This window comes from Niallia sp. CD-39 (assembly GCF_059874745.1).
The window spans coordinates 1-57,671 of the sequence record NZ_JCBCPS010000005.1; the positions used below are offsets into that span (position 1 = coordinate 1).

At 36.8% G+C, this 57,671-nt stretch carries 53 protein-coding genes and 1 other annotated feature (1 of these 54 running past the window's edge); of the genes, 13 read left to right on the forward strand and 40 right to left on the reverse strand.

All coding sequences use genetic code 11. From position 1 onward, the window contains the following. Nucleotides 1-103 precede the first annotated feature (103 nt). From AC6F34_RS12135 to AC6F34_RS12155, 5 genes are all read right to left on the reverse strand, one after another. Nucleotides 104-1,039, reverse strand: coding sequence for an ABC transporter ATP-binding protein (locus AC6F34_RS12135; RefSeq protein WP_500772463.1), 936 nt, complete (start codon nt 1,037-1,039; stop codon nt 104-106). A 1-nt stretch (nt 1,040) separates the two neighbouring features. Beyond that, nucleotides 1,041-2,108, reverse strand: a complete 1,068-nt coding sequence (locus AC6F34_RS12140; RefSeq protein ID WP_500772465.1) for an ABC transporter ATP-binding protein — start codon at nt 2,106-2,108, stop codon at nt 1,041-1,043. A gap of 10 nt (nt 2,109-2,118) precedes the next feature. Beyond that, nucleotides 2,119-3,036 (reverse strand): ABC transporter permease, encoded by a 918-nt coding sequence (locus tag AC6F34_RS12145; RefSeq protein WP_500772890.1) that lies wholly within the window; start codon nt 3,034-3,036, stop codon nt 2,119-2,121. Next, nucleotides 3,036-3,971, reverse strand: a complete 936-nt coding sequence (locus AC6F34_RS12150) for an ABC transporter permease (RefSeq protein ID WP_500772467.1) — start codon at nt 3,969-3,971, stop codon at nt 3,036-3,038. Before AC6F34_RS12150 ends, AC6F34_RS12145 begins: the two co-directional genes overlap by 1 nt. A 149-nt stretch (nt 3,972-4,120) precedes the next feature. Continuing rightward, a complete protein-coding gene (locus AC6F34_RS12155; RefSeq protein ID WP_500772891.1) occupies nt 4,121-5,695 on the reverse strand; it encodes a peptide ABC transporter substrate-binding protein in 1,575 nt (524 codons plus the stop codon). 557 nt (nt 5,696-6,252) lie between these two features. Next, nucleotides 6,253-6,460, forward strand: a binding site (T-box leader). A 68-nt stretch (nt 6,461-6,528) separates the two neighbouring features. Between AC6F34_RS12155 and trpS the strand changes: the two genes are divergently transcribed. Beyond that, nucleotides 6,529-7,521, forward strand: coding sequence for a tryptophan--tRNA ligase (gene trpS / locus AC6F34_RS12160; RefSeq protein ID WP_500772469.1), 993 nt, complete (start codon nt 6,529-6,531; stop codon nt 7,519-7,521). A gap of 56 nt (nt 7,522-7,577) precedes the next feature. On the opposite strand, the gene AC6F34_RS12165 is transcribed toward trpS, so the two are convergent. The 9 genes from AC6F34_RS12165 to AC6F34_RS12205 form a co-directional block, all read right to left on the reverse strand. Next, nucleotides 7,578-8,324, reverse strand: a complete 747-nt coding sequence (locus tag AC6F34_RS12165; protein WP_500772471.1) for a YjbA family protein — start codon at nt 8,322-8,324, stop codon at nt 7,578-7,580. 174 nt (nt 8,325-8,498) lie between these two features. Further along, the gene (gene opp4C / locus AC6F34_RS12170) at nt 8,499-9,413 is read right to left on the reverse strand and encodes an oligopeptide ABC transporter permease (protein ID WP_500772473.1); all 915 of its coding nucleotides are present in this window, start codon (nt 9,411-9,413) and stop codon (nt 8,499-8,501) included. An 11-nt stretch (nt 9,414-9,424) separates the two neighbouring features. After that, nucleotides 9,425-10,375 carry an ABC transporter permease gene (locus AC6F34_RS12175; protein WP_500772893.1) on the reverse strand — a complete coding sequence of 317 codons (951 nt, stop codon included), beginning with the start codon at nt 10,373-10,375 and terminating at the stop codon, nt 9,425-9,427. 136 nt (nt 10,376-10,511) lie between these two features. Further along, complete coding sequence (locus tag AC6F34_RS12180) at nt 10,512-12,179, reverse strand: peptide-binding protein (protein ID WP_500772475.1); 1,668 nt, start codon at nt 12,177-12,179, stop codon at nt 10,512-10,514. 119 nt (nt 12,180-12,298) lie between these two features. Further along, nucleotides 12,299-13,285: an ABC transporter ATP-binding protein gene (locus tag AC6F34_RS12185; RefSeq protein WP_500772895.1), complete on the reverse strand. Its 987-nt coding sequence runs from the start codon at nt 13,283-13,285 to the stop codon at nt 12,299-12,301. A gap of 38 nt (nt 13,286-13,323) precedes the next feature. After that, on the reverse strand, nt 13,324-14,304 hold the full coding sequence (locus AC6F34_RS12190) for an ABC transporter ATP-binding protein (protein ID WP_500772477.1): 981 nt from the start codon (nt 14,302-14,304) through the stop codon (nt 13,324-13,326). Between the two features lie 252 nt (nt 14,305-14,556). Then, nucleotides 14,557-15,351, reverse strand: coding sequence for a DUF2268 domain-containing putative Zn-dependent protease (locus AC6F34_RS12195; protein WP_500772479.1), 795 nt, complete (start codon nt 15,349-15,351; stop codon nt 14,557-14,559). Nucleotides 15,352-15,528: 177 nt separating this feature from the next. Next, nucleotides 15,529-16,767, reverse strand: coding sequence for a beta-ketoacyl-ACP synthase II (gene fabF, locus AC6F34_RS12200; RefSeq protein ID WP_500772481.1), 1,239 nt, complete (start codon nt 16,765-16,767; stop codon nt 15,529-15,531). A 26-nt stretch (nt 16,768-16,793) separates the two neighbouring features. After that, a complete protein-coding gene (locus tag AC6F34_RS12205; RefSeq protein WP_500772483.1) occupies nt 16,794-17,726 on the reverse strand; it encodes a beta-ketoacyl-ACP synthase III in 933 nt (310 codons plus the stop codon). A gap of 179 nt (nt 17,727-17,905) precedes the next feature. On the opposite strand from AC6F34_RS12205, the gene AC6F34_RS12210 reads away from it, so the two are divergent. Next, nucleotides 17,906-18,184 (forward strand): hypothetical protein, encoded by a 279-nt coding sequence (locus AC6F34_RS12210; RefSeq protein WP_500772485.1) that lies wholly within the window; start codon nt 17,906-17,908, stop codon nt 18,182-18,184. 99 nt (nt 18,185-18,283) lie between these two features. On the opposite strand, the gene AC6F34_RS12215 is transcribed toward AC6F34_RS12210, so the two are convergent. The 3 genes from AC6F34_RS12215 to AC6F34_RS12225 form a co-directional block, all read right to left on the reverse strand. Then, entirely contained in the window at nt 18,284-19,249 is a 966-nt protein-coding gene (locus AC6F34_RS12215) for a BMP family ABC transporter substrate-binding protein (protein ID WP_500772487.1), read from the reverse strand. 112 nt (nt 19,250-19,361) lie between these two features. Further along, complete coding sequence (locus tag AC6F34_RS12220) at nt 19,362-20,171, reverse strand: Rossmann-fold NAD(P)-binding domain-containing protein (protein WP_500772489.1); 810 nt, start codon at nt 20,169-20,171, stop codon at nt 19,362-19,364. A gap of 59 nt (nt 20,172-20,230) precedes the next feature. Next, nucleotides 20,231-20,962 carry a lipase family protein gene (locus tag AC6F34_RS12225; protein ID WP_500772491.1) on the reverse strand — a complete coding sequence of 244 codons (732 nt, stop codon included), beginning with the start codon at nt 20,960-20,962 and terminating at the stop codon, nt 20,231-20,233. 175 nt (nt 20,963-21,137) lie between these two features. On the opposite strand from AC6F34_RS12225, the gene AC6F34_RS12230 reads away from it, so the two are divergent. Continuing rightward, nucleotides 21,138-21,326, forward strand: a complete 189-nt coding sequence (locus AC6F34_RS12230) for a YjzD family protein (protein WP_500772493.1) — start codon at nt 21,138-21,140, stop codon at nt 21,324-21,326. Nucleotides 21,327-21,404: 78 nt separating this feature from the next. Here AC6F34_RS12230 and clpB read toward each other — a convergent pair whose 3' ends face one another. Further along, nucleotides 21,405-24,011, reverse strand: coding sequence for an ATP-dependent chaperone ClpB (gene clpB, locus AC6F34_RS12235; RefSeq protein ID WP_500772495.1), 2,607 nt, complete (start codon nt 24,009-24,011; stop codon nt 21,405-21,407). Between the two features lie 97 nt (nt 24,012-24,108). Beyond that, nucleotides 24,109-24,288, reverse strand: a complete 180-nt coding sequence (locus tag AC6F34_RS12240; protein WP_500772497.1) for a YjzC family protein — start codon at nt 24,286-24,288, stop codon at nt 24,109-24,111. Between the two features lie 212 nt (nt 24,289-24,500). Between AC6F34_RS12240 and AC6F34_RS12245 the strand changes: the two genes are divergently transcribed. Then, nucleotides 24,501-25,307 (forward strand): undecaprenyl-diphosphate phosphatase, encoded by an 807-nt coding sequence (locus AC6F34_RS12245; RefSeq protein WP_500772499.1) that lies wholly within the window; start codon nt 24,501-24,503, stop codon nt 25,305-25,307. Between the two features lie 264 nt (nt 25,308-25,571). Here AC6F34_RS12245 and argF read toward each other — a convergent pair whose 3' ends face one another. The 7 genes from argF to argC form a co-directional block, all read right to left on the reverse strand. Then, nucleotides 25,572-26,528 carry an ornithine carbamoyltransferase gene (gene argF / locus AC6F34_RS12250; RefSeq protein ID WP_500772501.1) on the reverse strand — a complete coding sequence of 319 codons (957 nt, stop codon included), beginning with the start codon at nt 26,526-26,528 and terminating at the stop codon, nt 25,572-25,574. A 3-nt stretch (nt 26,529-26,531) separates the two neighbouring features. Then, nucleotides 26,532-29,621 carry a carbamoyl-phosphate synthase (glutamine-hydrolyzing) large subunit gene (gene carB, locus AC6F34_RS12255; RefSeq protein ID WP_500772503.1) on the reverse strand — a complete coding sequence of 1,030 codons (3,090 nt, stop codon included), beginning with the start codon at nt 29,619-29,621 and terminating at the stop codon, nt 26,532-26,534. Further along, nucleotides 29,614-30,690, reverse strand: a complete 1,077-nt coding sequence (locus AC6F34_RS12260; protein ID WP_500772505.1) for a carbamoyl phosphate synthase small subunit — start codon at nt 30,688-30,690, stop codon at nt 29,614-29,616. Before AC6F34_RS12260 ends, carB begins: the two co-directional genes overlap by 8 nt. Nucleotides 30,691-30,765: 75 nt before the next feature. Beyond that, the gene (gene argD / locus AC6F34_RS12265) at nt 30,766-31,923 is read right to left on the reverse strand and encodes an acetylornithine transaminase (protein WP_500772507.1); all 1,158 of its coding nucleotides are present in this window, start codon (nt 31,921-31,923) and stop codon (nt 30,766-30,768) included. After that, the gene (argB, locus tag AC6F34_RS12270) at nt 31,920-32,690 is read right to left on the reverse strand and encodes an acetylglutamate kinase (protein ID WP_500772509.1); all 771 of its coding nucleotides are present in this window, start codon (nt 32,688-32,690) and stop codon (nt 31,920-31,922) included. The genes argD and argB overlap by 4 nt, the downstream gene beginning before the upstream one ends. Before the next feature lie 13 nt (nt 32,691-32,703). Further along, nucleotides 32,704-33,936, reverse strand: coding sequence for a bifunctional ornithine acetyltransferase/N-acetylglutamate synthase (argJ, locus tag AC6F34_RS12275; protein WP_500772511.1), 1,233 nt, complete (start codon nt 33,934-33,936; stop codon nt 32,704-32,706). A 15-nt stretch (nt 33,937-33,951) separates the two neighbouring features. Beyond that, nucleotides 33,952-34,983 (reverse strand): N-acetyl-gamma-glutamyl-phosphate reductase, encoded by a 1,032-nt coding sequence (gene argC / locus AC6F34_RS12280; protein WP_500772513.1) that lies wholly within the window; start codon nt 34,981-34,983, stop codon nt 33,952-33,954. Nucleotides 34,984-35,215: 232 nt separating this feature from the next. Here argC and AC6F34_RS12285 point away from each other — a divergent pair, with 232 nt between their 5' ends. Beyond that, a complete protein-coding gene (locus tag AC6F34_RS12285; RefSeq protein WP_500772515.1) occupies nt 35,216-35,908 on the forward strand; it encodes a Crp/Fnr family transcriptional regulator in 693 nt (230 codons plus the stop codon). 217 nt (nt 35,909-36,125) lie between these two features. Here the strand turns inward: AC6F34_RS12285 and AC6F34_RS12290 are convergent, their stop codons facing one another. The 5 genes from AC6F34_RS12290 to AC6F34_RS12310 form a co-directional block, all read right to left on the reverse strand. Then, a complete protein-coding gene (locus AC6F34_RS12290; protein WP_500772517.1) occupies nt 36,126-36,842 on the reverse strand; it encodes a YwiC-like family protein in 717 nt (238 codons plus the stop codon). 27 nt (nt 36,843-36,869) lie between these two features. After that, a complete protein-coding gene (locus AC6F34_RS12295) occupies nt 36,870-38,138 on the reverse strand; it encodes a molybdopterin molybdotransferase MoeA (RefSeq protein ID WP_500772519.1) in 1,269 nt (422 codons plus the stop codon). A gap of 42 nt (nt 38,139-38,180) precedes the next feature. Beyond that, nucleotides 38,181-39,197, reverse strand: coding sequence for a GTP 3',8-cyclase MoaA (moaA, locus tag AC6F34_RS12300; protein WP_500772521.1), 1,017 nt, complete (start codon nt 39,195-39,197; stop codon nt 38,181-38,183). 442 nt (nt 39,198-39,639) lie between these two features. Then, entirely contained in the window at nt 39,640-39,951 is a 312-nt protein-coding gene (locus AC6F34_RS12305; RefSeq protein WP_500772523.1) for a metal-sulfur cluster assembly factor, read from the reverse strand. Between the two features lie 81 nt (nt 39,952-40,032). Then, nucleotides 40,033-40,797 (reverse strand): prolyl oligopeptidase family serine peptidase, encoded by a 765-nt coding sequence (locus tag AC6F34_RS12310; protein ID WP_500772525.1) that lies wholly within the window; start codon nt 40,795-40,797, stop codon nt 40,033-40,035. Between the two features lie 268 nt (nt 40,798-41,065). Between AC6F34_RS12310 and AC6F34_RS12315 the strand changes: the two genes are divergently transcribed. Together AC6F34_RS12315 and AC6F34_RS12320 are read left to right on the forward strand one after the other, a co-directional pair. Further along, the gene (locus AC6F34_RS12315) at nt 41,066-41,884 is read left to right on the forward strand and encodes a Cof-type HAD-IIB family hydrolase (protein WP_500772527.1); all 819 of its coding nucleotides are present in this window, start codon (nt 41,066-41,068) and stop codon (nt 41,882-41,884) included. Between the two features lie 98 nt (nt 41,885-41,982). Beyond that, nucleotides 41,983-42,135: a hypothetical protein gene (locus AC6F34_RS12320; protein WP_500772529.1), complete on the forward strand. Its 153-nt coding sequence runs from the start codon at nt 41,983-41,985 to the stop codon at nt 42,133-42,135. Nucleotides 42,136-42,183: 48 nt separating this feature from the next. Here the strand turns inward: AC6F34_RS12320 and AC6F34_RS12325 are convergent, their stop codons facing one another. After that, the gene (locus AC6F34_RS12325; protein ID WP_500772531.1) at nt 42,184-43,014 is read right to left on the reverse strand and encodes a YitT family protein; all 831 of its coding nucleotides are present in this window, start codon (nt 43,012-43,014) and stop codon (nt 42,184-42,186) included. A gap of 112 nt (nt 43,015-43,126) precedes the next feature. Here AC6F34_RS12325 and AC6F34_RS12330 point away from each other — a divergent pair, with 112 nt between their 5' ends. Together AC6F34_RS12330 and AC6F34_RS12335 are read left to right on the forward strand one after the other, a co-directional pair. Then, a complete protein-coding gene (locus AC6F34_RS12330; RefSeq protein ID WP_500772897.1) occupies nt 43,127-43,987 on the forward strand; it encodes a DegV family protein in 861 nt (286 codons plus the stop codon). Between the two features lie 119 nt (nt 43,988-44,106). After that, nucleotides 44,107-44,238: a DUF3941 domain-containing protein gene (locus tag AC6F34_RS12335; RefSeq protein ID WP_500772533.1), complete on the forward strand. Its 132-nt coding sequence runs from the start codon at nt 44,107-44,109 to the stop codon at nt 44,236-44,238. A gap of 115 nt (nt 44,239-44,353) precedes the next feature. Here the strand turns inward: AC6F34_RS12335 and AC6F34_RS12340 are convergent, their stop codons facing one another. Beyond that, nucleotides 44,354-45,232 (reverse strand): CvfB family protein, encoded by an 879-nt coding sequence (locus AC6F34_RS12340; protein ID WP_500772535.1) that lies wholly within the window; start codon nt 45,230-45,232, stop codon nt 44,354-44,356. Between the two features lie 119 nt (nt 45,233-45,351). Between AC6F34_RS12340 and AC6F34_RS12345 the strand changes: the two genes are divergently transcribed. Further along, nucleotides 45,352-45,843: a YajQ family cyclic di-GMP-binding protein gene (locus tag AC6F34_RS12345; RefSeq protein WP_500772537.1), complete on the forward strand. Its 492-nt coding sequence runs from the start codon at nt 45,352-45,354 to the stop codon at nt 45,841-45,843. A 177-nt stretch (nt 45,844-46,020) separates the two neighbouring features. Here AC6F34_RS12345 and AC6F34_RS12350 read toward each other — a convergent pair whose 3' ends face one another. Further along, nucleotides 46,021-46,533 (reverse strand): GNAT family N-acetyltransferase, encoded by a 513-nt coding sequence (locus AC6F34_RS12350; protein WP_500772539.1) that lies wholly within the window; start codon nt 46,531-46,533, stop codon nt 46,021-46,023. Nucleotides 46,534-46,625: 92 nt separating this feature from the next. Here AC6F34_RS12350 and AC6F34_RS12355 point away from each other — a divergent pair, with 92 nt between their 5' ends. Next, nucleotides 46,626-47,495, forward strand: a complete 870-nt coding sequence (locus tag AC6F34_RS12355; protein WP_500772541.1) for an SDR family oxidoreductase — start codon at nt 46,626-46,628, stop codon at nt 47,493-47,495. 173 nt (nt 47,496-47,668) lie between these two features. Here AC6F34_RS12355 and AC6F34_RS12360 read toward each other — a convergent pair whose 3' ends face one another. Further along, on the reverse strand, nt 47,669-49,183 hold the full coding sequence (locus tag AC6F34_RS12360; RefSeq protein ID WP_500772543.1) for an alpha-amylase family glycosyl hydrolase: 1,515 nt from the start codon (nt 49,181-49,183) through the stop codon (nt 47,669-47,671). 165 nt (nt 49,184-49,348) lie between these two features. Beyond that, nucleotides 49,349-51,199, reverse strand: coding sequence for an asparagine synthase (glutamine-hydrolyzing) (gene asnB / locus AC6F34_RS12365; RefSeq protein ID WP_500772545.1), 1,851 nt, complete (start codon nt 51,197-51,199; stop codon nt 49,349-49,351). 236 nt (nt 51,200-51,435) lie between these two features. Between asnB and AC6F34_RS12370 the strand changes: the two genes are divergently transcribed. Next, complete coding sequence (locus AC6F34_RS12370; RefSeq protein WP_500772547.1) at nt 51,436-51,999, forward strand: DUF2777 domain-containing protein; 564 nt, start codon at nt 51,436-51,438, stop codon at nt 51,997-51,999. Between the two features lie 50 nt (nt 52,000-52,049). Here AC6F34_RS12370 and AC6F34_RS12375 read toward each other — a convergent pair whose 3' ends face one another. From AC6F34_RS12375 to AC6F34_RS12390, 4 genes are all read right to left on the reverse strand, one after another. Then, nucleotides 52,050-53,999, reverse strand: a complete 1,950-nt coding sequence (locus tag AC6F34_RS12375) for an EAL domain-containing protein (RefSeq protein ID WP_500772549.1) — start codon at nt 53,997-53,999, stop codon at nt 52,050-52,052. Between the two features lie 573 nt (nt 54,000-54,572). Next, entirely contained in the window at nt 54,573-54,932 is a 360-nt protein-coding gene (locus AC6F34_RS12380) for a YisL family protein (RefSeq protein WP_500772551.1), read from the reverse strand. A 117-nt stretch (nt 54,933-55,049) separates the two neighbouring features. Continuing rightward, nucleotides 55,050-55,922 (reverse strand): fumarylacetoacetate hydrolase family protein, encoded by an 873-nt coding sequence (locus tag AC6F34_RS12385; protein ID WP_500772553.1) that lies wholly within the window; start codon nt 55,920-55,922, stop codon nt 55,050-55,052. Between the two features lie 15 nt (nt 55,923-55,937). Then, on the reverse strand, nt 55,938-57,122 hold the full coding sequence (locus AC6F34_RS12390) for a DUF418 domain-containing protein (protein WP_500772555.1): 1,185 nt from the start codon (nt 57,120-57,122) through the stop codon (nt 55,938-55,940). Between the two features lie 436 nt (nt 57,123-57,558). Between AC6F34_RS12390 and AC6F34_RS12395 the strand changes: the two genes are divergently transcribed. Then, nucleotides 57,559-57,671, forward strand: partial view of a spore germination protein gene (locus tag AC6F34_RS12395; RefSeq protein WP_500772557.1) — the 5' portion only. It continues 109 nt past the right edge of the window; only the first 113 of its 222 coding nucleotides appear in the window; its start codon is at nt 57,559-57,561; the stop codon falls past the right edge of the window.

A 57,671-nucleotide genomic window follows, 5' to 3' on the forward strand; every position in this document is an offset into this window, starting at 1 on the left:
TGTCTATTTGTCATTATACAAAAAAGTACCCTATAGGTAGACTTTTTTTATGTGTCTACTCTATAGGGTACACTTTAATAGTTCAGTCGTCTCTTTTTATAATTTAATGCTTATAGTTTGCTTGATATTCTTTGAATTCTTTTTCAGAGCAATAAACAAAATGTCCTGGTGCCACTTCTCGCATTTCTAGCTTTTCGTCACTAGAATAATTGTGAGATGCTGGATCATAAGACTTTCTTACTCTTGATCTTTCAGATTCAGGATCTGGAAGAGGAATCGCAGAAAGCAAAGATTGTGTGTATGGATGGATCGGATTGTTGTAAAGCGAATCAGCAGGCGCTAGCTCTACTAGTTTTCCAAAATACATTACGCCAATACGGTCGCTAATATACTTTACCATCGATAGATCATGGGCGATAAATAAGTAAGTTAAGCCCTTTTCACGCTGCAGTTTTTTCATCAAGTTTACAACCTGTGCTTGAATTGAAACATCAAGTGCTGAAATCGGCTCATCCGCAATAATAAAGTCTGGATCTACAGCTAGGGCACGTGCAATCCCAATACGCTGTCTCTGTCCACCTGAAAACTCATGAGGATAACGATTTGCGTGCTCTTTGTTTAAACCAACTGTTTCTAATAATTCATATACTCGGTTCATACGATCCTTTTTTGTCTTAGCTAATCCGTGGATGTCAATTCCTTCAGCTATAATATCAGCAACTGTCATACGTGGATTTAAAGATGCATAAGGATCTTGGAAAATCATTTGCATCTTACGGTTAAATTTCTTTAACTGCTTTGCTGATTTTTTTCCGTGTACATTCTCATTTTCAAACAAGACTTCACCGCTTGTTGCATTATAAAGGCGAATGATAGTACGACCAGTTGTTGACTTTCCACAACCTGACTCCCCAACTAACCCCAATGTTTCACCTTTATATATATCAAAGCTAATTCCATCTACTGCTTTTACAACATTTCCTTTACCGACATCAAAATGTTGCTTTAAATTCTTTATTTCTAATAATTTTTCTGCCACGTTACTTTTCCTCCTTTACTAAGACTGGCTTTTCAAAATTGGAGGCAAGCTTTCTAAGACGCTTCTGAACAGATTCAGGTGGCTCAACTTGCGGTGCATCAGGATGCAATAACCAAGTCTTCGCAAAGTGAGTTTCTGAAATTTGATACATTGGTGGTTCTTCTTCAAAGTCAATCGCCAACGCATATTTATTTCTAGCTGCAAACGCATCCCCTTTTGGTGGATTTGTTAAATCAGGTGGTGTACCTGGAATAGCAGCAAGTTCTACTTCTTCATTATTTTCCAAACTTGGCATTGAAGCTAGCAAGCCCCATGTGTATGGATGGCGTGGGTCGTAGAAGATTTCATCAACTGTTCCCATCTCAACAATTTGACCAGCATACATAACCGCTACTCGATCAGCTACATTAGCAACTACACCTAAATCGTGTGTAATGAAGATAATGGATGTATCCAATTTTTCTTGTAATGATTTCATCAACTCTAATATTTGTGCTTGAATCGTTACATCCAAAGCAGTCGTAGGTTCGTCTGCGATTAATAGCTTTGGATTAGCTGCAAGAGCGATGGCGATCATTGCACGTTGTCTCATTCCACCAGAAAATTCATGTGGATATTGAGTAACACGCTTTTCTGGCATTGGAATTCCAACAAGTTTTAGTAGTTCAATTGCACGAGCTTTTGCGTCTTGCTTCGAAACTTTTTGGTGCTTTATTAACACTTCCATAATTTGATTTCCAATTCTCATCGTTGGATTCAACGAAGTCATCGGATCTTGGAAAATCATACTTATTTCTTTGCCTCGGATTTGCTCCATTTCTTTTTCAGACTTAGGAACAATGTCATCACCGTTAAAAAGAATTTGTCCACCTGTAATTTTACCAGGAGGCATTGGAATTAATTTCATAATAGTCTGGGACGTTACACTTTTTCCTGAACCAGACTCACCAACAATTGCAAGAGTCTCCCCTTTATGAAGGTCAAAGTTCACTCCGCGAACAGCTTTCACCTGTCCTCCATAAGTTTGGAATGAGACTTCTAAATCTTTTACTTCTAATATTTTTTCCATTTTCTCACTCCTATTTACGTAGTCTAGGGTCAAGAGCGTCACGTAAGCCATCTCCAACAACGTTAAACGCAAAAATTGTTAAACAAATAAAAATTGCTGGGAAGAATAAGCGCCAAGGATAATACTGCAATGCAGGCAATCCATCGTTGGCCATTGTTCCCCAACTTGCTAATGGAGGTGTTAGCCCAAGTCCTAAGAACCCTAAGAATGCTTCTGTGAAAATAGCGGATGGAACCGTTAATGTCATCGTTACTAGAATTGGTCCCATTGAGTTTGGAATTAAGTGCTTTGCCATAATTCTCGACGTATTTGCTCCTAATGTCTTAGATGCTAACACGTATTCCTGACTCTTCAACATAAGTACTTGTCCACGGACAATCCGGCTCATGTTGATCCAACCTGTTATGGTCATCGCGAGGATCATTGTCATTAACCCTTGTCCTAATACAACCATTAACAAAATTACAAGTAGTAGGTATGGAATACCGTAGAGGATATCGGCAAACCTCATCATTGCTTCATCCGTACGTCCACCTTTATATCCTGCAATTCCACCCCAGATTACCCCAATTACTAGGTCAATTAATGCTGCTGCAACCCCAATAAAAATCGAGATTCGTGCACCTTCCCAAGTTCTTGTAAACATGTCTCGCCCAAGGTCATCTGTACCAAACCAGTGTTCAGCTGAAGGTGCCTGGTTTTTATTCGTTAAATCAGTAGTCTTATAATCATAAGGTGTCATATATGGTCCAAAGATTGCCATAAAGATTAGAATCGCTAGAAGAACTAATCCGAACAAGGCAAGCTTATTTTTTCGAAATCGAATAAATACATCCTTCCAAAATGAAAGGCTCGGTCTTGAAATTTTTTCAGCATCTGCAGTATGTGTGCCTACTAGCTGAAATTTTTCTTTCGTATTTTGCATGATTACTCTCCTTTCTTCCCGCCTGCGAGCTTAATACGCGGATCGATTATACCGTATGCAATATCTACAAGGAGAATAGATACGAGTAGAATAATACTATAGAATACTGTAACACCCATAATAACAGTGTAATCACGATTATTAATGCTCGTTACAAAGTGTGATCCTAATCCAGGTATACCAAAGATTTTTTCAATTACGAAACTACCTGTTAGTACACTTGCAGTCAAAGGTCCCATATAAGTGACAACCGGTAATAATGCATTTCTCATTGCATGCTTTACAGTAATTGCCCCTTTGCTTAAACCTTTTGCTTTTGCCGTTTTAATATAATCATTAGCTAGAACCTCAAGCATACTTGATCTAGTTAAACGCGCAATGAATGCCATTGGTGTTGAGGCCAGAGCGAGTGCTGGCAGAATGGTGTGCATGAAGCTTTCCCATCTTGCAACAGGGAAAATTCCAAGTTTAATCGCAAGGAAATATTGTAAGAAAGTAGCCATAATAAATGAAGGTACAGAAATACCTAAAACAGCAATAATCATCGCTGTGTAATCTGGCCATCTATTATGTTTTAGTGCGGCAATAACTCCTAAAAGAACTCCAAATCCTAAAGCTAAAGCGATTGCTAATAGCCCTAAAGTAAGTGAAACTGGAAAACCATCATTAATAAGGTCATTAACTGATTGACTCTTGTATTTAAATGAAGGACCAAAATCCCACTGTAGTATTCTCATTAAATATTCCCCGTATTGTACATACCAAGGCTGATCCAATCCATAGTGAGCATTTAAGTTTGCTTCAATCTCTGGTGGTAGCTTCTTTTCAGATGTGAACGGGTTACCAGGTGCCATGCGCATAAAGAAAAACGTCGCAGTGATAATAGCCCATAAGGAAATGGCCATGTACAGTAGACGCTTTAAAATATATTTTGCCATTGACAAACACCTCCCATAAAAATTTGTCTTCTTCTATATGTTTCTCATTTTTTACATTTAAAGAACTTCATACCAATTTCATTTATATACAGAAACGAAGGTATATGAGGATATACCTCATATACCTTGCGTTAATAAGCTAAATAATTTTATTCAAAATATGCCCATTTGAATTGAGCATCACCTAAACCTGATACTGCAACGCCTTTTAGTCTTTCATTTTGAACCCAGTTGTTTGTGTAGAAGTAAACAGGCGCAACTGGCATTTCATCCATGAAAATTGCTTCAGCATCTCTTAGAAGCTGTTGACGAGCATCTGGATCTGCTTCAGTTTGTGATTGAGCTAAAAGTTGTTGGAACTCTTCGTTCGACCAACCAGTACCATTGTTACCACCATCTGCATCACGGTATGCTTCAAGGAAGTTAACACCATCGTTAAAGTCTCCTAACCATCCGTTACGTGCAATTTGATAATCTAATGCTTGTACTTGGTTTAAGAATACAGCCCATTCAGAGTTATCTAAACTAACTTGTACTCCAAGGCTTTGTGACCACATATCTTGAACTGCTTGTGCAATTTTTTGATGACCTTCAGAAGTGTTATATGACAAAGTGATTGCTGGTAGCTCAGAAACATCGCTATAGCCTAGCTCTTCTAGACCCTGTTGTAAATATTCTTTCGCTGTTTCAACATCGTTATCTTTGAAATATCCTTCTTCATTCTCAGGGAACATTGTTGGAGGAACAAATGCCATCGCTGGTTTTTGCTCACCTTGTGCAACGTTGTCAATGATCGCTTGACGGTCGATTGCTAATGTAAACGCTTTACGAATATTTGCATTGTTGAAAGGCTCAACAGTTGTATTGAATTTATAGAAATAAGTACCTGCGATTAACTCAGTAATTAAACGATCTTGATCTTTAAGTGCAGGTAGTGCATCTAGTGGTAATGCTCCAGTAGGTGCTCCAGCCCAGTCAAGTTCTTCGTTATCAAACATTGAAAGTTCTGTATTACCATCGTTAATCATGTACATTTCAATTTTTTCTAAAGATACTGCATCTTTATCCCAATAAGTATCGCTCTTTTCTAAAACGATCTTATCTGAATGAGACCATTCAACCATATGGAAAGGTCCATTAGTTGTGTAGTTATCTCCAGCATTATTTGCCCAGTCTGGAGCGCTTTCAGCGATATTACTGTTAAATGGTAAGTATGTGTAGAACGCTGTTAATTCTAAGAAGAAAGGTGTTGGGTTAGCTAATGTTACTTCTAATGTTTTTTCATCAATAGCAGTTACTCCAACATCATCCATTGAACCATTACCTGTATTAGCTGCTTCTGCACCCTCAATATAGTAGAGTTGGTAAGAATATTCAGATTGGTTGTTTGGATCTAAAGCCCATTTCCATGCTGCTTCAAAGTCTTGAGCAGTTACTTCATCTCCATTTGACCATTGTGCATCACGAATTGTAAACGTATATACACGTTGATCATCAGAAACATTAATATCCTCAGCCATTGCATATTCAGGCTCACCATCTTGTCCAATGCGTGTTAAACCTTCTAAAGTTTGGCGTAGAACTGTTCCTGAAGTTGAATCTTTTGCAAGTCCAGGATGTAATGAAGGTGGTTCAGTATTAATGTTTACTCTTAGTTCTTGTTTTACTTCTCCTTTATCACCATCAGTGTTGTTACCACCGCCGCCACATGCAGCAAGGAACATACTAACAACTAGGAGCATGCTAAAAAAGATTGCAAACTTTTTTCTACTCACGGTATTACCCCCTAAATAATTTGATCCAAACGAACTTTGTATTTGTTTGAAATACAATTGTACGCCTGCCATATATTACTTAAATAGTCTGTTAATTCATGGTGTAATTATTATTCTACTATATCTAATAATTATACAAGAAACAGATTAGATACTATTTTATATTCAATCGACTTAGATATCAATTATTTTTTCAGTTCGATTAAATAGTTAGAATATACCGGCAATTGCTAATATAATTGAATTTCATTTTTTTCGCCGCTTGGATGTTTTTCATTATAATTAGATTAAAAACTTATTGCAAGGTAGTTTTTATAGTTGTAAATAATCTATATATATAAAATATTAGTATAATTTTTTCTAGTGTTAATTTTGGTTCTATACCGAATATTCTTTCTTCCTTTTTTGCGTTATTCAAGGAAAGTGGTCGGGTACTCTTCCCCACTAACGTATCACCTTGCTTATTTATGACAAGTATAATAATATAGAATTTAAATATGAATGAAGCGAGCGCTATGAGAAAGAAGAGTACATTTACTTATGGTTTATAGAGAGCCTGTGGTTGGTGCAAACAGGTAACCAGGTAAATCGAATGGACTTTTGAGCAGAAACGTTTTCCTACGTTACAAGGAAACTTCAATTAGTTTTAATTGAAGAATAAAGTGGCTCAGTACTGAGCAATTAGGGTGGCACCACGGACCATTCGTCCCTAGATTTTAGGGATGAATGGTCTTTTTGTGTTCTTTTTTCAAATAGCGATGCTTTTAGAAGGAGTCATAATAATGAAGAAGACAATTTTTTCAGGAATTCAGCCGAGTGGGAAAGTAACGCTTGGTAACTACATTGGGGCATTAAAGCAATTTGTTGAACTACAGGATGAATATAACTGTTACTTCTGTATTGTCGATCAGCATGCGATTACAGTACCTCAGGATCGCTTAGAATTGCGTAAAAACATCCGGAGCTTGGCTGCACTTTACATCGCAGTTGGACTTGATCCAAAGAAAATTACGTTGTTTGTGCAATCTGAAGTACCAGCACATGCCCAAGCTGCTTGGATGATGCAATGTATAGCATATATCGGAGAATTAGAAAGAATGACGCAGTTTAAAGATAAATCGCACGGGAAAGAAGCAGTTTCTGCCGCACTGCTCACATATCCACCATTAATGTCTGCAGATATTCTTCTATATCATACAGACCTCGTTCCAGTAGGAGAAGATCAAAAGCAGCATTTAGAATTAACGAGAGATCTCGCTGAACGCTTCAACAAAAAATATAACGATATTTTTACAATCCCTGAAGTTAGAATTCCCAAGGTTGGAGCTCGCATCATGAGTTTACAGGATCCATTGAAGAAAATGAGCAAGTCTGACCAGAATCAAAAAGCCTTTATCTCTCTATTAGATGAACCTAAGCAAATTGAAAAGAAAATCAAGAGCGCAGTGACTGATTCTGAAGGAATTGTAAAATTCGATAAAGAAAACAAACCAGGATTGTCCAATCTACTTTCGATTTATTCTATTGTTACTGGTGAATCAATCGAGATTATCGAAAATAAATATGAAGGAAAAGGCTATGGTGAATTCAAACAAGGACTTGCCGATGTATTAGTCAACTCAATTAAACCAATTCAAGATCGATACCATGAGTTACTTAATTCTGAAGAACTTGATCAAATCCTTGATGATGGTGCTTTAAAAGCTAATGCAGTCGCATCAAAAATGGTCAAGAAGATGGAGAATGCCATGGGATTAGGAAGAAAAAGACGCTAATATCAAATAATAAAGGGTGCCCAAAACTTATACGTTTTGGGGCACCCATTTTCATATTAATTCACCTTTGGACCATGCTCCATTTCCCATAACTTTTCAAAAAATGGTTGTCCTTTTATTATATTCTCACAAAACGCCTCATGTTTTGTTGACCAGCCATATTTACACTCTTCATACAACCTATGCCATGCTTCTTCGAAATCGAAAGCTTGAATACTTTCATACTTTTCAGGAGTCCATTCAGTATACCAATAACGAATCTCCGCTTCGTTTTTAGAAGCATGCAACTGATCCAATGCCATGAACATCAGTTGCTTTAACTGTCTTTCCTTCCTAGTTAAGCCATTCATTAATGAAGGAGATGGCGATAAGATATGAAATTCTTTTTCATTTTCTTTGTATGTAAATTTATATTCGACTACGTCTTGATTTTCAATCATCTCATAAGCCAATTGTTCCTGCCTCGGTATAAGTCTACTTTTACGTATTGGGATATTATAGCCCATCGTATCAACTGCAAGCAGTTCCTTCCCATCACAAATGACAAAGCAATACTCTAGCTGCACACGTTCATGATTTTTACGTAAAAAGCCCTTTTGATAAACCTCTTCTAAAAGCAGCTGGGGCAATTCAGCTAGATCATTTTCAATATATTGAAACAACAGTGGGTTCACCTTCAATAAAGGTACCTGATCCAATAACTCCACACCATCCTCTTTTCTCCACTCATGAAAATGACATACATTATAGCCGTTCTCTTCCCCTTCAAACCAATTCACCCATACATCATGAAGATATAACATTCATTAACCCCCACTTCAACAACTATTTGTCACTAAGTATGGGCAGGTTATAGTAAATTTATTCCTTCAAAAGTCAAAATGAAATGATTAAACTCAATCATCTTTTAATCATATTCACTTTTGAATACATAAGAAAAGCGCACTAGCTATTGTTAGCTAATGCGCTTAATTTTTTTAATCTAAACCCTTCGGATCCAGTGCATCACGTATACCATCACCGATAAAGTTAAAACTAAGTACAGTTAAAAGGATGAGCAATCCTGGGAAAAAAGGATACCAAGGTGCACTAATCATAACTGTAAAGTTTTGAGCGTCTTGAAGCATATTCCCCCAGCTAGGTGTAGGAGGTTGAATTCCAAGTCCTAAATAACTAAGACCCGCCTCTGAGAGAATAACTCCCCCAACTAATAGTGTAGCTGCTACGATAATTGGGCCCATTGCATTTGGCAAGATATGACCAAAAATAATTTTATATGATCTTGTTCCGATTGTTTTGGATGCAAGGACGAATTCTCTTGACCTTAGTGTTAAGAATTCTCCTCGTACTAGTCTTGCTGTACCCGTCCACGATGTAAGGGCAAATACAAGAATCAATCCTTCAACACTTGGCTTGAAAATTGTTATAACAGTGATTAATAGGAAAATAGTTGGGATTGAAATGATAATATCAACAAATCGCATGAGGATTCCATCAATAATCCCACCAAAATAACCTGCTAAGGCGCCAACTGAAATTCCAATAATCATTGCCCCTAATACAGAACCAAACGCAACTAGCAATGAGATACGTCCGCCATATAATAACCTTGAAAAAATATCGCGTCCATACCTGTCTGTACCTAGCCAATTCTCTGAGTTTGGCGCTTGTAAAACCTTAAGTAAATTTTGTAGTTCATATGGATGTGAGGTTAAGAGTGGCGCTGCAATCGAAGCAAGAACGACAAAGATTAAAAATATAGCTCCAACAACAGCCAATCTATTTTTCATAAATCTTGAAAACATAATTTTTGTTAAGGTTTCAGGTTTTTGCTTCAATTTGGGGTTTAATTCTAATTCTTCTTGTGATATTTGCTGATTTGTTTGTGACATTTAAACCCCTCCTAGTACTCAATTCGCGGATCAAAGATCGCATAAAGTATGTCCGCTATTAAATTTCCAACTACAACAAATACTGCTGAAATGACTGTAATAGCCATTATTACTGGATAATCACGTTGGAAGGCGGAATCGATAAACAAGGAGCCAATTCCTGGCCACGAGAACACTTTTTCAGTAATAGCAGCTCCACCAATGAACGAAGGAAGCATCAATCCAAAAATTGTAATAATCGGAATCATTCCGTTACGAAGTCCGTGTTTCAATACAACTTTCTTTTCTTTAAATCCTTTTGACATTGCTGTACGTATATAGTCTTGTTTTAAAACTTCTAACATCGAAGATCTTGTATAGCGAGTTAGCTGAGCTGTATCAACTGTCGCAAGTACAAAAGCTGGTAGTATTAAATGATGAAGCCTGTCCCATATACTAAACTCAGCATTTAATGTTTGAGTTCCACCTGTAGGAAACCAGCCTAAATTGACTGATAAAACAATGATAAGCATAAGACCCAACCAAAAGTTAGGGATTGAAACACCGACAAATGAGAAAAATGTTGCCGTATAATCAACCTTTGAGTATGGTCTCATGGCAGAATAAATACCTATTGGTATGGCAATTATAGCTGCAATGAGTGTTGAAGCTACCATAAGGAGCAACGTATTTGGTAGACGATTCATAATCATTTCACTTACAGGGACTCCACGTCTCACAATTGAATCACCAAAATCACCTTTAACCATATTGCCAACCCATCTAAAATATTGCACATGAACTGGATCATCTAAACCATATTTATCGCGAAACTTCTGCATGTCTTCTTGCTTTAGCTTTGGATCCATAAGCAGTGTTTCAGGACCACCTGGAGCAGCTTGAACGATTGCAAATGACACGATAGTAATTCCAATTAATAAAGGAATCGCCATAAGTGTACGTCTAATAATGTATGAAACCATCTTTAATGCCCCTTCATTAATAAATTGTGTATGAAAATACATTGCAATTGCAAATGTAGAACTTTCAATAATCAAACTACTCTACAAACTTATTCAATATATTAGTGGGGGTCTCCCCCCACTAATCAATAGGCTATTAATCTTGCTTTAACCACCATTTGTGAATGTTGTATAATGGGTTACGTGCATGGAACTCATAGCCTTCCATATTATCAGGCATTGAACGGAATTCTTGTGGGTAATACAAGAATGTGTAAGCTTGATCTTCAGCTAAACCTACTTGGATTTCTCCAATCATTTCTTTACGTTTTTCACGATCTAATTCTTGTAATTGTGCATCCATTAATTCATCTAATGCTGGGTTTGAATAACCATGCATGTTGTTACCTAGCTCAGCTTCTCTAGTATGGAAGATACCACTTGGATCTGGATCAATTCCTAGTGCCCAACCTAATACTAGTCCTTCGAAATTACGTGCTGGAGCATTAATATCATTGATTAAAGCACTGAACTCCATAATTGCTGGAGTTGCTTCAATACCAACTTCTTTTAATTGTTGTTGCATAATTACTACGATATCTTCACGTACTTTGTTACCTTGGTTCGTTTTCACTTCAAATGCTAATCTTTCGCCATCTTTTTCTAAGATTCCGTCTGAACCAGGAGTCCAGCCAGCTTCTTCAAGTAAAGCTTTTGCTTTTTCTGGATCATATTCAAACTTTGGTACATCAGGGTTGTAAGCCCAGCTTAATGGACTTTCAGGAACATGGGCAACTTCTCCAAGTCCTCCCATTACTGTTGCAACAATTTGTTCACGGTCAATTGCGTGAGTAATTGCTTGGCGCACTTTTACATCCTTGAATCGATCATCACGTTGGTTTAGTGTGAAGAAAGTATAAGAAAGAGCTAAACCATTTTCAAGTTTTAATCCAACACCAGGAGCAAATGATTCTACAGTTGGCACATCTGGTTGTGGAATACCATTGTACATCTCAATGTCTCCTGCTTGTAATTGAGCAATTACAGCATTTGCATCAGGAACAATTTTATAAGTTACAGAATCTAAGTATGGACGACCTTCATGATAATCATCGTTAGCTACTACCTTAACAAATTCACCATCAACCCACTGGTCAAACTTGAAAGCACCAGAACCAATAGGATTTTTAGTATTGAATTCATGTTCACCAAGCTCTCCAACTGGTACTTCACCAAGAATGTGCTCAGGTAAAATAGAATACCCTAAAGTTACAACAGGGAATTGTGCATCAAGTTGCTTTAATTTAAATTCAATCGTATAGTCATCAACTTTATTAACACTTTCAAGTCCAGCAAAGTAAGCTTTACGAGGACCATCATAATCATCATGTAAAGGGATATTGAATGTAAATACAACATCATCTGCAGTTACATCTTCCCCATCATGGAATTTAATGCCTTCCTTCAACTTAACAGTGTAAGTTAAACCATCTTCAGATACTTCAGGAGCTGCTTCAGCCATTGCTGGTTGAGGATTAAACTCTAGGTCACTAGAATATAAACCATCAAAAATCAAACTTTCAATTTCCCCAGAAACGTTATCGTTTGAATATAGGGCATTGAAAACTGATGGATTACCAGCAGTACCTATTACTAAATCTCCACCTTGTTGTGGTTCATCATTACCTGGTTCTTCTGTTTGTTCTTCACCATCATCCGGCGTTTCTGGATCAGTACTAGCACCGTCTCCACCAGAACAAGCTACTAAAAACATAGAAAGAACGAGCATTAAGCCTAATAACCATGCTTGCTTTTTCACTTTCATTTCCCCCTTTAATTTTGTTTAAATATTGAAAATTTTCCTGATGCGGATTAGCTTTGCTGCACCGCCTCCTTTCAAATTTTCAAAATCTATAATGTCAATTTCCAATTTGGAAACTACATTTAATACAAATGACATGCTACGAAGTGATCTTTTTTCACTTCTTTAAACTCAGGAATTCTTTCTGCACATTCTGGAGTTGCCGCTGGACATCTCGTATGGAACACACAGCCTGTTGGTGGATTTGCCGGGCTTGGCAAATCTCCTGTTAAGATGATTCGCTCTCTCTTCTGCTGTTCACCTTTTTTCTTAGGAACTGGTACAGCAGACATCAATGCTTGTGTATATGGATGAAGTGGTTCTTCATACAAGCTATGCTTGCTAGAAAACTCCATCACTTTTCCTAAATACATAACCGCAACACGGTCACTTATATGGCGCACGACACTTAAGTCATGTGAAATAAAAACGTAAGTTAAGCCTAGTTCTTCTTGTAGATCTTCCATTAAGTTAATAATTTGCGCTTGAATCGAAACATCAAGTGCTGATACTGGCTCATCGGCAATAATTAAATCTGGATTTACGGCTAACGCTCGTGCGATCCCGATCCTTTGACGCTGACCACCGGAAAATTCGTGTGGATAACGATTGATGAACATTGGATTTAATCCAACCTTCTCAAGCAATTCCTCAATTTTTTCCGTTCTCCCCTTTGTAGATCCATACATATTATGAGTCGCCATCGGTTCATTTAAGATTGCCTTTAATGTCTTACGAGGATTTAAAGATGCATATGGATCTTGGAAAACCATTTGCATGTCTTTTCTCATCGTACGTCGAAGCTCATTTTCTCTTAATTTACTAATATCTTTTCCTTTAAAGATAATGTTTCCACTAGTAGGTTCATAGAGTCGAATCAATGTACGTCCAGCTGTTGACTTCCCACAACCTGACTCTCCTACAATTCCAAGTGTTTCTCCTTTTTTCACTTTAAAGCTAACACCGTCTACTGCTTTAACTGAACCAACATTTCGTTGGAATACACCCGCTTTTATTGGAAAATGCTTTTTTAACTCATTGACTTCCAATATATAATTCGTATCAGTAATAATTCCTGAATTATTCTTTTCTTGTGTCGGCGTGCTCATTAATGTACCTCCTTATCGCTGTGCAAAAAACAGCGAACTTTCCGTTGTCCATTCACTTCAATAAGTTGTGGCATTTCCTGCCTGCATCGATCGAATGCATGTGGACAACGTGGTGCAAAACGGCAGCCTTCTGGAAAATGCTCTGGTGGAGGTACCATTCCTTCTATTGATTGTAATCGGTCTGTATCTGAATCTAATGATGGAATTGATCCCATTAGCCCTTCTGTATATGGGTGAAGTGGCTCATCAAACAAGTCATCAACCTTTGCTTCCTCTACCACTTGTCCACAATACATAACAATGACTCGATCAGCTACCTCAGAAACAACACCTAAATCATGTGTGATAATTAAAATTGATGTATCTGAGTTTTTGCTCAAATCTCTCATTAAATCTAAGATTTGTGCTTGAATCGTTACATCCAATGCCGTTGTTGGCTCATCTGCAATTAATAGCTTTGGATTACAACTCATTGCAATTGCAATCATAACCCTTTGTCTCATTCCACCAGAAAGGCGATGAGGATATTCGTTGATTAATGCCTTAGCACGAGAGAATCCAACCATTTCTAGCATTTCGACTGCCTTTGCTCTCGCTTGGTTTTTATTCAATTTTTGGTGATAGACCAATACTTCCATGATCTGTTCTCCAATTGTTAATACCGGATTCAAGGATGTCATCGGCTCCTGGAAAATCATAGAAATATCATTTCCACGAATATGGCACATATCATCCTCACTTAACTGAACGATGTCTTTACCATCAAACAAAATCTCACCATCAACTATCTTTCCTGGAGGACTTGGAATCAGCCTCATAATTGATAGAGAAGTAATGCTCTTACCTGAACCTGATTCCCCTACCAGAGCAACCGTTTCCCCTTTATTGATTTTCAAATCAACACCATCAACGGCGGGAATCATTGTTTTTTTTCTTTGAAAATATGTTTTTAGGTTCTTAACTTCTAATAGAGCTGTCATAACACCCTCCGTTTACAAATAAAAAAAATTCGCTTTATAATATCGAAATAATATTATACGAATTATTGAAATAGTTTAATTTCCTGAACTATTCAGGTTAATTAACTGTATATTATTACAAATAGATTACGAGTTCAAGAAGTTTTTTAAAAATTCTATCCATTTATTTTATTTCGAACTTTGAAATTTTACAATAAACTCTGTAATTAGAAGGGTTTTCTACAATTTTCAGCAAATTGATTCGCAGAAAAATTATTTTCTATCAACATTCCATTTAGGCAAAAGTTCATCACTTCTTATGGTAAATGATTCAATAATCTCAAATTTATTATTTATATTGAATAATATTATCATTGCATACCCTACAGTATAGCCAAACATTGGTGGGAAACCCCTTTTCCCAAACAAAGCCAAATCATGAATTCGATCTTGCCTTGTCTTATGTAAATACTGGGCAACTTTCGTTTTCTCCCATAGTTCCTTTAATTCCTGTTCATCCATAGTTTTGCTCCATTTTGATAAATATTCCTTCCCACAATAATGCTCTACCGCGTATTCCGCAAGACCTTCAAGCACCATCGAATCCAATAAAGTATACGCTCCAACTTCTTTTCGATTCGCCCTCATTCTGCATACATGGTGATATTCATGGATAAGCAGAGCTTCATACTCTTTCTCATCCGTTATCGGAGATAAAAATAAAAAGATTGCCTGTTTAAAAGAAACACCTGATTTAATCTGATTATTCTTCATTAGAAATGATTGGTTGCTTTCAATAGGAAAAATATAAATAGGTACATCTGGGCCTTTCCACTTTACTCTATATATTTTGAAGAGATTGTTTATTTTTTTCCAGACCCTGTGTTCCTTTAATCGTTGAAAGCATTTCTTCGTTCGTTCATTAGGCTTATACATGCCAAATGATTGGAGGTAACGATAAAACTGTTCCTCATCATCGTTTTCAAATAACTTATTCATCTTTCTAATCATATCAAGTGGCTCCTCAAAACTTTTATTCATCCACTGATCAGTTTCCACTACTCCCATAGCTTACTCCTCTCTACCACCTCGTCTTGTTACATGATATTTCAGTTTCCTCTATTCATTCCAAAAGATTCAAACACCTATTAAATTTAGTAGGAAATCATTCACAACCTTAAGTGATTTTGGCTTTCTAGACATACAAAAAGGACTTTGTTCAAAAACAAAGTCCTTTGCTATCATTTATTCATATTTCTTTAGAGCAATCGTTGCATTATGACCACCAAACCCTAATGAATTACTAATAGCGACTTTAATCTCTTCATTTCTCGCTTCATTTGGTACATAATCTAGATCACATTCTGGATCTGGTGTTTCATAATTGATTGTTGGAGGGAGTATCCCTTCTTTTAAAGATAAGGCAGTAATAATCGCCTCAATTCCACCTGCAGCACCAAGAAGATGACCTGTCATCGACTTAGTTGAGCTTACTGCCAATTTGTATGCATGTTCACCAAACACTTCTTTAATTGCAGCTGTTTCATACTTATCATTGTAATCTGTACTAGTGCCATGAGCGTTTATATAATGAACTTCGTGAGGCAAAACACCACCATCTTCAAGCGCCATTTTCATCGCTCTTGCGCCACCTTCTCCTCCAGGTGCTGGTGCAGTAATATGATAAGCATCACCTGTAGCACCATAGCCCACGATTTCAGCATAAATAGTTGCACCTCTAGCCAATGCATGCTCCAGATCTTCTAATATTACAATACCTGCTCCTTCTCCAATGACAAATCCATCTCTATTTTTATCAAATGGCCTGCTAGCTGTTTCAACGTCTGGATTCGTTGACAACGCCGTGTTAGCACAAAAGCCTGCTACCGACATTTTTGTTATTGGTGCTTCTGCTCCACCAGTAACCATCACATCTGCATCTCCGCGTTGGATGACTTTAAATGCGTCTCCGATTGAATTTGTACCAGTCGCACATGCTGTAACAGAGCAATTATTAAATCCCTTTGCCCCTAATGCAATGGACACCTGTCCAGTTGCCATATCAGGAATCATCATTGGTACAAAAAACGGACTAACGCGACGATATCCCCTTTTTAGGAATGTTTCAAATTGATTTTCAAACGTCTCCATTCCACCAATACCAGAACCAATCCACACGCCAACGCGGTGTGCATTTTCATCCGTAATTGTTAGGTTTGCATCTTTAACCGCCATTAATGCCGATGCCAATGCATAATGAGTGAAGCGATCCATTTTTCTTGCTTCTTTTTTTTCTACATAATCCTCTATTGAGAAATCCTTTACTTCTGCAGCAACTTTAACAGGATATTCTTCCGCATTAACTCTAGTAAGTGGACCAACACCTGATTTACCTGCTTTTATGTTTTCCCACGTAATCTCTACATTTTTTCCTAGTGGCGTTACCGCACCTATACCAGTAATTACAACTCTTTTCTTAGTCAAACTAATACACCTCTCATCTTTTGTCTTTATCTACCCCAACGCATGGCAATCGCACCCCACGTCAAGCCACCACCAAATCCGACCATAACAATTAAATCATCATTTTTAATTTTTCCAGCTTCAACTTCCTCACAAAGTGCAATCGGTATTGAAGCAGCGGAATTGTTTCCATATTTATGCACAGTTTTAGACATCTTTTCAACAGGAAGATCCAATCGCTCTCTCGCAGCCTCCATAATCCGGATATTTGCCTGATGTGGAATTAAGAAATCTACGTCTTCTTTCTTTACATGAGCTTTCTCTAACACAGTTAAACAACTTTCACCCATTTGTCTAACTGCAAATTTAAATACTTCACGACCATTCATCACAATATGTTCGTCTTGATATAAGTGTTTTCCTCCTGAACCATCTGCACCTAATTCAAAAGATAATATTCCTCTGCCTTCAGAGACTTTTCCAATAACTGCAGCTCCTGCACCATCTCCGAATAGTACGGCAGTATTACGATCATTCCAGTCAGTGATCTTTGAGAGCTTTTCGACTCCAACAACTAATACTTTATCATAAGCACCCGTATCAACGAACTGCTTTGCAGTTATCACACCATACATGAAACCTGAACAAGCAGCACTCACATCCATTGCTGCTGCTTTTGTTGCCCCTAGCTTCTCTTGAATCATACACGCAACACTAGGAAATGAAGTATCTGGAGTTACTGTTCCAACAATAATCATATCCAATTCCTCAGCTGTTACGTTAGCATTCTCTAGTGCTTTGATCGCAGCTTCATAGGCCATATCCGATGTGTTCGTCTGATCATCAGCAATTCGTCTTTCTTCAATTCCTGTTCTCGTTCGAATCCATTCGTCAGAAGTATCCATACGTGCTTCTAAATCTTTATTTGTTACAATATGCTCGGGTAAAGCTTTACCTATACCTAATATCCCAGCATTCATACTACCCTCACCCCATATTCATATTCTTACCCTGATAATATTATCTATTTTTATTACTTGGTACTAATTTTAACAAAAAATCTTTCCTTTTTCAATTTAGTTTTTTTGAATAGAAGTCCAAGCGCCTTATTATTCTCTTCATAAACTGTATGGACTGTTGTTTGGGAGGAGTGCGCATTTTGTCAAAAGATAAAGACAGGTTAACTAATTTTATGCTTGGTACCAAGCATGATTATGAACAAAGGCAAAAACGTAGAGACGAATGGATATTGGGAAGAAAAGAGCGAGAGGAGCAATTAGAGGAGACTTCGAATCCTAACAATGAAAATGAAGAGCACGACATTGATCTCATAGGATTAATGAGCAATATTGAAGTATTAATGTCTTCATACAATGAGTTAAAACCACTCTTTAATAAAGTACCTAGTGCTCTGAAAAGCTTCATTTCAAAAAAATGAGGAGAACTGCTCCAGATATCGAGAGCTTTCGATTTATCGATTTTTAACAACAATAGGAAAAGCGAGCATCTGTTCTCATCCGCTTTTCCTTTTGTTAAATTATAATTTTTCATTCGGTAGGTCACCAGTCTCCTTGTAGTCATTGATCGCATTGTTAATTTTATCAACAAACTCTTTGTCTACAATTGGACTAAACGTCCCCAATGAAATGACACCTTCTTGAAAATCAAAAAATAAATTACCCGACTCTAAATTCCCATCATTGAAACGTTCAGCAACTAATTCATATAGAATATCTACATGTTGTATTGTACTTGTTAATACAACAGATTCACCTAAGTCTGACTGATCAGAAATATATCCAATTGTATACAATCCTCTATCTTTTATTTCTTCAATTACAGGGACATTATATCCATCACCAGCAGGATAAATAACATCTGCATCAATATCGCCTAAATGGTCCATAATGGTTAGTGCTGTTTCAACATCATCCCAGTCGCCAACATATTCTATCCTGACATTAATCCCTTCGCGCTGAAAGTTTGCCCCTTCATAAAAGCCTTCAATTTCAGGTTGCCATTCAAAGGCTGCGATGATTCCTACAGTATTTGTTTCAGTCATATATCCAGCTACCATTCCTGCAAAAAAACCCATCGCATATGCCTCAAAGCTTAAGCTCGTTGTGTTATCATTTCTTGCATCGCCATTGAAGCTTACAAAATGTATATGCGGATAATCCTTCGATAATTGATTAAAATATTGGGCATATTCATTGCCATGACCGAAGATTAAATTTACACCTTTTTGATCAAACTCATCAACTGCACGCTCAACGGCAATATGTGAGTTCATTCCCTCTTTATAATAAACTTCAATGTTATATCGAGATTGGATCTTCAACATCCCTTTATAACCTTTTGTTCCCCATACTTGGTCGTTCACCGTGTCTGGTACGAGAAGCCCCGCCTTAGTTAATGAACCACTTGAAATCGCTTGTCCACATGAAGTTAATAAAAGAAGGCTAAAAAGAAGGAGATATACAACTACAAGTTTTTTTATCACTTCTTATTTTCGCCGCCTTTCTATAAATCTTTCCATAAAAGCATTGTTTTGCATACATTCATTCTACCCTTTACAGCACTTATTTGAAAAGGTATTTTTCAATAATAAGAGTTTATAAATCCTTCACCCTGGAGATGATTCTTTTCTGCTGTACTAGGCTATCTTGGATAGATTCACTGAATATAATCTCAGATTTTGGAAGGTCATTATTATGTTTAAGGTTGTGATCTGACACACTCTCAGCTAAATAAAAATTAGGGTCTATTTCTTTTGCAATCTTTAACCATCTACCTTCTTGGTTACTACTCAATAGGAATGATCCTTCTACTGACTTCTCCATATGATCCATGAGCGTCTCAACTGCCTCATTAATTGAAACAGCATCATCTGTATATTCATTAAATCGATCAACTTCTAAATACTTGACACTTTTTCCATTAAGCATTTGGTCAAATATGAAGGTAACAGGCTGCCATTCTCCAAATACTGTTGGCAAGTAAACAAAGCTATGCTTTATGTTTGTAGCACCACCAAGCATATCTGCTTCTAAAGCTTTCAATAAACCATATTCTTTATCATATGCTCTCCATTGAATTGGAACGAGCACAAGAATGTAAGGTTTCTTTTTACTTTTTTCCACATGACTTATTAATTCAGCTAACTGCTTTTTCATATCTTCTATAGACGATCGGATCAATTCATAAAAATCAACAATGTAGTGAGTACAATTAGAATCGGCTTCTTCAATTTTTTCCAGTTCTTCATAATGAGCATTCCGACCAATTTCCATTCTTTTACTTTCTGTATAATCTCCATTCTTTTTATTGAACACAACTTGTACTTCATACCCATCTTCAAGGATTCTTTTACATAAATGAAAACCAATGAAATTATAACCACCTAATATAACCGCTTTTATCATGCAAGACCCTCCTCATACCACATTCACCCTTACAGTATCCTATGCAAGAATTATTTTTGTTATAGCACCTTTTCATTTGATTGATAAAAGCGAATGATTTTGTCTGCCAATACCATCTTTTTGTCAGGAAGAATATAACAAACTGTCACAGGAATGTTTTCATCGCTCCACTTAACAGTTAATTGTTTTATTCTTGAAGATTGTTTATATGCCCTTGCACTCGAAAGAATTTGTATCATTTGCATTGGTGTTTTACCAGAGAACACAACATCTTCCTTTTCAACCAATTCCATTACTCGATCACGATTAGTCTGATATGATGCAGCTACTTCTTGTAACAATTTTTTGTAAAAAAATTTATGCTCCCTTTCTTGCTCTAAATGTTCCTTTAAAGATAAGACCGGATTAATAAATGTCACACTTCGAACATTATGCTCCATAACCTTCAGTAATTTTAATGCTACGAGAACCCCCATCCCTTCAGCAAGAATATGAATTTTATCATTTAAAATTTCTGTTCGCATAATAAACTCATATAATTGCTTAGCAAGACTCACTGCATTATCGCTACCCCAATTCTTAGCATAAAGATTTGAATAAAAAACAGAGTATCCTTGTTGTAGGAGATTGTTAATCAGCTTTGATTTTCCTTCATTCTGTGTCCAAAAACTAGTTTTTTCATCTACAAAATGCCTTTCATCCCCAATAATGAATACGCCGAAACCGCTTGGCTTATCGGGGTAATGAATCATATTCCATTCACTTTCCAATTGAAAGGTTCGGCTTTTCATACATATAGCTCCTTTTAGATCATTTTCATAATAATGTATGATTGTATTAAAAAAATGAATGGGATAATACCTATTAGCAAGGTCACATTGATTAAATGAAATATATAATTGCCATTTATTCCTGTAAGCAAGTGTGGTAAGATGGACTTGGAGTTTATTTGATGAGGTGAATGCAATGAGATATATCATGACATTTTTCTGGGTTTTCCTACTCGTTCAAATGATTGTTTACGTTGTAAGTAATATCATTGGACACAGTTACGACCTTAACATGGGAATCATATTATCGGTCGGAGCAACAATCCTTCTATTCGTCTTTGATTTCATCCTTCCAGATGGGCCTAAAGAGCAAGAGGGACATTAAGATTTAATACTTAAAAAGTCATCCTGTTAATAATACTAGGATGACTTTTTATCATTTCAAAGGCCGTTTTAGTAAAATCTATGAATAAATCAGTTGTAAGTTCCCTTTGTCCACCGATACAGTAACCTGTTCCTGTGGACGGATTTTTCCAGCTATTATGTCTCTCGCTAATTTCGTTTCAATTTCCTTTTGAATAAAGCGCTTCAATGGTCGCGCACCGTAAACGACATCTGCTCCATTTTCTGCAATATATTCAGCTGCTTCTTCTGTTATGCTTAAGACAATTTCTTGCTCTGCTAAACGCGTTTCTAAATCAACTAGTAGTTTCTTCACAATTCCTTTCAGTGCAGCACCTTCAAGCGCATTAAATAATACAATTTCATCGATTCGATTTAAGAACTCCGGTTTAAAGTAATTTTTCAGTTCCCCAATTACTTCATTTCGAGTTTCTTCTATTATATATCCACTCTCTTTTACTGTATCGCGTTTAAGTAAGAAATGAGAACCAATATTTGATGTCATAATGAATACAGTATTTTTAAAATCAACGACTCTGCCTTGTGAATCCGTGATTCTGCCATCATCTAATACTTGTAAAAGAATATTGAACACTTCTGGATGTGCTTTTTCAACTTCGTCCAACAATATAACTGAATAAGGCTTCTTTCTTACTTGCTCGGTTAATTGACCACCTTCCTCATAACCTACATACCCAGGAGGAGCCCCAACTAATCGTGAAACGGAATGCTTCTCCATATATTCTGACATATCAAATCGAATCATATGATCCTCACGATCAAATAAGACTAATGCTAGAGCTTTTGCGAGCTCCGTCTTTCCTACTCCCGTAGGCCCTAAAAACAAGAATGAACCAATTGGGCGATTAGGGTCCTTAATTCCTGCCCTAGCACGCAGGATAGAATCAGAAACTACTTGAATCGCATCATTCTGCCCAATGACACGCTCTCTCAATACTTCATCCAATTTTAATAACTTTTCTCGCTCACCTTCAACTAGCTTTGTCACAGGAATACCAGTCCATCTTGCAACGATACCAGCGATCTCATCATCTGTAACTTCTTCACGTAAAAGTCGTTCTTCGTTTTTCTCTGCAAAAGCTTTTTCTAATCTGCTAATTTCTTTTTCCATTTCTGGAATCTTCCCATGACGCAATTCAGCTGCTTTATTAAGATCGTATTGATTCTCAGCATACTCTAGCTCTCTGCGAAGCTTCTCTAGCTGCTCACGTTTTTCTTGAACCTTTTGAATGCCTTCCTTTTCGGTCACCCACATCGCTTGCATTGTATTTGCTTGTTCACGTAATGAAGCTAATTCCGCTCTTAAGCTAAACAATCGTTTCTTACTTCCTTCATCTTTTTCCTTCATTAATGCTGCTTCTTCGATTTCTAACTGCATAACTTTTCTTGTGACTTCATCCATCTCTACAGGCATTGAATCCATTTCCATTCGAATTAAAGCACAAGCCTCATCCACTAAATCAATCGCCTTATCAGGTAAAAATCGATCCGTAATATACCGATCTGAAAGAGTAGCAGCTGCGATGAGTGCACGGTCATGAATGTGAACTCCATGATGAATTTCATAACGTTCTTTTAAGCCTCTTAAAATTGAAATCGTGTCCTCGACATTCGGTTCCTGCACAAGTACTTGTTGGAAACGCCGCTCAAGAGCAGGATCTTTTTCGATATATTTGCGGTGCTCATCCAACGTTGTTGCTCCGATACAATGTAACTCACCTCGTGCAAGCATCGGTTTTAGCATGTTTCCTGCATCCATTGCACCATCCGTTTTTCCAGCTCCAACAATTGTATGAATTTCATCGATAAATAAGAGAATTCTTCCTTCTGACTTCCTAATTTCGTTTAATACGGCTTTTAACCGTTCTTCAAATTCACCTCTAAATTTTGCTCCAGCAATAAGAGCACTCATATCTAGAGAAAAAATCGTTTTATCTTTTAATCCTTCAGGAACATCTTTCTTAACGATTCGATGAGCTAGCCCCTCAACAATTGCTGTTTTACCTACACCAGGTTCACCAATGAGCACAGGATTATTCTTTGTCTTTCTTGAAAGGATTCGAATCACATTACGAATTTCTTCATCACGACCAATTACAGGGTCTACCTTAGCATCTAAGACTTCCTGTACTAAATCACGGCCATATTTATTTAAGACATCATACGTTGATTCTGGACTTTCTGACTGCACGTTTTGCCCACCTCTTATCTCATTTATAATAGTTCTAATTTGTTGTTTGGTTATTTTTACTGTGTCAAAGAATTTTTTCGTAACAGAGCCATTTACACTAAAGACAGCAAGAACAAGATGTTCAACAGAAAGATAATCATCTTTATATTCTTTCATTAACTTCTCAGCAGCTGTAAATAGATGTTGCAAGTCTGTTGATACGTATACTTGTTTATTCTCACCATTAGTTGTCGTCACATGAGGAAGCTGGTTTTGCTGTAACTTAAGGTGCTCAATAAATGAGGCTATGTCAACCTTACCCCTTAATAAGATAAGCTTTAACAAGCTAGAATCTAGCTGTACTAATTCAAGAAATAAATGAGCTTCATGAATTTCTGGATGATTCATCTTTTCAGCATTAGATTGAGCATTAATAAGTCCACTTCGAATCTGCACCGTAATTTTTTCTAAATTCATCCTTTCCTCCTTGACCTTTTTTGACCTTTATATTTATTATAGCTGATTCTATTTATAGATACAAAAAAGTCACCCACAATGGGATGACTTTTCTCGGTTAAGGCTTTCTTTTGTACGTCCATACACGATTATGGTTGCTGTTATCAGGAAATTCATCTCCTGCTTTTAGCTTTACCATTTTTGGATCGTTAACTGTGCTGCCTGTTTCACCTATTTCAACGTAGATTCCATTATTCGGAGCTTTTTGTCCTGCTTTAAATTGATGATTTTGTCCCAACTGTCTTCCCTCCATTGTAATCAATCCATTATCCTAATTTAGTATGACCATACGCTTTAAAGAAAATGAATCCTTTTTGTAATTCATTAAAACTTGTGCATCATCGACCTTCATATTATTAATTTTCTGTTTCAATTTGCATTATGGCTTTACATTTGTTTGAATAGTATTGTTTAATGGTTAAGTGAAACTTCATATTGGAGGACTTAGTTGTGGAAGAATTAATTGTACTCATTAAGTATTTATTTTTAGGAATTTTACAAGGGTTTACTGAACCTATCCCTGTATCATCAAGTGGTCATGTTGAAATTGCAGCATATTTATTTAATATTGGAACGACTGGACTTAGTTTTGCCATTCTTGTCAATACTGCATCACTGTTTGCAGTCCTCATTATTTATCGACATGATATTATCCGATTAATAAAAAATGGGTTTCGTTATATAAAAACAAGAGATGAAGATGCTGAAGATGATTTTCGCTTTATCATATACTTAATCATAGCAACTATTCCAGCAGGAGTCGCTGGTGTGCTATTCGGTGACATTCTCGATGGAAACATTAAAATGATTGGAATTACGCTCATTGTGACTGGTGTTGCTCTATGGCTGATTCGTAATTTACGTGGTCGTAAAAACGATGCAGGCATCACACTGAAAGATGCAATCATTGTAGGTTTAGCCCAAATGATTGCAATCATCCCTGGCATTAGTCGCTCTGGAGCTACGATTGTGGCTGCGATGAGCTTAGGTATGAAGCAAGAGACCGCTTTGCGCTTCTCTTTCCTACTTTATATTCCAGTTAGCTTTGGAAGTATGATTCTTGGCTTTAGTGACATCCTAGCTGATCCTAATTTAAGTACTTTGGCATTGCCTTATACAGTAGCATTTATCGCATCATTTATTGCATCCTATTTTGCTTTAAAATGGTTTATGGGTGTAATGGCTAAAGGAAACTTAAACCTTTTTGCAATTTACTGCTTTATAGCAGGACCAATTGTTTATTTCTTTTTAGGATAAAAATTAAATTTTTCTGAATAGCTTATTTTCTTTGTCATAACTTAAATAATCTATAAAAAGCAAGGGAGATTGATTCCCTTGCTTTTTGTCTACATGCTTCTTAATAATAAGAGAAGCCATCAGGCCGCCTTCAAAACGCTAATAAGAATATGTGCCCAGTCTAGTATTAACTTGAATAGAATAATTTGTTCATGAGGGATAAACTAAGGCGTTGACGAGTTTTTTCAGGAGTCTGAAGCAAGGGATTCTCCCCTTGCTTCATCTTTATAAAATCTCTGTTAAAAGTGCCTTTTGTGCATGTAAGCGATTACCTGCCTGTTGAAATACAAAAGATTGCTCTCCATCAATAACATCAGCTGTTACTTCTTCGCCTCGATGTGCAGGTAGACAATGGAGAAATACTGCATCCTCCTTCGCCATTTCCATCACCTCTTTGTTCACTTGATAATCCTTAAATGCGTGAAGTCGTAGTTCATTCTCTTCTTCTTGACCCATACTCGTCCATACATCAGTATAAATAGCATCAGCATTATTCATAGCAAAAGAGAGATTTTCTGTGATTTCAATTGATCCTCCACTTTCAGCTGAGAAGCCGATTGCTTTTTGAACAACCTCCTCATTTGGTTCATACCCCTTTGGGCATGCGATTGAAAAATGCATGCCCAACTTTGCACATGCAATCATTAATGAATGTGCGACATTGTTTCCATCCCCAACATAAACGACCTTTAATCCTTTTAAAGTTCCCTTCACCTCGAATAAAGTAAGCATATCAGCTAAAGCCTGACACGGATGATATAAGTCAGTCAAGCCATTGATGACTGGAATCGTTGCATGTTCTGCTAATTCCTCTACATCTTTATGAGAAAACGTACGAATCATAATTGCATCTACATACTGCGACAATACCTTTGCCGTATCTCCAATTGTTTCACCACGTCCTAATTGAATGTCTTTACTGCTAAGGAAAAGTCCATTCCCACCAAGTTGGATCATTCCTGCTTCAAAGGAAACTCGTGTTCTAGTTGAAGACTTTTCAAAAATCATTCCGAGGATTTTTCCTTGTAATGGTTTAGAATGAGCATCTGGATGAACGCCATCCTTCATGCTCTTCGCTTTCATAATTAACGCTTCGATTTCTTGAGGCGTAAAATCAATTAATGTTAAAAAATCTTTCCCTTTCAGGTTTAACTCTGTTCTCAAATCAATTGCTGTTGTCATTTACTAAACACCTACACTTTCATTATGTTCTTCCAAACTAACCCATTCTTGAATCGAATGAACGTCCCAACCTTTTACTTGTACTGCCTTCAAAAAGGCTAATAATGATTCTTTCTCAGTAAAAGTTATGATTCTATTTTTAATTGCTTCTTGACGAAGGAGCTTGGCAGCCTCAGTAGCTCTAGGATCATAAAGTGCCGTATACTTTTTTTCTTTAAAGTCAATGCGATCGACCACATCCAACTCTATCTGTTCATTCTTCGCATCGATTGCTACTGTACTTGCAATGCGAATCTGTAGTTGCCCCTTCAAATGTGGTTCAAAAGCCTTTGCTAATGCTTCCTTATATTGTTGTGCTAAAACGATTCCTTCACCTGTTGATTTCATCTCTGGTCCTACCATGCTATCAAGACCCTTTAATGCATAATTGGAGAAAACAGGATACTTCACACAAATAAAAGGTAGCTTATGCGAAAAAGGTACGACATCTTCTGTCATTAAATATTTCCCAAGCAATATTTTTGTCGCAATTTGGACTAAGTTCACTCCAGTTACTTTATTGATGATTGGAACTGTACGACTTGCACGAGGATTTACCTCTAAGACATAAACTTCTTCTCCATCAATAATGAATTGAATGTTCATTAATCCTTTATAATTTAATTTATTTACAATGGCCTTTGCATAATCAACCATCTTCTTTTGTAATCCAATCGATAAGTGCTGTGGTGGCAAAACTGACATACTATCCCCTGAATGGACACCGGTTTTCTCAATATGCTCCATAATTGCAGGTACATGAATATAAGTACCATCTGTCGCCAAATCCAACTCAGCTTCCATTGCATGAAGAAATGTATCAACTAACACTGGGTAGCCAATTTCCTTCGTCTTCAAATATGATTGAAAAGAGGACTCATCCTTAAGCAATTCCATTCCTTTTCCTCCTATTACATAAGAAGGACGGACTAGAATTGGGAAACCAAGCCTATGAATTGATTGAATTAGTTCTGGTTCACTATAAGCAATATCTCCTTCAATGTGTGGAATGCTTAATTCATCTAGTAGATCGTAAAATAGCTTTCGGTCTTCAAGTTCATCAATTGTTGCTGAATTAGTACCTAGTAAATTTACTCCATATGCTTCTAATTGCGAAGCGAGATTAATCGACGTTTGCCCACCAAATTGGACGATTACATTTGTAATTCCTTCTGAGTCAATCACATCCATGATTTCCTCCACAGTCAATGGTTCAAAATATAACCGATCTGCAGTTGTAAAATCAGTGCTAACAGTCTCTGGGTTATTATTAATCATAATAGTTTCTACGTTTTCATCCTTTAACGCATAAACACCATGTACGGAGCAATAGTCGAACTCAATCCCTTGACCGATTCGGATTGGACCGCTTCCTATGATTAACACCTTCTCTTTATTAGACGTTTCCTGTTCGTTTTCCCCATGGTAACTCGAGTAAAAATAATTTGAATGTGATTCAAATTCTGCAGCACATGTATCAACCATCTTATATACAGGAACGACTTGAAGCGCTTTTCGCCATTCACGAACCAGCTTTTCATCTACTTGCCAACACCTTGCTAAATAAGTATCTGAAAACCCTTTTTGCTTAAGGAATTGCATCTCAGTTGCTGTTATTTTTTTAGGATCTATCTGTGTGATTGACTTCTCTAAATCTACTAATTGGTTAAAAAAGTTCAAATAAAAGCGGTCGATTTTTGTTAACTGATGGGCTTCTTCGACTTCCAACCCTCTTCTAAATAGTTCCAATAAAATAAAAAAGCGTTGATCCGTTTGTTTCTTTAAAAGCTGCATAAGTTCATTTGTTGCATATTTGGTCAATTTTAAATCCGTCAAGCCATCTAGATCTATTTCTAATGAACGAACCGCTTTTTGCAATGCACGTTCAAAGCTACGATCGATGCCCATGACTTCACCTGTTGCTTTCATTTGTGTACCTAATGTACGATCCACATGGGTAAACTTATCAAATGGCCATTTTGGGATTTTGACAATGACGTAATCTAAAGCTGGCTCAAAGCTTGCAAATGTATCACCAGTCACTGGGTTTTTAATTTCTGATAAATGATAACCGACAGCTAACTTTGCTGCCATTCTAGCAATCGGGTAACCAGTTGCTTTAGAAGCAAGAGCAGATGATCGACTTACCCGTGGGTTCACTTCTATTAAATAATATTGTTTGCTGTGTGGATCTAATGCAAATTGGATATTACACCCACCAATTATCCCTAACTCAGAGATGATTTTTATTGAAGCTGATCGTAACATTTGGTATTCATCGTCAGATAATGTTTGCGATGGTGCAACGACAATTGAATCACCAGTATGTACTCCAACTGGATCAATGTTTTCCATATTGCAGATTGTGATGCACGTGTTGTTTGCATCTCGCATCACTTCGTATTCAACTTCTTTAAACCCAGCAATGCTTTTTTCGATTAAACATTGACCAATTGCACTCTCTCTTAACCCACTTGTTACATAGGCAATGAGCTCTTCTTTAGAATGTGCAATTCCACCACCGGTTCCTCCGAGAGTATAGGCAGGTCTGACGATGATCGGAAAACCAATTTCTGATGCAAACGCAACAGCATCCTGAACTTGATGGACAATTGTGCTTTCTGGTACAGGTTCGTTTAGCTCATTCATCAACTGCCTAAATGCTTCCCGATCCTCTCCTTTTTTTATAGAATCAATTGTCGTTCCAAGTAATTTCACATCGTGCTTCTCAAGAATACCTGCCTCGTGTAAATTGAATGCAAGGTTTAACCCTGTCTGTCCTCCTAATGTGGCGAGTAAACCATCTGGCCTTTCTTTTTCAATGATTTTCTCTAAGCTATTTACTGTGAGCGGTTCAAAGTAAATCGTATCAGCAAATGTTTCATCTGACATAATTGTCGCTGGATTGTTATTTACTAGAATGACATGGTAGCCTTCTTCTTTTAATGCAGCACAAGCTTGAGTGCCTGCATAATCAAATTCAGCCGCTTGACCGATCACAATCGGACCTGATCCAATTACTAAGATAGAATGAACACTGGTGTCTTTAGGCATAAACTACGACTCTCCCTTTTTGCTTCTTAACTGTTTGTATAAATTCATCAAATACATAATCAGCATCCACCGGACCAGGGTTTGCCTCTGGGTGGAATTGAACCGTATGAACAGGGAGCGCTTCATGCATAAGCCCTTCAACAGATTGATCATGCAAATTCAAGTAACGTACTTTTAACCCTGTACCTTCTAAACTTTTTTCATCGACAACGTAGCTATGATTTTGTGAGGACATATAAACTTTACCAAGCTTCATATCACATACAGGATGATTTGCTCCACGATGTCCAAATGATAGCTTGATTGTATTCCCACCCATCGCCAATGCTGTTAATTGGTGCCCTAAACATATTCCTAATGTAGGATATGTTTGTATCACCTCTTTTATAGTGGGCAACAGCTCCTGCAATGATTTTGGGTCACCTGGGCCATTAGATAAGACAATCCCATCAGGCATAATGTTTTGAATTTGCTCGATTGTCGTATCATATGGAACAACCGTAACTTTACAGCCTTTTTTCAAAAGAGAATCGGCTATTGATTTTTTGTAACCAAAATCCATTAATACAATATGTTCTTCTCCTGTACCGAATTGCTCGAATAAAGTTGTTGATACTTCCTTCACTTTATTGCCCTCATTCACCGAGAAGTTTTCACAGTTTGATTGATTACTCATTACGGCAGCCATCGTTCCTTCATTACGAATTTTTTTAACTATGGCACGCGTATCCATTTGGCCTAACATAGGAATCTGCCATTTTTCTAAGTAAGCCTTTAATGAATAACTAGATTGATAATGCGATGGAGTGTCAGATCCTTCAAAAACAATGACTCCTTTGACATGAGGCTTTTTACTTTCAAAATCGAATTCATTTATTCCATAGTTCCCAATGAGTGGGTATGTAAAAACAATGATTTGATCTTTATAGGAAGGATCAGTTAAAACCTCTTGATAGCCAGTCATCCCTGTAAAAAAGACAATTTCCCCATTCACATTCATTTCTGTGACTGTGGTCAACCATTCTCCTTTATAACTTAGTCCATTCTTTAAATGCAGGTATCCTTCCATTTTTAAACACCTCAGATGTGAATATTTATTTACTACTATTTATTTTTATACAATTTTATGTATAAAAAAACAGTTCTATGCCATGATTTCTTGTTTAAACTTTTCGATCGATTTTAGTCCTTTTACGACTTCATCGATTTCTTTATATGAAACGGTTAATGGTGGTAAAAATCTTAAAACATTGTCACCGGCAGGCAGAGCTAGTATGCCTTTTTGACGAAGTTCGCTCAGTACCTCTTGAAGGTCAGCATTGATTTCTATACCAATCATTAAACCCAATCCTCTTACCTCTTTTAATACTGGACGTGTATGCATCATTTCTTTTACCTTATTTGTAAAGTAAACTGCTTTTAATTCAACCTCTTTTAAGAATGAATCGTCAAACACGATGTCCATTGTTGCTAGTGCTGCTGCGATTGCGATTGGATTACCACCGAATGTTGACCCATGGCTACCAGGACCAAAATATGAAGCAAGATCTTCTTTTCCGATGACCGCTCCTAATGGTAAACCGCTTCCTAATCCTTTTGCAACCGTAATAATATCTGGTTGTAATCCATAATGCTGAAATGCAAATGGTTTTCCCGTTCTCCCAATACCAGTTTGAATCTCATCTATGATGAGCTTAATATTATTGTTTTTACAAATCGATGCAATCTCTTGTAAAAACTCAGTATTTGCGAGATGGATTCCTCCTTCTCCTTGCACTATCTCTATAAGAATTGCTGCTGTGTCATCACAAAGTGAAGATTTCAAAGCATCTATATCATTAAATGGAACGTATTCGAAGCCTGGCAACATTGGACCAAAACCAATTTTGATTTTTTCTTGCCCTGTTGCGGCCATGCCAGCATAAGTACGTCCGTGGAATGACTTTAAGAAGCTAATAACCTTTGTCTTTCCTGTCGCTTTTCGTGCGAGCTTAATTGCCCCTTCATTTGCTTCAGCTCCGCTGTTGCTGAAGAAAACACGCTCAAGCCCTGCCGCCTTCGCTAACTTCTGCGCCGCTTCTTCTTGCTTCTTAAGAGGAAAGAGATTTGAAACATGCCAAAAGGCGTTTAATTGCTCTTCAATTGCTTTTTGTACATCATCATGTCGATGACCAATATTGCATACTCCTATTCCAGAAGTGAAATCTAAATATGACTTATTATTCACATCAACTAGAACTGAGCCTTTAGCTGATTTTGGTTCAACTTCCCACTTTGTATATACTTGGAACAAATTGTTCATGCCTTTACCTCCATCTTCTGTATGATCTCAGTCCCAATCCATTGATCCCCGACAAAGAATTGCTTTTTCCCCGATACGATTCTTACCTTATCGAGTCCCGTTTTTAATACAGAAAGAGCAGATTGTACTTTAGGAATCATCCCGCCGGTTATGTTCTTATTGCTTATGTTTTCAACGATTCCTTGTTCATCGATTTGTTTGATTAACTCTCCACCTAAAAGAATTCCGTCCACATCAGTTGCAAACAGGCACGTCTCTGCTTGAATCGCTCCAGCTACTGCAGCTGCAGCCATGTCTGCATTGACATTAAGCTTTTGACCATCGATTGTACGAGCAAGTGGCGTAATGACTGGTATAAACCCTTTATGTAATGCAGCCTGAATCATTGTTTCATTTACATTTGATACTTCACCAACATAGCCGAGGACTGACTTATCTATATACTTTCCCTCTAAAATAGAATCACTCCCATTTAAGCCGATTGCAGAAAGATGATGGCCTTGCATTAAGTCGGTGAGCTTACGATTCGATATACCTGATAAAACCATTTCAGCAACTGCTAAAACTTCTTTTGATGTTTTCCTTAATCCATTGATAAATTCAGATTCAATGTTGAGCATTTCAAGAAATTTGTTTATCTCTGGTCCTCCACCATGAACAAAAACAACATCATATCCGTTTTCCTTGAGGTTTTGAACACTGCTAAAAAAAGAAGGAGTTAGCTCTTCCATAATACTTCCACCACATTTAATGACAATCTTTTTCACTTCTGTCATCTCCTTATGTGCGATAGCTTGCATTGATTTTCACATAATCGTAGGAAAGATCACATCCCCATGCTTTGCCTTCTCCATCTCCTAAATGCAAGTTCACATCGATTGTAACTACATCATTTTTTAAATAAGCTGTTGCTTCTTCCTCTGAAAAAACGAGTGGTTCGCTTTTTTCTAGCATCTTAATTGGGCCAATTGTAATATCTACGGTTTCTGGATCAACTGCTGCTGCACTTTGACCGAGAGCGACAATGATTCTCCCCCAATTTGCATCGGCACCGTAAATTGCTGTTTTCACTAAATTCGATGCAACAATTTGCTTTGCAGCTTTTTGGGCATCTTCATTTGTTCTTGCGCCACTAACCGTCACTTCGATTAATTTCGTCGCTCCTTCACCGTCTTTAGCGATTTGCTTCGCAAGGCTTTGTGAGCATTTCGTTAACAGCTCCATAAATAGTGACCAATCTTTATGTTCGGGAGTTAAAGTTGTATTCTCCGCTTGACCATTTGCAAGGACAAGCACCATATCATTCGTTGACGTATCTCCATCAACCGTTATTTGATTAAACGATTGATTCGTAACCTCTTTTAATGCCGCATGTAAATAGCTGCTCTCTATATTAGCATCTGTCGTTAAAAAGGCCAGCATCGTCGCCATATTTGGATGAATCATTCCAGACCCTTTAGCTGCACCGCCCATTGTTACTGTTTTCCCATCAATGACCGTTGAATAGCAGCAAGGTTTTTCGACAGTATCTGTCGTCAAAATCGCCGTTTGAAAAGCATTTGAATCCTCTTCTTTATTAGATACTTGAATATCATCAATTCCACACTTAATTTTTTCGATTGGTAAAAACTCGCCGATCACACCTGTAGAAGCAACTGCGACTAAATGTGGCTTTATATTTAATTTCTCAGCAGTGTATTGCTGCATTGTAAGTGCATCTCTATATCCTTTTTCTCCTGTGCATGCATTTGCACAAGCACTGTTTACAATTAATGCTTGCACTTTCCCTTCAACTGCAAGACTTTCCTGTGTCACGATGAGTGGGGCTGCTTGAATCTTGCTTGTTGTATAAACAGCCGCACTGTTTGCAGGGTTTTCACTAACGATCATCCCGACATCTTTTTTTGAATATCGCAAGCCAGCATGAACTCCTGATGCCTTGAATCCTTTAGGGGTGACAATACCTCCCCCTACTACCTTTTGTATTTTTGCAGTTTCAGATAATACGTGCATGAATAAACTTCCTCTCTATGGGTATAACGGGACAAACTCTAGCCCCAGTTTTTCATCTAAGCCAAACATACTATTGGCATTTTGAACCGCCTGCCCAGCGGCACCCTTCATCAAATTATCAATCACAGCTACAATCGTTGCTCTCCCTGTTCTTTCATCAATATGAAAGGCTATATCACAGTAATTAGAGCCAGCAACTTCCTTGATTGAAGGAAAATTCCCTTCCGGTCGAACACGCACAAAAGGTTTTTGAGCATAACTTTCATTGTATAGTTCGAAAAGCTGGCTATATTTTACGTCTTCTGTTAATTGAACATAAGATGTTGTCATAATTCCTCTGTTAATCGGAAGTAAATGAGTCGTAAAAGTAATCGGCATGATGCCTTGATTCCATTTATGTAGATGCCTCTCGATTTCAGGGGTGTGCTGATGCTCATTTACTTTATAAATACGAAAATTCTCATTTGCTTCTGCAAAACTTGTATTCCTTGATAAGCCTCTACCTGCCCCAGAAACCCCTGATTTTGCATCGATAATAATCGATCCTTTATCAATGAGATTTTCTTTTACAATTGGAATAAGACTTAACAGGCTTGCCGTCGGGTAACAACCAGGGTTTGCAATGAATTTCGCATTTGTGATTTCATCTTTATACCATTCAGATAATCCATAAACCGCTTTATCTGTATAAACTGAATCAATCGGTTCCTTCTTATACCATGATTCATACTCTTTTGGTTCGAGCCTTAAATCTCCTGATAAATCAATAATCTTAATATCGTGGTCAGAAAACTTCTTTACCAATTCACTCGAAGCTCCAGACGGTGTTGCCAAAAAAACAACATCTGCTTCAGCAGCAATCTTTTCTACATCAATTGGTTGTAAGCGATCTTCTACTAATTTAAAAAGATGTGGATATTCGTACCAGATAGGAGATTCTGACTTTGTCGAATGAATAGAATGGATGTCGAATTCAGGATGGTGATGCAAGATACGTATTAATTCAGCCCCTCCATATCCTGTTGTGCCAATGATTGAAGCCTTCATTGTATCTCCTTCCTATAAAACAGTAAATGAATATTTACTCATTTTTATTTATATTTATTAATATTGTCTTTCTATTATAGAAAGTTCAGAAAAGAAAAGCAATAGGATTTTCTATGTTTTTCTTTTTTTCAATATCATGATAGTATTAAAGTATCAGATGTTTGTAGATTGGTATTCATATGTTTTAATGCAAAATGAAACAATCAACATTGTGCGGAAAGGGGTGTTCAATATGCAAGCAATCGCTGAATTAACACCTGAGTTAAATGGAGTATTACAAACTTCACACCATCGACTTAAAATGGAAAAGGGAACTTATTTATTTCAAGAAGGGTTGAGGGCTGGAACGCTGTTTTTAATATTGGACGGCAAAGTGCAAGTAAGTAAAATGATTCCAGACGGAAGAGAATTAAACATGCGGATGTGCTCAACAGGAGATATTGTTGGTGAACTGTCTCTTTTTTGTTCTTCCCCTTACTATATGCAAAGTGCGAAAGTTATTGAGGATGGAGAAGTCGCGCTTATTTATAAGGATGAGTTAGAAGAAAAGCTGCAAAGCAATCATAGCCTAACATTAGAATTAATGAAGTGGATCAACTTACAAAATCGGAAAAACCATACAAAATTCCGAGATTTAGTTTTACATGGAAAAAAGGGCGCGTTATATTCAACATTAATTCGGTTCACAAATAGTTATGGAGAAAAAGTGCCTAATGGTATTAAACTGACCGTCACTTTAACGAATCAGGACTTAGCGAATTACTGTGGGACTTCAAGAGAAGTTATAAATCGTATGTTAAGCGATTTGCGAAAAAACGATATCTTAACCGTTGAAAAAGGAATCATCACCATCCACGACCTTGACTTTCTTAAACAAGAAATCGACTGTGAAAACTGTCCTATTGATATTTGCAATATTGAATAAAGCCAATAAACTAGAATGTAGACAAAGTCGATTTTCGACTTTGTCTACATTTGTTTTTTTAAGGGAATTTTTAATAACAGGAAAAAACCTCAGAATATCTTTAAAACGCATTGTCTAACTAGGCATGTAGTCTATTGAAGTTCCAAATAGAACATTTGGTTCTTTAGCTGACTAAGATGCCCTGCGATCGTTTCTCAACATTCTGAGGTTCTATTTTTCATATAACGATATAAATGATGAGCACCATCATAAATAAAGCTGCATTTATGATTTCCAAAATACCAACCTGTTTAATTGTTAATTTACGTCCGTGTAATAGCCACGCCCGAATTGCACTTGGCAAAAACGCTAGTAATAGGAGCCATTCATTTATAAAGAGGAATAGGAGCGGAAGCATAAAATGATAGCCCCAAGAAATCCACTTATACATTTTGTTCTTTTTCTCACGAATCATCGTTTTCACATAAAGTGTACTTCCTAGGAAGAAAAGAAATGAGAAGATCGCTAAAAGAATTGAAGCATTTGTAATAGCACCAAGTGCTAAATAGCTGCTTGCTACTCCACCAATACAAAATACAATTATCGCACTAACATCATTCATGAAGGCACGATCATTCTTTTGCGCGGAAAAATAGGCGTTAACAAGAAAGAATGGGATCATCGTTAGGCCAAAAAAGAAGATCGATGGACGCATAATGGTCGGTAAACTGAGCATTACGATAGCGATGAGAATGTAAATAAGAAACCATTTAACATATAAGCGGTTTCTTTTTTTAAACAAAAACAAAAACGGGTAAGTAGCTAAATATAAAAAAATCCACCCAATAAAGAACGGTACATGCTGCCAAACAAATCCACCTTCGATGGTACCTAACCAAAATGGGATGATGAGCATTGCCCATGCTCCATGCTGTTTCGGAAGGAACATCTTCATTGTACCACCCCACCAATCCACTGCCCTTTATTCCCATACATTTGCGCTACCTTCCTCATCTTCCAATAATAAAACATCGACGATTTGACCGCTTTCATATCCTCGTGTTCCACCTGGCAAAATCATTAATGCATTAGCTAATGCTAAGCTGACAACTATATTCGATTTGTCCATTCCACAAGGGCTGACCTTATATCCGGTATCCGTTGATTCTACTTTGCTTCGAACAAACCTTGTAAATGGATTTGCTTTTGAAAAATCAGTTGTTAATAGAGCAGTTTCTTTTTTCAGATGAATGTTCTTTGCTCCTAACGAATACCTAATGATTGGTCTAGTATAAATTTCAAACCCAACAAAGCATGCTGATGGATTCCCAGATAATCCAAAAAGTAATTTTCCATCTTTCTCAGCTACTGTCGTGACACTTCCAGGGCGCATTTTAATCTTATTGAATAATACATTTGCTCCTAATTTTTCATAAATGGCTGGCATGTAATCAAAATCACCTACTGAAACTCCACCAGTCGTAATGAAAAGATCTACATCATCTATGACTTTACTTATTTCTTTAAAGCATAATTCGGGATCATCGGGTAATGTACCAAAATAAACCCCTTTTGCTCCAGATTTTTTGATCTGTGCCATTACCATTTCAGCATTGCTATTGCGAATTTTCCCATCAGCTAACTCTTCGTTAATAGCTAACAATTCGGATCCAGTGGCAAATACTCCAACAATCGGCTTCTTCGCAACCGGTACTGTATGATAACCAAACGTTGCAAGAGCAGCAATGACTCCAGGTACAATCCTAGTTCCTTCATCAAGGATTTTATCACCCTTTTTCATATCCTCTCCTTTGAAAGATACGTTTTCACCTGATTGATGCTTTTTCTTTACTTCAATAGAAGGATCATCCTCATTCGATCGTTTGATTGCCAATTCGTCCATAACAACTGCGTCTGCATGAATTGGCAGCTTTGCACCTGTCATGATTCTGACTGCTTCATAAGCACCAAGAGACTTTTCACTTACATCACCAGCTCCAATATGATCAATCACACGAAATGTAATAGGTTGAGTCCGGCCTGCCTCTTGTGTATCTTTTGCTCTTATTGCATACCCATCATACGGAGAGCGATCGAAATGAGGGACATCATGTGTAGCAACTAAGTCTTCCGCTAAGAACCGACCAAAACTCTCATGGATCGGTATGTATTCAACTTCACCTTTTTTTCTGAATTTGAGTACTTTCTCTACTGCATCTTCAATTGATATTGGCGTCCGTGCTTCATTCATCAAAAATTCCCCGTCCTTACAAAATGTAATAATCGAAAAAAATTACCCTCCTATATAAGACATCTCTATTTTCTTTCTAGAGTGAACCGTTTCCTCGGTCCTTTCATCTGAATACCGATCTCCTCTACCTTCCCAGATAGATGTAATAACTTGTTTCAATTCATCTTTACTCATACCTGAACGGATCATTGACTTCAAATCATGTCCATTTCCATTAAATAAACATGTATATAATTGTCCGTTCGCTGATATTCTAGATCTTGTACATGTGCTACAAAAGGATTCTGATACCGAGGTAATGAATCCAACACATGTATTTGTTCCTTTATATTTGTATTTTTTAGCTACTTCTCCATAATATATTGGTCCGACAGGTTCCAACACTTCATTTTCCTGAAGCTTCTCAAAGATTTCCTTTTTTGTAACAACATCATCCATCTTCCATCCATTGGTACTACCGACATCCATATATTCAATATAACGTAGTTCTAAATTATGATCTTTACAAAACTTCGCCATTGGAATAATTTCATGATCATTCAAGCCCTTTTTAACGACCATATTAATTTTCACCCCAAGACCAGCACGCTTGGCAGCATGTATACCTTCTATTACTTTTTCTGTCCCAACATTTCGGCCATTAATTTCACCAAATAATTGATCATTTAAGCTATCTAGGCTAATATTCACCCTGCTTAATCCAGCTTTCCTTAATTCAGTTGCAAACTTTGGCAAAAGTACGCCATTCGTAGTAAGCGCAACGTCTTTAATTCCGCTAATTGAAACGAGCATCTTCACTAATTCTGTTAAGTTCTTTCGAAGCAAAGGCTCTCCACCTGTTAGACGAATCTTTTCGACACCTACTTCAGCAAATATGGAGGCAACCTCATAAATTTCCTCATATGTTAGCAATTCTTCTCTTGGCATAAAAACAAAGTCAGGCCCAAAGATTTCTGCGGGCATACAATACTGACATCTAAAATTACAACGGTCGATTACGGATATCCGTAAGTCTCTTAGCGGGCGTAATAGCGCATCTTTTATTTGTGTATTCGTCATTTATCCGTCCACCCCAATCACAAGCATGTAAACTTGTTTATCAGCAAATTAAAAGTATTTATACTACTATTACACCATATTATTAAAGACAATATGATGTATTTGTTTAAATGTCATCAGTATGTCATAAATTAAACTAATCGATTTAACTGTAACAGGGTATCAAATGGATTTCCCTGGAAGGCACAAACTTACTCATGGATTAGCAGTTTGTTCTTCTCTGTAAGAAAATACAAGCCCCGAAGTTAGACTGTCATTAAGGTCTAGTACTCATAAATAAATTCAGTATAGAATCATTGTGACATATTAAGTAACTTTCTTTCTTTTAAAAAAAGCTGGCAACTTTTCACGAGTACGTGATTGTTAGCCAGCTTTAGCACCATCTTATGGACATGCTTTTACTATAGTATTTGTTTGGAACTCTCAAGTTTCCAGTTCACAATTAATCACGTACACCAAGTGCAATTTTTGCGTATCTAGACATACGATCCTTACTCCATGGCGGACTCCAAACAATGTTCACTTCTGTATCTTTTACTTCTGGGATATCAGCTAAGGCTGACTTTACTTGATCGACAATTGTTCCTGCTAATGGACAACCCATCGATGTTAACGTCATGTCGACAACTGCTTGTCCCTCTTCTTCCATTTTTACATCATATACTAATCCTAAGTTTACGATATCTATCCCCAATTCAGGGTCTACAACAAGCTCAAGAGCGCCCATCATGCTATCTTTTAATTCTTGATCCATTTTAAAATCACTCCTTTTCCAGCAATAAGCGTATCTAGTGTAAGTATAACAAAAGTTCGACAGTTGGAAAACATTCAGCCTCTATACATGCTCACATATCCACTTTACTGTTTTTAGTACACCATTTCGGTTTACTTTATGTCCTGCTGTTTCATCCACTACAAATGAAATTTTTGTTGGGTCATCATATGTATGTTGGATTTCATTAAAAAATTGATATGTCGGAGTAAACGGTACTGTTTCATCCATTTTACCATGCCAAAAAAATAAAGGACGATTGTTTAATTTTCCTAGTTGCCTACTTAGATCATGCTGTTTAATTTGATCCATTAAACTTGATAATTGTTCACTATTTAATGGTATTGCACCATGGTCTTTCTCAAATTGTGTTAATTGGTGTTGTGCAAACTTTTCATAATAAGGCATACCCATTAACACAGCAGCTGATTGAATCCATTCATATTGAGTTAATGCACCAAGTGTGATAATGCCACCCATAGACGTACCAGCTACCCCAATTCTATCTGATTGGATCAATCCTTCTGTTTCAAATTCTTCTTTTAAAACATTTATTTCTTGAATGGTCCTTAAAATAATTTCCCAAAAATACATTTGCAGCCTTTTTTCATCATAATGCTCGCTTCTCTCTCCATGCAAAAACGTATCTTGCAAAATCACTCGATAGCCTTGTTCAGCGAGAAGATATGCATAATGGAGATTATGTTCCTTCGCGCTTGTAAAACCATGAATAAAGAATATAACGGGCAATGCTTCTCGTATCTTTTCGTTATCTACTACATGTAAGATCGGTATATGTTTTACATCTGTTTTCTCTACTATAATCAACTAAACTCCTCCACTTGTAAAAATATTGTAAAATTATTTCAATCAATTGCAGAATGATTCCATAAACTCGTTTTACCTGTTAACATATAAGTATAAAGAATCGATGTCATTTCATAAGTTTACCATTTATAATGATGATCGAAAAACAATCTGTTTTCACAGTAATGATTGCAATGATATCTTTCAAAAATTTTTTTCGAGGTGATTATGTCTCGAGCTAAACACAGTTTAATTCACTTAAAAATTTACCCGTAAATAAGGAGAACCTATGGCTGAAAAACATTTAATTGCATTAGATTTAGACGGTACACTATTAACCGATAATAAAACAATTTCAAGTAGGACTAAAAAAGTCTTGAATAAAGCAATGGAGCAAGGGCATGAGGTGATGATTGCAACAGGAAGGCCCTTTCGATCAAGTGAGATGTATTATCACGAATTAGGGCTTCATACTCCGATAGTCAATTTTAATGGAGCATTTACTCATCATCCTAAAGATAAAAACTGGGGAATTTATCATTCACCACTCGATATTCATGTAGCAAAAGATATCGTTGAGGCATGTAATTCTTTTTCATTTCATAACATTATCGCTGAAGTAATTGACGATGTTTATTTTCATTATCACGATGAAAAACTATTAGATATTTTCCAATTTGGAAAACCAAATGTAACGACCGGAGATTTACGTGAATTTTTAACTGCTTCACCAACAAGCATGTTAATTCACACAGAAGAACAGCATATAAAACAAATTCGCTCACACTTATCTGAAGTTCACGCTGAAGTGATTGATCATAGAAGCTGGGCAGCTCCATGGCATGTCATTGAAATTGTAAAGTTTGGCATGAATAAAGCTGTGGGTATCGGGAAAGTATCAAAGCATTTTGACATTCCGAGAGAAAGAATCATTGCATTTGGAGATGAAGACAATGATTTAGAAATGCTTGAATATGCGAAGTACGGCGTGGCGATGGGAAATGGGATTGAAGCTGTTAAGAACATTGCAAAAGACGTCACCTTGTCAAACGAAGAAGATGGTGTTGCTGTTTACTTAAATGAATTACTCAATTTAAAAGCACTATAACCAATAGTTCCCTCTGTAATAAGGTTAGTTTCAACATATACTATCAGCGAAGCTAATTGCTTCTTAGCTTCATACTGAATATGTTGGAGGCGATTCGATTGGGTAAACGTAGTAAATCTAAACGTTTTGTTCAACAAGGTGCAGATACGGTACAAAAGCATGATGAACGAATTCCATATCACTCAACTTATTCAGAGGCTGAGGCCGAAAAATTAAAAAATGTTACAGACTCTTCAATCGGAGGAGCCTAAGCTTAAGAAAACAGACAATGGCTGTGCCATTGTCTGTTTTCTTGTATGTTAATCGCGACGGAAAAAACCAAAAACATTCGCTGTTTGTACAATATTTGTAAAAGCCTCAGGGTCGACCTCTTTAATTGTACGTTCAAGATCATAAAGCTCATATCTCGTAATGACGATCATCATCATCTCACGAGTTTCATTTGAGAATGCACCTCTAGCAGGAATAACTGTAATTCCTCTCACTAGCTTTTCATGAATCGCCTGTTTCATTTGTTCTTGTTTTTTCGTTATGATCATCGCTGTTAGTTTTTCATGTCTTGTATGAATTGCATCAATGACACGAGTCGTTACATAAAGAGTGACTAATGTATAAAGTGCACCTTCCCCACCATATAAAAACCCGGCAGTTAGAATAATAAATGAGTTTAAAACGAAGTAATATATTCCTACAGGTTTATCATTCATTCTTGATAAGACCATCGCAATGATGTCCATTCCGCCTGTTGATGCTCCCCATTTCAATGTAATTCCTACACCAACTGCAGCAATCACCCCACCAAAAACGGCATTTAAAATAATATCTTCAGACATCGTAGTGACAGGAATTATCTCCATAAATAAGGACATAGCAAACACAGACATGAAGCTATAAATTGTAAATGACTTCCCTACTTTTAACCACGCTAAAATCGTTACAGGAATATTTAAGAGAAAAAGCCAAATCCCTGTTGATAAAAAGCCATCAAAAAAGCTTGCTAGTAATTGCGCTATTCCTGTAAATCCACTTGCATAAACATTTGCAGGGATTAGGAAAAAGTTCATAGCGATTGCATTTAAAAGGGCTCCTGCTAACACAATCGCAATCTTTTTTAATTCTACTAAAACCATAAAGACCTCCTTAGACAATCTTCCATTTAAAGTGAGCAATTTAAGGATATATCATTGTGTTTTCATGATAAATTCTTTAAACTAAAATCAAACTAAATGAAAGAAGGTGAAAATAATGGTAAAACTATTTGTCGATAGTGCTTGTGATTTGCCATTAGAATACTTAAAAGAGAATAATGTTTCTCTATTCCCTTTAAAAGTTCATCTTGGCGAAGAAGATTTTGATGACATGATTACAATCCAATCTTCTCAAGTTTATGATGCAATTCGTGCAGGTCAAATGCCTAAAACCTCTCAAGCATCTCCTCTTGGTTTCGAAGAAGCTTTTACTAAGATGGCAGAAAACAATGAAACTGGAATTTATATCGCTTTTTCTTCTGAATTATCTGGGACTTATCAAACTGCTGTCATGATTTTAACTCAAGTAAAAGAAAATTTTCCGGATTTTAAGTTCGAAATCATTGATTCAAAATGTGCATCACTAGGATATGGTCTAGTAGCTAAAGAAGCTGTTGAACTCAAAAATGAGGGTGCTGACTTTGACCAACTAACAAAAGCGATTCGATTCTATAGTGAGCATATGGTTCATCTATTCACTGTACAAGATCTCGAACACTTAGCAAGAGGTGGCCGATTATCAAAAGCTTCTGCTTTTCTAGGTGGTTTGCTTAATATTAAACCTTTATTAAATGTTGAAGATGGGAAACTCGTTCCAATCGAAAAGCATAGAGGTCGTAAAAAAGTCTTAAAACGTATGGTTGAGCTTATTGGTGAACGTGGACAAGACTTCAATGGACAAACAATTGGAATCTCACATGCTGATGATCTGGATACAGCGAATGAAATGAAAGCTCTAATACAAGAAGCATATCAACCAAAAGAGATTTTGGTCACTTCCATAGGATCAGCAGTTGGCTCACACACTAGCGCTGGTACAATTGCATTGTTTTTCTTAGATCGACTACCGGAATAATCTATACATACTCCCATACTCCTATGTACATAATACTAGTAACAGTATGCAGGCATGAATTGTTGGTAATATACCCTTTTCACGCCTATATCATGTACAGAGTAAAGGGGAGTTTTTTTATGTCACATACGTCAGACAACGATAAAAAAGCAAAGGATGGCAATGCCGTCCGCCATGAAAAGAATATGGAAACTGAAAAAAACCGTAAGGTCGGTAAAAAACAGTATTCCAAAAAGACCGATCACTTATAAAGAAAGAGCATGTTATGCTGCAATCTATAACATGATTTGAAACCTACTATTCAAACGTCTGTAAATACCCTGAAAGCTGCACTTTTAGCTTAAAACAAAGTGCAGCTTTTTTGTTTTATTTCTTATCTTCTTTAACGTACGTCCAACCGTCTTCTTGATATACTTTTCCATCTTTCATTAATCGGCCGATCGCACGCTTAAAAGATGCCTTGCTTAATTGGAATCGATCTGCAATGTCTTCTGGCTTGCTTTTATCACTATAAGGCATTGCCCCACCACGGCTAATTAAGTATTCATAGACAGCTTCTGAGTCTAAGTCCACGGCTTCTTGCTTCCTTGGCAACAATGAAATGTTAATCGTACCATCTTCCTTCACATCAATGACACGACCCTTTACTTTTTCACCGAGCCTTGGCTCTTCTTTACGCTCTGATTCGTGAATAAATCCTTTATAGCCTTCAAATGTGTACATCCAGCTTCCAACCTTAGCCGTTCGATAGATAAATCCATTCACATTTTCATTGTAAGCTTTACGATCCGCTTTAATGCTAATCTCTTTTATAATCGGATCCGTAGCTAATTTCACATACAACAGATTATTTCGATTTTTCCTTAACGTAATATAGAGTGTATCTCCTTCTTCGGGCCACACAGTATCATGTACTGGCAAATCTTCTTCACCAAGTAGCATGTCTTTTTTAATCCCGATATTTAAGAAGACTCCAATACCTGGCTTATTAGATACAACCTTTGCCCATCCATAAACACCTACCGTTATTTCCGGAATAAAAGTGGTAGCAGCAATTCTCCCTTGAGAATCAATGTATAAAAACACCTTTACTTCTTGATTTTCTTCAAGTTGTCCAAGATCTTGATCATGATCATTTTCATGTAATAGAACGTCTTCCTCGTCTTTCGTTAAAAAATATCCATATGTAGATTTTCTCGCTACTGGTAATGTTACAACTTCTCCTATATGTTCAAATAAAGCCATCATAAACCTCCTATAGTTGTTTGGCTTGCTATATTTTACTATAATAAGAAGGCAAAGGGAAACGTTTCTCGAGCGAAGGAAAAAATTGAGGGATGTTTCGGTTAAAGGAGGGCTTAATAATGGCAAAAGATAGTTCTTTTGATATCGTATCAAGGGTAGATTTTTCTGAAGTAACAAATGCAATTAATATCGCGATGAAGGAAATCAGCACACGCTATGACTTTAAAGGGAGTAAGAGCGACATTAAGTTAGACAGCGAAGAGTTGGTACTTCTTTCTGATGATGAATACAAATTAGATCAATTAAAAGACGTATTGCTTGGAAAGTTAATCAAGCGTGGTGTTCCAATCCGCAACTTAGATTATAGCAAGATTGAAGGAGCAACTGGCGGAACGGTTCGCCAACGTGCTAAGCTCATCCAAGGGATTGATAAGGACAATGCGAAAAAAATCAATACGATTATTAAAAATAGTGGTCTGAAAGTAAAAAGTCAAATTCAAGACGATCAAGTTCGTGTTACTGGTAAAAACCGAGATGATCTGCAAGCTGTTATCTCAGCTGTAAAAGAAGCCGATTTAACGGTTGATGTACAATTTGTAAATTATCGTTAATAATAAGCGCATATGAGCGTTCAAATGTAGACAAAGCCGAGATTCGGCTTTGTCTATTTGTTCTCCAAGAGGAATTATAAGGTAAACAGCTGAGTAAAGACTGCTGATTCTGCTCCAAACAATGATGTATTCGAGCGTTTGACAACAGTCTTGACGCGAGTAAGTTCGCTTTTTATTTTACTTGACAAACCTATACATTAATAGTTCATCTACATAAGTTCCATCTGCTAGTTTTATATGCTTCACTTTTCTACCTTCTTCAATAAACCCAAGTTTATGATATAAATGAATCGCTCTTTCGTTATGTGCAAATACTTCCAAGCACACTTTTTCCACATCCTCCTCTTCTGTAGCCCACCGCAGCAGCTCATTAATCAACCTCGTACCAATCCCAGCATTACAATAGGTCTGTTGTATGCTAATGCCAAAATATCCTACATGCTTTACCTTTTCTTTTTCTTTCAGTTTAAAATTCAAGCAGCCCACTACATCGTTCACTTTATTAACTGCCACTAAGAACAAACAGCCGCGATTTTGATGTGATTGGATAAAAAGCTTCATTTGATTTAGTGTTGTCGTAAACTCCTCAGGCTCCCTAAGTAAGAAGTTTGATTCCATTAAAACGGTCTTATTATGTTCTAGTATTTTCTCTGTGTCTTCTATACTCGCCTGTCTAATCAAAAACTCCATCCCAATCCCCACTTTCTTTCATAAAGCTAACTCTTTTTCTCCATACTAAAGTGGAAATAAGAAAATAACAATCCTATTTGGAGGAAAATATTGTGAATAACTATCCACATGTACCAAATCAAATTCCACCACAACATCAAGATCATATGCCAGGTACGAATAATGAAATGACACCTAAACCTATTTACTTTGATTCTTCCTACCAAGGATCGAATAAATTGCAAAATAAGATCGCGATTATTACAGGTGGTGATAGCGGAATTGGGAAGTCTGTAGCTCTCTATTTTGCTAAGGAAGGGTGTAATGTTGCAATCGTCTATTTGGATGAGCTCGAGGATGCAAATGATACAAAAAAAGAGATTGAACAAATGGGACGTTCTTGCCTTCTAATATGTGGAGATGTTGGCAACGAAACTTTTTGCGAGGAAATCATCACGCAAACCCTTCAACAGTTTGGAAAAATAGATCTTTTAGTTAATAATGCTGCTGAGCAGCATCCACAAAAATCACTTTTAGATATTTCAACTTCTCAAATGCAAAAAACTTTTCGAACAAACTTCTTTTCATATTTTTACTTAACCAAAAGTGCATTGCCTCATCTTAAGAAAGGTTCCACCATTATCAATACAACTTCCATCACTGCTTATGCTGGTCATGAAGAGCTCATCGACTACTCATCTACAAAAGGAGCAATCGTCTCCTTCACAAGATCACTTGCATTATCACTGAGCAAACAAGGAATTCGAGTAAATGGTGTTGCACCTGGTCCAATATGGACACCGCTGATTCCATCTACATTCACCGCACAGGAGGTTGGTCAATTCGGACAGAACACCCCTTTAGGAAGACCTGGACAACCATTTGAACTTGCGCCAACCTATGTATATTTAGCTAGCAACGACTCTCAATATGTTTCTGGACAAATACTTCATGTAAACGGTGGGAAAATTGTTAACGGATAAAAATGGTGATAGAGGATAATACGGATTCAAAGGTAATATGATGTGACTGGCAAATCAAGTTTACCTCGCAAGTATACAGTTTTATCTTGCAAACATACGAATACATCTGGTAAATTAAACTCTCCTAATATGAAAAAGACCCTGCTTTATTTTAAAGCAGGGCCCAACATTTTTTAGTTATCATTGACGGAGTTTCGGTTCGCTCTACGTTTTAACAAGAATATAAACGTGAAGAATAAAACAAGTACGGCACCAATGGCAGCCATATATCCATAATTCAAACCTGCGTTATCTAGAACAACATAAACTTCGGCTTGTTCACGATCGATGACAACACGGTACTCTCCTGAATCAGAAGTACGTACTAAATCACCTGCTAAGATTCCTCTAAGCTCACGATCATTGCCAATTTCATTCTCAGATAAATTCAAAGTTTGGGTTGTTGTCGTATTATTAATCACGACGATCGATGTTTCATCATTATATACTCTTTTAAAAGCAACAAACCCATCTTCTTCTTTCAACAGCTCCATACTACCTCTACTTAGGGAAGGAAGCTGTTGACGAACATCACCAATCTTTGTGATGTAATCAATTAAATCCTTATCTGTCCGGAAATCCATTTGTCTTCGGTTATCCGGTGCGTCTTCACCTGTAACGGCAATCTCACTTCCATAATAAACAAACGGAATGCCTGGCATTGTATATAAATAAGTTATTGCCATCTTCCACCTAGGTCCAGGGTGCTCATTTATGGAAACTGCATCATTTGTAAAGCGGCTCATATGATGATTGTCTAAAAATGTTGCCAATAAATTGGCTCTATCAAAGAGGCTTTCATCGTTATCCCATAAGTTAATGATCTCATTCATCGATTGATTTGGGGCTTCAAATGCAAGACGTAAATCACTTACTACTGGAAAATTCAAAAATCCATCGATTCCAGTTTCCTCAAACTCTGCAATGTATTCAGAATCTGAGGACGGGATTTCTCCTAATAAGAAAAAATCATCTTTAACACTTTTCACTTCTTGAACAAAATCAGACCAAAATGCTTTTGGTGCACCATCAACACTGTCTAATCGATAGCCATCAATATCCGTTTCTTGAATCCACCACTTTGCTGCATCAATGATGTAATCACTTACTTCTTGGTTACTCAAATCTAGAAGCGGGATTTCTAATCCACTTTCATTCATTGTTTCCCCTGTAAACCAAGCTTCCTTCTCTGGATCTTCTAAAAATGGGTGCTCTGTTCCTGTTCGATTTACAACGAAATCAATCATGATTTTCATCTCGCGATTATGTACTTCTTGAACAAGCTCTTTAAACTCATCAACTGTCCCAAAATGAGATTCTGTATCATAATGATCTGTAATCCAATACCCGTGATACCCGTCTGCCTGGTTTTTAAAGATCGGTGTGAGTGCAATCGTTGTAAAGCCCATGTCAGCTATATGGTCCAATCGATTGATCATCCCTTTAAAATCTCCACCGTGATACGCATATGGATCGGTTGCATCTACGGTTAAATCGTTTCCTGTTTCTCCATTGCTAAATCGGTCTACCATTAAAAAATAAATCGTTTCATCTTGCCACAAACGTTCTTCTTTTTCAACTGCTCCTACTGGAAGGGCATAAAAAAGTAGAATCGGGATTAAAATGAGGCTCAATGCTCTTTTTTTCATCGCCGCTCCTCCTCTAACTTAACCACAAAAAGCGATATTTTTCTAACACTATAAGAGTAGCCTTTTGTCCCTAAAACGTCAAACTAGAAGAAAATATTCAGGATTTATTAATAACGAAAAAATCCTAAGAAGTTTGTATTCCAAACTCTTAGGATCAAACCCTTTTTATGCATCTACTATGTTTACATTATATTCTCTTGCCCAATAATGGATTTGTACTAAATGGGCTAATAATTGTGGACCTGTCATTAACTGACCAAACCATGGCTGTTTAAACGCTGATCCTTTTGATTCAATAATCTGCTGCAGCTTCTCTTGATCAAATAGTTCATGTAGAACGGAATGCTTATCTAGTAAAGACTCTTTCAACATTTGCTGCACCGCATCTGTATATTTTGGATGATGCGTCTTCGGATACGGACTTTTCTTACGGTATAGCACTTCATTAGGGAGTACTCCTTCTAATGCTTTACGCAAAAGTCCCTTCTCACGATTGCCATACATCTTCATTTCCCATGGAATATTCCAAACGTATTCAACAAGGCGATGATCCGCAAAGGGTACTCTTACCTCAAGGCTAGCCCCCATACTCATTCGATCCTTTCGATCTAGTAAAGTTGGCATGAAATAAATCATATTTAAGTAAAATAATTCTCTGCGCCTTGCTTCAAGCTCTGTTTCTCCCTCTAATTGTGGAGTTTCTTTTTTTGCTTCAGTGTATTTTGTCATCATGTATTCATGTAGATTTAATTTATCCTGCCATGATTCCTTTAATAGTCCTTGTCTTAAAGAGACTGACCTCATCCAAGGGAACCCCGCACGATTCAAGTCATCTTCGCGATGAAACCATGGGTATCCACCAAAAATTTCATCAGCACATTCACCGGATAAACTAACGACATAATCTTTCTTAATTTCACGGCAAAACCAAAGTAGCGATGAATCGATGTCAGCCATTCCAGGCAAATCTCTCACTTGAACCGCTTCGTTTAAATAGGCTGCAAGCTCACTTTGACTTATTACACAAGGATGGTGCACTGTTCCAAAGCTTTCTGTCATTTTGTTTATATACGTAACATCTGCATCCGGTTGAAAGTCATTCGCTTTAAAAAAAACATCATTTGCTTCATAGTCAATCGAGTACGTATGCAAGCTACCTTTGTCCTGCTCCCTATAGGCATTCGCGGCGATCGCAGTTATTGCACTTGAGTCTAATCCTCCAGACAAAAAAGTACATAGTGGTACATCAGATACTAATTGTCTCGTAACTGCATCCGTAAATATTGTTTTCACTTGATGAACTGTTTCTTCTAATGTATGCTCATGCACTTTACTTTCTACGTTCCAATATCGCCAGATCTTCAAGCCTTTTCGACTAAATGACATTGCATGTGCGGCTCTCAATTCATGAATACCTCTATAGATTCCAGAACCAGGTGGTTTTGAAGGACCTATTCCTAATAATTCAGCTAACCCGGTACGATCAATCTCTGGTTTCGTATCGGGATGAGCAAGAATCGCCTTTAATTCTGAGCCGAATAATAACTCTTCACCCATATGTTTATAAAATAATGGTTTTACTCCTAAACGATCTCTCCCTAAGAATACTTTTCTCTCCGCTTCATCCCAAATTGCGAAAGCAAAAATTCCATTTAGCTTTTCTATACAATTTTCTCCCCATTCAATATAAGAAGTTAACAAAACCTCTGTATCAGAATGGCCATCAAAAGAATATCCTTTTATAAGGAGATCTTTTCTTAAATCTTCTGTATTGTATAATTCCCCGTTGTAACAGATTGTGAATGTATTTTTGTTGTTTGATTTACTCATAGGTTGCTTGCCACCAGCAGGATCAACTACTATTAATCGCTTGTGTCCAAAAGCTACATGGCGATTCGTCCATATGTTTGTATCATCTGGACCTCGTTTTGATAATGTTTCTGTCATTTTATGGATTGAATGATACTCATCATCTAAATTTCGATCAAAATGGATCCAGCCTGTGATTCCACACATTCTCGCTCACCCTTTCATCATTCTAGATCGTCGAATCGTTTGTATATTACAACTTTACTTGAATGTGTATTAAACAAAAGATTAGGCAGTTTACATGGATTCATTGTATGCAGGCATCAAAAAATGGTTAATTGTCCGGTTCATGTTATAAAACAATGGGAATATGTCAAAAAAGGATGTGTATCTTATAAACCTAAAGCTCACATAAATGGGCTATGAACTATTGGAGGATTTCAATGAATAATGAGCAGCGATCTAAATTATTGGAACGTCAAAATAGAGCTTTTAGTGAAGGGACCGTTGAATATATTAATCAGCAATGGATATTCTTTGATCAGGAAACCGATGAAGCAATTCTTTTAGATGATTTTGAGAGCCAAAACATTGAAGTATTTCGTTATAATAGGTGGAGAAAAGGCATTTTACGTCCAAGTGGAAAGGTCATTTGTGACAATGATATTCTTTTATTGAAAAATGAAGATACTGTACGTATCCGAAAAATGTTGATTTTTTCTTTGGAGAAGCTAGTAGATGAGATGAATGATGATGCATTTTATCAATTTATTACTACACTTAACTCATTAGATTTTTCGATTTACGATTGTTTATACTGTTATAACCAGCTGAATTTCATTCGAAACGAAGAAAGAAAAAGCGGAGTGAATTTTATCATCTTTGATAACCAAGAGCATATCTGTAATGTGCAGCATCATTTTTACTATTTCGAAAGCATTAGTGATCGCTTTGAATTCACTTTAAATAGCGGAAAAAGAATGATCATTGAGAAAATATCTTCATAGAAAATAAAGAAGGTAAGCAAAGTCGCTTTGCGACTTGCTTACCTTCTTCTTTATACAATCCCCTGTTTTAGTCCTTCAACAAACTCATTAGTTGGCACAGGTTTTTGAATATAGAAACCCTGTGCATAATGGCAGTTTAATTCTTTTAACAAGTCAATTTGTTCTTTTGTTTCAACGCCTTCAGCAACTACCTTAACAGCTAAGCCATGTCCCATTGTAATAATAGCTTTCACGATCGCTATATCCGATGTATTTAGACGTAAATTACGAATGAATGAGCGATCAATTTTCAATGTATTAATTGGTAAGTTTTTCAAATAACTTAACGAAGAGTAACCAGTTCCAAAATCATCGACAGACACCTTAACCCCAAGTTTCTGTAATTCTTCCATAACCTTTATGCTGTATTCTAGATCATGAAGCATTGTACTTTCAGTCAACTCAAGGTTTAAATAGGCTGGCTCTAGCCCAGTTTCCTTTAGCGCCTTCTTTACCTTATGAACAAAGTTCTGATGCTGAAATTGAACGGCCGATACATTTACAGAAATCGTAAGCATCCCTAAACCAGCCTTTTGCCATGCTTTATTTTGCATACAGGCAGTATACAAAACCCATGAACCAATATCTACGATTAAACCTGTTTCTTCAGCTAAAGGGATGAAGTCAGAAGGCGGAATTAATCCTAATTCAGGATGATTCCAACGAATTAAGGCTTCACTTCCATATACTTTCCCTGTCTGTAAATCCATTAACGGTTGATAGCATAGGTGAAATTCATCTTTCTTCAGTGCTTTTCGCAAATAGCTTTCTAGCTCAAGTCTAGCCATTGCATGACTGTTCAACTCCGTAGAGAAGAAAATAATGCGATTGCCACCTAATACCTTTGCACGATTCAAAGCAATATCCGCATTTTTAATGAGCCCTTGATTGTCCGAACTATCATTTGGGAAGAAGCTGACACCAGCACTAGCTGTAATAATAAACTCTTGATCATTTAATTGCGTTGGCTTCGAGATTTCTCTCAAAATAATTTTTCCAACATTCATCACCTGTTCCATAGACACTTCTCTTGATAGGACAATGGTGAATTTGTCGCCACCGTAATTACCAAGATACGCTCCTGCTGGGAGAACTCTTTCAATTCGCTCAGACATATCTTTTAAAATCGCATCACCTGTTGCATGACCAAAACCATCATTTATATATTTAAAACGATCAATATCAACAGCCATTACTGCGATTGCTTTTTTCTTTTTCTTTGATTCTTTTATAATAATTTCTAATTGTTCTAGGAATTTAATACGATTGGGCAAGCCTGTTAAAGGATCAAAATAAGAAAGTTGCGCTAATTTATTTTCTATCCTTTTAAGCTCCGTTATGTTCTTCCCTAGACCATAAATTCCAACGGTCTTACCCTCTATTTGGATCGGAATGTTCTTCACTTCATACAGATTTATTTCACCTTTTCTAGAGGGAACCTCAATATGAAATACTTTTTCTTGACCTTTGATCGCTTCAACAAAGTGATGCTTTACACTTTCAACTTCTTTTGGCACAATGTAATCTAGCGCATTTTTACCTAGTACTTCTTCCTGGGAATAACCTATGCTGCTTTCAAACGCTGGATTTACCGATGTAATTTTCCCATACAAGTCAGTAGAATAAACAATATCTGGACTATTCTCAAAAATCGCCATATAGTTTTGTTCCATTATGTTCAACTGCTTTTTTAAATGCAACAATTCCATTCCGTCTGAATAATCATTTACTTCCATCAAAATGATAACTGGTTGTTGAATACCATCAAGAATAAAAGTTTCGATTTGGCCGTTGCGATAATAGGTTCTTAGGAGACGTTCAATCTCTCTGAATTGTTCAGAGTGCTCATCTCTCACCATAATGTGAACATACTGATTGGCTAACTGTTCTGTTGAAAATTCACTTATCCGTAAAACTAATTCATCAATGGATTCGTATTTGATTTGATGTAAGATTCTCATAGTAACCACCACTGTATCCGTATTATTTATAGACCTATATTCAAGCTTTAAAGAAGTACAATTATACCCTAAAGGTATCTTTCAGTGATGATTAAGTCTTGCTGTTCCCAAACGGCTTAGGTATAAAGAAATAATTATTTCTGTTTCTGAATTAAAAATAACATATTTATAGTTCATTTGACATATTATTTTGGAAAAACATTTTCATTTTTAAAAATACTGACACGTTTTTTCCACTATTTTCCCTAAGAAAAGCATAGAGCTTCTATTAACCCTTCTACTACTCCCAACAGTATGAATGCGTGAATTTCAGCAGAATACTTTCTAATATTTATTTTATTAATATAAAATCTTTACGTAAATATTAGTGATTTCGTCACAAAATATAATCTACGATTTTCCTTACAGGTCGACGCTTTCTAGCAGCCAATTCAAAAGTCGCAGTCTACACTCTAGTGAATTTATTGCTTACATACCACAAAAAAAGATATAAGTTGTGTGCGATCTCAAAAAAAAATAGCTTTGACGATTTATAGATCGTCAAAGCCATTCATGCTTTTCTGTTGGACTATCTTAACCGAAAGGGCTAAATCCAAGCGGCAAGCTTAAGCCTAGGTATAGCACAAGAATAAATGCAATCGCAAACTGTGCCCATGCCCCTGTCGTACTTTTTCCTTTTCCATTGCGGACAAGAACCATCTCCATTGCACCAATGACCCATACACCAACAAGAGTCTTCACCCAGTACATTGCTGTTGGATCGATTGCTAATAAGATGAGAATGCCCGTTAAGAGGATAAGGATGTAAAAAACTCGCAAAATCATATGAACAATTTTAGCTGCTTTTGCCTTCCCGGCTTTTTGCATACCTAATGCAACAAAAAACAAAATAACTGCCAGTACCCATGCAGTAATATGCATATGAGTATTCATATCAATCTCTCCTTCAAACTTCATTCGAAATCATTCTACCATAACAAGCAGTGAAAGTCCTAAGATAACAATGCTAATATGGAAAATAGTTTTTCTTCCAAATACTAGTACCGGAATTTATTCAATCGTGCTCGTAAGTGTGCCAATTTCTTCAATTTCAATTTCTACAAGATCACCAGCTTTTAAAAATTTAGGTGGATTAAAACCTTTCCCTACTCCTGCTGGGGTGCCTGTTGCAATGATGTCTCCTGGCTCCAATGTCATTCCTTTTGAAATCGTTTCGATGATGACATCAATTGGAAAAATCAAATCTTTCGTATTCCCATCTTGACGAAGCTCTCCGTTCACTTTCGTTTGAACCGATAATGCACCAGGGTTATTCACCGCTGATTTGTGCACAATCCATGGTCCTATTGGACATGTTGCATCCAGACTTTTTCCAAGGAAGAATTGCTTATGGTTCTTTTGTAAATCTCTTGCTGTAACATCATTTACGATTGTGTATCCGAATACATGGTCCATCGCAGATTCTTTTTTAATAGCACGCCCTTCTTTTCCAATGACGATCGCTAATTCTCCTTCGTAATCCAGCTGGCTCGTTATCTCTTGATGAGAAGGCACAGGCTGATTAGGTCCAATCACGGTTGTTGGTGCCTTTGTAAAGATCATAATGTGCTCTGGAATGTCATCCTTGCTGCCCATTTCAATTGCATGCTCAGCATAATTCTTCCCAACACAGAAGATGTTTTTCAACGGTCTTGGTATTGGTGCAAGAAGCTCTACATCGTGGAAGTCGATTAGTGATGAGTCTTCAACTTTTCCACTAATTGATTCAAGCTCTTTTAAATAATCAGCTTCATTTTGAATAAGAGCAATCATGTCTGATGGAGCAGTTTGAAACACCTTTTGTAATGGAAGTACCTTTTTACCCTCACCATAAATCATCCCTAATTCTATTTTTCCATTAAATTGATATGTAATAAATTTCATGTTGCTTCCTCCTTATTATCCTCTTTTCAATTTCGGCTTTTTCAAGTATGTTACAAATCTCCATCCCCACTCGAATGGACCATATCGGAAGCGCTTCATCCAATAATAACTAAAGATGATTTGCAATATGTAAATGGCGATCACAATCCCTGTCCCAGTTAATACAGACATTTCATTATATAAACCGATTCCATACCCATAAAAGATAAAGGAGCAGAGAATGGATTGTGTTAAATAATTCGTCAATGACATTTTCCCTACATAAGATAATGGCATGAGCCACTTTTTAAACGAGGAATGTGCAATTGCAGTTATCCCTAGACCATAAGCAATCGCTTGTAGTGGTCCACCAAACATGTCCTGAAAAAAGATAGTAGCTGTATTCATAGATCCAAAGTATGGCAACAATTTGAAGGATGTCCCAACGAATAAGAAGACTGTCACCATAATTAGAATGCTCCTCTTATGCGTTTCAAAATGTTCAATCAACTTCAGCTTCGCAGCACCTGCACCAATCATGAATAGCGGTAAAATTGTGAAAAGCAAAATAAAAAAAGTACCGATATTATTCGCATACGTCCAATCAGCCACTCGTTGAGTTGTCACGTCTGCAAAACTTGCACTCTTGTAACCTTCTATTGAGCTTTGAATCATAGCTGGCTGTTCAATTGAAAGCTCCTCAGCTGGTACAAAAGCTGAAGCAGCTAGTATTAATAAGCCGATTAATAGATTTGGAACGATATATATGCTTGTACCTGTTAATAGCAAAGCTTTTCCACTTAGCTTTAAAAATGGGATCAGTATAAAAGCAAACACTGCATAAACAAATAAAATATCGCCATACCAAATGAATAGACCATGTAATAGCCCAATAATTAGTAAGAACAAAAACCTACGAGAAGCAATAAGATTAAACTTCCCACCTCTAGCTCCGATTCGTTCATAAAGAATAACCGCTCCATAGCCAAATAACATTGCGAATAATGGATAAAAACTTGCTTGAACAAAAACATCAATAAATGCATAGGTAGATTGATCCGCTGTCGCTGTCCACCAAGTCATAGGATCAATATAAGAAAATGGAGAATGAAAAGAAAGCATATTCACAAGGAAGATTCCTAAAATTGCGAAACCTCTCACGATATCTAAGGAATCAATGCGTTCATTATGTATCATTCGATTGTTTAACACTCCTTTCACACGTCTACTACCATTCTAGAAGATATGACAATTAATTGTCTATAAAGAAAGCTTCATAAATATACCTATTTTATAGATTAAAGGATAATCTTAAATTATTTGAGTATGTAGAGAAATTCGATTTACGAATTACTTACATGTTTTTAGTCCTATTTTTAAAACTGGATCAACCCCATAGCATATCTTGAAAGCACTTTGTTAGATAAGACAGACAGCAGAATGAAGACACGAATAGAACACATGGTCCATGAAGGAACTATCTAGATGAAGTAGCTTTTGTTAACATCCAGTTGGGTCTCCTTACTCTTTCCTTGATGAATTTCGTTGCACTTTGTCTTTATTTTGGGCGCAGGAATCACATATTGGGCTTTGGGTCATAAGATAACAGTAAATCATCAACGATGAGTGAAATCTACTTACAAAGGATGTTTTTTCAATGCCAGCAATCGTAGGATTCGCCCAAGTCATTTCTATAGGAAGTAGTTCTATCTTTAATATTGGGGATGTTTATAAAATCATGCCAATCTCATCAGCGAAAACTTTTGCCGG

Bases quoted from the DNA above. Each gene is read 5' to 3' on its own strand.
- AC6F34_RS12295 (WP_500772519.1), bottom strand. From the start codon at position 38,138: ATGAATGAAGCACGGACGCCAATATCAATTGAAGATGCAGTAGAGAAA.
- AC6F34_RS12290 (WP_500772517.1), bottom strand. From the start codon at position 36,842: ATGAAGATGTTCCTTCCGAAACAGCATGGAGCATGGGCAATGCTCATC.
- AC6F34_RS12225 (WP_500772491.1), bottom strand. From the start codon at position 20,962: ATGAAAAGCCGAACCTTTCAATTGGAAAGTGAATGGAATATGATTCAT.
- AC6F34_RS12335 (WP_500772533.1), top strand. From the start codon at position 44,107: ATGTCACATACGTCAGACAACGATAAAAAAGCAAAGGATGGCAATGCC.
- carB (WP_500772503.1), bottom strand. From the start codon at position 29,621: ATGCCTAAAGACACCAGTGTTCATTCTATCTTAGTAATTGGATCAGGT.
- argJ (WP_500772511.1), bottom strand. From the start codon at position 33,936: ATGCACGTATTATCTGAAACTGCAAAAATACAAAAGGTAGTAGGGGGA.
- AC6F34_RS12375 (WP_500772549.1), bottom strand. From the start codon at position 53,999: ATGAGAATCTTACATCAAATCAAATACGAATCCATTGATGAATTAGTT.
- AC6F34_RS12140 (WP_500772465.1), bottom strand. From the start codon at position 2,108: ATGGAAAAAATATTAGAAGTAAAAGATTTAGAAGTCTCATTCCAAACT.
- AC6F34_RS12190 (WP_500772477.1), bottom strand. From the start codon at position 14,304: ATGACAGCTCTATTAGAAGTTAAGAACCTAAAAACATATTTTCAAAGA.
- argC (WP_500772513.1), bottom strand. From the start codon at position 34,983: ATGAAGGCTTCAATCATTGGCACAACAGGATATGGAGGGGCTGAATTA.
- asnB (WP_500772545.1), bottom strand. From the start codon at position 51,199: ATGTGTGGAATCACAGGCTGGATCCATTTTGATCGAAATTTAGATGAT.
- AC6F34_RS12340 (WP_500772535.1), bottom strand. From the start codon at position 45,232: ATGGCTTTATTTGAACATATAGGAGAAGTTGTAACATTACCAGTAGCG.
- clpB (WP_500772495.1), bottom strand. From the start codon at position 24,011: ATGAATTTAGAAAAAATTACGGTGCAGATTCGAAGTGGACTTATTAAT.
- AC6F34_RS12175 (WP_500772893.1), bottom strand. From the start codon at position 10,375: ATGGTTTCATACATTATTAGACGTACACTTATGGCGATTCCTTTATTA.
- opp4C (WP_500772473.1), bottom strand. From the start codon at position 9,413: ATGTCACAAACAAATCAGCAAATATCACAAGAAGAATTAGAATTAAAC.
- AC6F34_RS12165 (WP_500772471.1), bottom strand. From the start codon at position 8,324: ATGTTATATCTTCATGATGTATGGGTGAATTGGTTTGAAGGGGAAGAG.
- AC6F34_RS12370 (WP_500772547.1), top strand. From the start codon at position 51,436: ATGAATAATGAGCAGCGATCTAAATTATTGGAACGTCAAAATAGAGCT.
- AC6F34_RS12150 (WP_500772467.1), bottom strand. From the start codon at position 3,971: ATGGCAAAATATATTTTAAAGCGTCTACTGTACATGGCCATTTCCTTA.
- AC6F34_RS12345 (WP_500772537.1), top strand. From the start codon at position 45,352: ATGGCAAAAGATAGTTCTTTTGATATCGTATCAAGGGTAGATTTTTCT.
- AC6F34_RS12380 (WP_500772551.1), bottom strand. From the start codon at position 54,932: ATGAATACTCATATGCATATTACTGCATGGGTACTGGCAGTTATTTTG.
- argF (WP_500772501.1), bottom strand. From the start codon at position 26,528: ATGACAACAGCAATTGATTTGAGAACAGAGTTAAACCTGAAAGGGAAA.
- argD (WP_500772507.1), bottom strand. From the start codon at position 31,923: ATGAACAATTTGTTCCAAGTATATACAAAGTGGGAAGTTGAACCAAAA.
- AC6F34_RS12180 (WP_500772475.1), bottom strand. From the start codon at position 12,179: ATGAAAGTGAAAAAGCAAGCATGGTTATTAGGCTTAATGCTCGTTCTT.
- AC6F34_RS12205 (WP_500772483.1), bottom strand. From the start codon at position 17,726: ATGAATGCTGGGATATTAGGTATAGGTAAAGCTTTACCCGAGCATATT.
- AC6F34_RS12260 (WP_500772505.1), bottom strand. From the start codon at position 30,690: ATGGAAGGATACCTGCATTTAAAGAATGGACTAAGTTATAAAGGAGAA.
- AC6F34_RS12315 (WP_500772527.1), top strand. From the start codon at position 41,066: ATGGCTGAAAAACATTTAATTGCATTAGATTTAGACGGTACACTATTA.
- AC6F34_RS12325 (WP_500772531.1), bottom strand. From the start codon at position 43,014: ATGGTTTTAGTAGAATTAAAAAAGATTGCGATTGTGTTAGCAGGAGCC.
- moaA (WP_500772521.1), bottom strand. From the start codon at position 39,197: ATGACGAATACACAAATAAAAGATGCGCTATTACGCCCGCTAAGAGAC.
- trpS (WP_500772469.1), top strand. From the start codon at position 6,529: ATGAAGAAGACAATTTTTTCAGGAATTCAGCCGAGTGGGAAAGTAACG.
- AC6F34_RS12385 (WP_500772553.1), bottom strand. From the start codon at position 55,922: ATGAAATTTATTACATATCAATTTAATGGAAAAATAGAATTAGGGATG.
- AC6F34_RS12305 (WP_500772523.1), bottom strand. From the start codon at position 39,951: ATGGATCAAGAATTAAAAGATAGCATGATGGGCGCTCTTGAGCTTGTT.
- AC6F34_RS12360 (WP_500772543.1), bottom strand. From the start codon at position 49,183: ATGAAAAAAAGAGCATTGAGCCTCATTTTAATCCCGATTCTACTTTTT.
- AC6F34_RS12350 (WP_500772539.1), bottom strand. From the start codon at position 46,533: ATGGAGTTTTTGATTAGACAGGCGAGTATAGAAGACACAGAGAAAATA.
- AC6F34_RS12285 (WP_500772515.1), top strand. From the start codon at position 35,216: ATGCAAGCAATCGCTGAATTAACACCTGAGTTAAATGGAGTATTACAA.
- AC6F34_RS12230 (WP_500772493.1), top strand. From the start codon at position 21,138: ATGAGATATATCATGACATTTTTCTGGGTTTTCCTACTCGTTCAAATG.
- AC6F34_RS12195 (WP_500772479.1), bottom strand. From the start codon at position 15,351: ATGGGAGTAGTGGAAACTGATCAGTGGATGAATAAAAGTTTTGAGGAG.
- AC6F34_RS12220 (WP_500772489.1), bottom strand. From the start codon at position 20,171: ATGATAAAAGCGGTTATATTAGGTGGTTATAATTTCATTGGTTTTCAT.
- AC6F34_RS12155 (WP_500772891.1), bottom strand. From the start codon at position 5,695: ATGTTCCTTGCTGCATGTGGCGGCGGTGGTAACAACACTGATGGTGAT.